Annotated in this window: 50 protein-coding genes and 1 pseudogene (1 of these 51 running past the window's edge); 21 read left to right on the top strand and 30 right to left on the bottom strand. The window is 64.1% G+C overall.

Annotated elements, in window-relative coordinates; genetic code table 11:
* Positions 1–252 precede the first annotated feature (252 nt).
* From ASE39_RS03805 to ASE39_RS27020, 3 genes are all read left to right on the top strand, one after another.
* The gene (locus ASE39_RS03805) at positions 253–3,195 is read left to right on the top strand and encodes a ribonucleoside-diphosphate reductase subunit alpha (RefSeq protein ID WP_010459607.1); all 2,943 of its coding nucleotides are present in this window, start codon (positions 253–255) and stop codon (positions 3,193–3,195) included.
* A 135-nt stretch (positions 3,196–3,330) separates the two neighbouring features.
* The gene (locus ASE39_RS03810) at positions 3,331–4,527 is read left to right on the top strand and encodes a ribonucleotide-diphosphate reductase subunit beta (protein WP_057270216.1); all 1,197 of its coding nucleotides are present in this window, start codon (positions 3,331–3,333) and stop codon (positions 4,525–4,527) included.
* Between the two features lie 193 nt (positions 4,528–4,720).
* Complete coding sequence (locus ASE39_RS27020; protein ID WP_057270330.1) at positions 4,721–5,326, top strand: hypothetical protein; 606 nt, start codon at positions 4,721–4,723, stop codon at positions 5,324–5,326.
* A gap of 138 nt (positions 5,327–5,464) precedes the next feature.
* Here ASE39_RS27020 and ASE39_RS03820 read toward each other — a convergent pair whose 3' ends face one another.
* From ASE39_RS03820 to ASE39_RS03850, 8 genes and pseudogenes are all read right to left on the bottom strand, one after another.
* Positions 5,465–6,361: a carbohydrate kinase family protein gene (locus tag ASE39_RS03820; RefSeq protein WP_010466449.1), complete on the bottom strand. Its 897-nt coding sequence runs from the start codon at positions 6,359–6,361 to the stop codon at positions 5,465–5,467.
* Positions 6,362–6,388: 27 nt separating this feature from the next.
* Complete coding sequence (locus ASE39_RS27025) at positions 6,389–7,210, bottom strand: DUF3426 domain-containing protein (protein WP_057270217.1); 822 nt, start codon at positions 7,208–7,210, stop codon at positions 6,389–6,391.
* 645 nt (positions 7,211–7,855) lie between these two features.
* Positions 7,856–7,960: pseudogene (locus ASE39_RS27250) on the bottom strand (zinc-ribbon domain-containing protein); the annotation flags it as partial.
* A 56-nt stretch (positions 7,961–8,016) separates the two neighbouring features.
* Complete coding sequence (prmA, locus tag ASE39_RS03830) at positions 8,017–8,919, bottom strand: 50S ribosomal protein L11 methyltransferase (RefSeq protein WP_057226191.1); 903 nt, start codon at positions 8,917–8,919, stop codon at positions 8,017–8,019.
* Positions 8,920–8,995: 76 nt separating this feature from the next.
* A complete protein-coding gene (gene accC / locus ASE39_RS03835; RefSeq protein WP_010466452.1) occupies positions 8,996–10,345 on the bottom strand; it encodes an acetyl-CoA carboxylase biotin carboxylase subunit in 1,350 nt (449 codons plus the stop codon).
* Positions 10,346–10,352: 7 nt separating this feature from the next.
* Positions 10,353–10,799 (bottom strand): acetyl-CoA carboxylase biotin carboxyl carrier protein, encoded by a 447-nt coding sequence (gene accB / locus ASE39_RS03840; protein ID WP_010466453.1) that lies wholly within the window; start codon positions 10,797–10,799, stop codon positions 10,353–10,355.
* Between the two features lie 235 nt (positions 10,800–11,034).
* On the bottom strand, positions 11,035–11,616 hold the full coding sequence (locus ASE39_RS03845; protein WP_057270218.1) for a TlpA disulfide reductase family protein: 582 nt from the start codon (positions 11,614–11,616) through the stop codon (positions 11,035–11,037).
* Complete coding sequence (locus tag ASE39_RS03850) at positions 11,613–12,212, bottom strand: hypothetical protein (protein WP_029414336.1); 600 nt, start codon at positions 12,210–12,212, stop codon at positions 11,613–11,615. Before ASE39_RS03850 ends, ASE39_RS03845 begins: the two co-directional genes overlap by 4 nt.
* Before the next feature lie 174 nt (positions 12,213–12,386).
* Between ASE39_RS03850 and mpl the strand changes: the two genes are divergently transcribed.
* Positions 12,387–13,811 (top strand): UDP-N-acetylmuramate:L-alanyl-gamma-D-glutamyl-meso-diaminopimelate ligase, encoded by a 1,425-nt coding sequence (gene mpl, locus ASE39_RS03855; RefSeq protein WP_057226186.1) that lies wholly within the window; start codon positions 12,387–12,389, stop codon positions 13,809–13,811.
* Positions 13,812–13,859: 48 nt separating this feature from the next.
* On the opposite strand, the gene ASE39_RS03860 is transcribed toward mpl, so the two are convergent.
* The 12 genes from ASE39_RS03860 to ASE39_RS03910 all read right to left on the bottom strand — a co-directional run bounded on the left by ASE39_RS03860 (position 13,860) and on the right by ASE39_RS03910 (position 26,722).
* Positions 13,860–14,171, bottom strand: a complete 312-nt coding sequence (locus tag ASE39_RS03860) for a hypothetical protein (protein ID WP_010466457.1) — start codon at positions 14,169–14,171, stop codon at positions 13,860–13,862.
* A gap of 101 nt (positions 14,172–14,272) precedes the next feature.
* Complete coding sequence (locus ASE39_RS03865) at positions 14,273–15,394, bottom strand: 3-deoxy-7-phosphoheptulonate synthase (protein ID WP_010466458.1); 1,122 nt, start codon at positions 15,392–15,394, stop codon at positions 14,273–14,275.
* A 301-nt stretch (positions 15,395–15,695) separates the two neighbouring features.
* Positions 15,696–16,235 carry a hypothetical protein gene (locus ASE39_RS03870; protein ID WP_057270219.1) on the bottom strand — a complete coding sequence of 180 codons (540 nt, stop codon included), beginning with the start codon at positions 16,233–16,235 and terminating at the stop codon, positions 15,696–15,698.
* A 125-nt stretch (positions 16,236–16,360) separates the two neighbouring features.
* Positions 16,361–17,500 (bottom strand): SGNH/GDSL hydrolase family protein, encoded by a 1,140-nt coding sequence (locus tag ASE39_RS26205; protein ID WP_158004233.1) that lies wholly within the window; start codon positions 17,498–17,500, stop codon positions 16,361–16,363.
* A 4-nt stretch (positions 17,501–17,504) separates the two neighbouring features.
* Positions 17,505–17,657 carry a DUF5989 family protein gene (locus ASE39_RS26845; RefSeq protein WP_198928100.1) on the bottom strand — a complete coding sequence of 51 codons (153 nt, stop codon included), beginning with the start codon at positions 17,655–17,657 and terminating at the stop codon, positions 17,505–17,507.
* Positions 17,657–18,076 (bottom strand): SxtJ family membrane protein, encoded by a 420-nt coding sequence (locus ASE39_RS03880; protein WP_057270221.1) that lies wholly within the window; start codon positions 18,074–18,076, stop codon positions 17,657–17,659. Before ASE39_RS03880 ends, ASE39_RS26845 begins: the two co-directional genes overlap by 1 nt.
* A complete protein-coding gene (locus tag ASE39_RS03885; RefSeq protein WP_057270222.1) occupies positions 18,076–19,905 on the bottom strand; it encodes a carbamoyltransferase in 1,830 nt (609 codons plus the stop codon). The genes ASE39_RS03880 and ASE39_RS03885 overlap by 1 nt, the downstream gene beginning before the upstream one ends.
* Before the next feature lie 95 nt (positions 19,906–20,000).
* On the bottom strand, positions 20,001–20,990 hold the full coding sequence (locus tag ASE39_RS03890; RefSeq protein WP_082615311.1) for a sialate O-acetylesterase: 990 nt from the start codon (positions 20,988–20,990) through the stop codon (positions 20,001–20,003).
* 24 nt (positions 20,991–21,014) lie between these two features.
* Positions 21,015–22,499, bottom strand: a complete 1,485-nt coding sequence (tldD, locus tag ASE39_RS03895) for a metalloprotease TldD (RefSeq protein ID WP_057226170.1) — start codon at positions 22,497–22,499, stop codon at positions 21,015–21,017.
* 81 nt (positions 22,500–22,580) lie between these two features.
* The gene (locus tag ASE39_RS03900; protein ID WP_010466461.1) at positions 22,581–22,919 is read right to left on the bottom strand and encodes a YegP family protein; all 339 of its coding nucleotides are present in this window, start codon (positions 22,917–22,919) and stop codon (positions 22,581–22,583) included.
* A 134-nt stretch (positions 22,920–23,053) separates the two neighbouring features.
* The gene (gene rodA / locus ASE39_RS03905) at positions 23,054–24,226 is read right to left on the bottom strand and encodes a rod shape-determining protein RodA (protein ID WP_057270224.1); all 1,173 of its coding nucleotides are present in this window, start codon (positions 24,224–24,226) and stop codon (positions 23,054–23,056) included.
* A gap of 57 nt (positions 24,227–24,283) precedes the next feature.
* Positions 24,284–26,722 carry a serine/threonine protein kinase gene (locus tag ASE39_RS03910; RefSeq protein WP_057270331.1) on the bottom strand — a complete coding sequence of 813 codons (2,439 nt, stop codon included), beginning with the start codon at positions 26,720–26,722 and terminating at the stop codon, positions 24,284–24,286.
* 110 nt (positions 26,723–26,832) lie between these two features.
* Here ASE39_RS03910 and ASE39_RS03915 point away from each other — a divergent pair, with 110 nt between their 5' ends.
* Positions 26,833–27,417: a YqiA/YcfP family alpha/beta fold hydrolase gene (locus ASE39_RS03915; RefSeq protein WP_029414339.1), complete on the top strand. Its 585-nt coding sequence runs from the start codon at positions 26,833–26,835 to the stop codon at positions 27,415–27,417.
* 41 nt (positions 27,418–27,458) lie between these two features.
* On the opposite strand, the gene ASE39_RS03920 is transcribed toward ASE39_RS03915, so the two are convergent.
* A complete protein-coding gene (locus tag ASE39_RS03920) occupies positions 27,459–29,039 on the bottom strand; it encodes a Wzy polymerase domain-containing protein (protein ID WP_057270225.1) in 1,581 nt (526 codons plus the stop codon).
* A gap of 280 nt (positions 29,040–29,319) precedes the next feature.
* Here ASE39_RS03920 and ASE39_RS03925 point away from each other — a divergent pair, with 280 nt between their 5' ends.
* From ASE39_RS03925 to ASE39_RS03945, 5 genes are all read left to right on the top strand, one after another.
* Positions 29,320–31,401, top strand: coding sequence for an RNB domain-containing ribonuclease (locus ASE39_RS03925; RefSeq protein WP_057270332.1), 2,082 nt, complete (start codon positions 29,320–29,322; stop codon positions 31,399–31,401).
* A 54-nt stretch (positions 31,402–31,455) separates the two neighbouring features.
* Positions 31,456–32,316 (top strand): TonB family protein, encoded by an 861-nt coding sequence (locus tag ASE39_RS03930; RefSeq protein ID WP_010466467.1) that lies wholly within the window; start codon positions 31,456–31,458, stop codon positions 32,314–32,316.
* Positions 32,317–32,436: 120 nt separating this feature from the next.
* Entirely contained in the window at positions 32,437–33,285 is an 849-nt protein-coding gene (gene aroE, locus ASE39_RS03935; protein WP_057270226.1) for a shikimate dehydrogenase, read from the top strand.
* A gap of 33 nt (positions 33,286–33,318) precedes the next feature.
* Positions 33,319–34,053, top strand: coding sequence for a monofunctional biosynthetic peptidoglycan transglycosylase (gene mtgA / locus ASE39_RS03940; protein WP_029414341.1), 735 nt, complete (start codon positions 33,319–33,321; stop codon positions 34,051–34,053).
* Positions 34,054–34,120: 67 nt separating this feature from the next.
* Positions 34,121–35,074, top strand: coding sequence for an MBOAT family O-acyltransferase (locus ASE39_RS03945; RefSeq protein ID WP_082615313.1), 954 nt, complete (start codon positions 34,121–34,123; stop codon positions 35,072–35,074).
* Between the two features lie 5 nt (positions 35,075–35,079).
* Here the strand turns inward: ASE39_RS03945 and ASE39_RS03950 are convergent, their stop codons facing one another.
* Positions 35,080–36,531, bottom strand: a complete 1,452-nt coding sequence (locus ASE39_RS03950; RefSeq protein WP_242421352.1) for a cytochrome P450 — start codon at positions 36,529–36,531, stop codon at positions 35,080–35,082.
* Positions 36,532–36,607: 76 nt separating this feature from the next.
* Between ASE39_RS03950 and ASE39_RS03955 the strand changes: the two genes are divergently transcribed.
* From ASE39_RS03955 to ruvC, 4 genes are all read left to right on the top strand, one after another.
* On the top strand, positions 36,608–37,519 hold the full coding sequence (locus tag ASE39_RS03955; RefSeq protein ID WP_242421353.1) for a helix-turn-helix domain-containing protein: 912 nt from the start codon (positions 36,608–36,610) through the stop codon (positions 37,517–37,519).
* 63 nt (positions 37,520–37,582) lie between these two features.
* Positions 37,583–38,356, top strand: coding sequence for a lysophospholipid acyltransferase family protein (locus ASE39_RS03960; protein WP_057270228.1), 774 nt, complete (start codon positions 37,583–37,585; stop codon positions 38,354–38,356).
* A gap of 172 nt (positions 38,357–38,528) precedes the next feature.
* Complete coding sequence (locus ASE39_RS03965; protein WP_057270229.1) at positions 38,529–39,521, top strand: phosphatidate cytidylyltransferase; 993 nt, start codon at positions 38,529–38,531, stop codon at positions 39,519–39,521.
* An 81-nt stretch (positions 39,522–39,602) separates the two neighbouring features.
* Positions 39,603–40,151, top strand: a complete 549-nt coding sequence (ruvC, locus tag ASE39_RS03970) for a crossover junction endodeoxyribonuclease RuvC (protein ID WP_057270230.1) — start codon at positions 39,603–39,605, stop codon at positions 40,149–40,151.
* 137 nt (positions 40,152–40,288) lie between these two features.
* Here ruvC and ASE39_RS03975 read toward each other — a convergent pair whose 3' ends face one another.
* Together ASE39_RS03975 and ASE39_RS03980 are read right to left on the bottom strand one after the other, a co-directional pair.
* Positions 40,289–41,041 (bottom strand): M48 family metallopeptidase, encoded by a 753-nt coding sequence (locus tag ASE39_RS03975; RefSeq protein WP_029414342.1) that lies wholly within the window; start codon positions 41,039–41,041, stop codon positions 40,289–40,291.
* 357 nt (positions 41,042–41,398) lie between these two features.
* Positions 41,399–41,884, bottom strand: a complete 486-nt coding sequence (locus ASE39_RS03980) for a CZB domain-containing protein (protein WP_010466485.1) — start codon at positions 41,882–41,884, stop codon at positions 41,399–41,401.
* Between the two features lie 202 nt (positions 41,885–42,086).
* Between ASE39_RS03980 and ASE39_RS03985 the strand changes: the two genes are divergently transcribed.
* Positions 42,087–43,118, top strand: a complete 1,032-nt coding sequence (locus ASE39_RS03985) for an LLM class flavin-dependent oxidoreductase (RefSeq protein ID WP_057227174.1) — start codon at positions 42,087–42,089, stop codon at positions 43,116–43,118.
* A gap of 4 nt (positions 43,119–43,122) precedes the next feature.
* Here ASE39_RS03985 and ASE39_RS03990 read toward each other — a convergent pair whose 3' ends face one another.
* Complete coding sequence (locus ASE39_RS03990) at positions 43,123–43,899, bottom strand: hypothetical protein (protein ID WP_140426215.1); 777 nt, start codon at positions 43,897–43,899, stop codon at positions 43,123–43,125.
* Between the two features lie 233 nt (positions 43,900–44,132).
* Entirely contained in the window at positions 44,133–44,882 is a 750-nt protein-coding gene (locus ASE39_RS03995) for an SDR family oxidoreductase (protein WP_057270231.1), read from the bottom strand.
* Between the two features lie 230 nt (positions 44,883–45,112).
* Between ASE39_RS03995 and gspF the strand changes: the two genes are divergently transcribed.
* From gspF to ASE39_RS04010, 3 genes are all read left to right on the top strand, one after another.
* Positions 45,113–46,345: a type II secretion system inner membrane protein GspF gene (gene gspF, locus ASE39_RS04000; protein ID WP_010466493.1), complete on the top strand. Its 1,233-nt coding sequence runs from the start codon at positions 45,113–45,115 to the stop codon at positions 46,343–46,345.
* A gap of 4 nt (positions 46,346–46,349) precedes the next feature.
* Positions 46,350–47,282 (top strand): 5'-nucleotidase, encoded by a 933-nt coding sequence (locus ASE39_RS04005; RefSeq protein ID WP_057270232.1) that lies wholly within the window; start codon positions 46,350–46,352, stop codon positions 47,280–47,282.
* Positions 47,283–47,429: 147 nt separating this feature from the next.
* Positions 47,430–47,807: an EF-hand domain-containing protein gene (locus ASE39_RS04010; RefSeq protein WP_082615315.1), complete on the top strand. Its 378-nt coding sequence runs from the start codon at positions 47,430–47,432 to the stop codon at positions 47,805–47,807.
* Between the two features lie 88 nt (positions 47,808–47,895).
* Here ASE39_RS04010 and ASE39_RS04015 read toward each other — a convergent pair whose 3' ends face one another.
* The 3 genes from ASE39_RS04015 to ASE39_RS04025 all read right to left on the bottom strand — a co-directional run bounded on the left by ASE39_RS04015 (position 47,896) and on the right by ASE39_RS04025 (position 51,631).
* The gene (locus ASE39_RS04015; protein WP_029414343.1) at positions 47,896–48,327 is read right to left on the bottom strand and encodes a hypothetical protein; all 432 of its coding nucleotides are present in this window, start codon (positions 48,325–48,327) and stop codon (positions 47,896–47,898) included.
* 479 nt (positions 48,328–48,806) lie between these two features.
* Positions 48,807–49,301, bottom strand: coding sequence for a DUF1854 domain-containing protein (locus ASE39_RS04020; RefSeq protein WP_010466501.1), 495 nt, complete (start codon positions 49,299–49,301; stop codon positions 48,807–48,809).
* A 23-nt stretch (positions 49,302–49,324) separates the two neighbouring features.
* Entirely contained in the window at positions 49,325–51,631 is a 2,307-nt protein-coding gene (locus ASE39_RS04025) for an ABC transporter ATP-binding protein (RefSeq protein ID WP_057270234.1), read from the bottom strand.
* Positions 51,632–51,877: 246 nt separating this feature from the next.
* Between ASE39_RS04025 and cphA (ASE39_RS04030) the strand changes: the two genes are divergently transcribed.
* The 3 genes from cphA (ASE39_RS04030) (at position 51,878) to ASE39_RS04040 (ending at position 57,257) form a co-directional block, all read left to right on the top strand.
* Positions 51,878–54,082 carry a cyanophycin synthetase gene (gene cphA / locus ASE39_RS04030; protein WP_057270235.1) on the top strand — a complete coding sequence of 735 codons (2,205 nt, stop codon included), beginning with the start codon at positions 51,878–51,880 and terminating at the stop codon, positions 54,080–54,082.
* A 77-nt stretch (positions 54,083–54,159) separates the two neighbouring features.
* On the top strand, positions 54,160–56,739 hold the full coding sequence (gene cphA / locus ASE39_RS04035; RefSeq protein WP_010466507.1) for a cyanophycin synthetase: 2,580 nt from the start codon (positions 54,160–54,162) through the stop codon (positions 56,737–56,739).
* Between the two features lie 68 nt (positions 56,740–56,807).
* A complete protein-coding gene (locus tag ASE39_RS04040; RefSeq protein WP_085940322.1) occupies positions 56,808–57,257 on the top strand; it encodes a CreA family protein in 450 nt (149 codons plus the stop codon).
* A 40-nt stretch (positions 57,258–57,297) separates the two neighbouring features.
* Here ASE39_RS04040 and ASE39_RS04045 read toward each other — a convergent pair whose 3' ends face one another.
* Positions 57,298–57,428 carry the 3' portion of a nitronate monooxygenase family protein gene (locus tag ASE39_RS04045; RefSeq protein WP_057270237.1) on the bottom strand. Its footprint extends 841 nt past the window's final position, so 131 of the gene's 972 nt are visible here — the last part of the coding sequence; the start codon falls outside the window, past its right edge; the stop codon is at positions 57,298–57,300.

Consider the following 57,428-nt stretch of genomic DNA (forward strand, 5'->3'; position numbering starts at 1 on the left):
CGCGGGTTTCTTTCTACTTTTTCGCAGTGGCAAGGGATTCCAGCGGGGTCATCCCAAGGGCTTCTGGCAGCGCTGACATGCTGTTTCGCTTTTCCCGATGGTTTAGGGCAGTACACTACCGGTAGTGTCTTGAATGCATATGACACACCATATATAGTGTGCGCCAGACAGTAGTCCGCCGCATCAATCGCACGCTGCGACGGCATCCAGGCCGCGCACCACACCCCAGACAGCCCACAGAAGAGGACCCCCATGCAAGCTGCTTTGAACACGCCTTCCACGCCCCAAGCGATCTCTGCCGAGACCTCGGCCTCCCAGCCCGCACAAACTGCGGCTGGCAACTCGCTGGCGCACTATCAGATCATTCGCCGCAATGGAGCGGTCGTGCCGTTCGAGCCACAGAAAATTGCAGTGGCAATGATGAAGGCCTTCCTGGCAGTGCATGGCACACAAGGCGCAGCGTCCGCCAGCGTGCGCGAGGTCGTGGACACCCTGACCCACAACGTCACCCGGGCCCTGGTGCGCTCGCGCCCCGGCGGCGGCACCTTCCATATTGAAGACGTACAGGACCAGGTGGAACTGGGCCTGATGCGTGGCGGCCACCATGAAATCGCCCGCGCCTATGTGCTGTACCGCGAGCGCCGCACCCAGGAGCGCGCTCGCCAGACCGAGCAGCAAGCTCCGGTGGTGTCTACCCCGCTGCTGCAAGTCATCGACGGTGGCGAGCGCATCGCGCTCGACCCCAGGCGGTTGCAAGCATTGATTGAGTCTGCCTGCGTGAACCTGGGCGCCGACGTGAAGGCCGACCCTATCGTGGCCGAGACCATGCGCAACCTGTACGACGGCGTCCCCATGGACGAGGTCTACAAGGCGTCCATCCTGGCGGCACGTACGCTCATCGAAAAAGACCCCGACTACACCTACGCCACCGCCCGCCTGCTGCTGCACACCATCGTGCGTGAAGTACTGGGCCGCGAAGTCACGCAGGATGCAATGGGCCAAGCGTACATCGAGTACTTCCCTCAGTTCATCAAGAAGGGGGTGGACAACGAACTGCTGGACCCGCGCCTGCTGACGTTCGACCTGGCCCGCCTGGGCGCCGCCCTCAAGGCCGACCGCGACCTGCAGTTCGACTACCTGGGCCTGCAGACCCTGTACGACCGCTACTTCCTGCACGTGCGCAAGACCCGCATCGAGCTGCCCCAGTGCTTCTTCATGCGCGTGGCCATGGGCCTGTCGCTCAACGAAGCCGACCGTGAAGCCCGTGCCATCGAGTTCTACGAGATCCTCTCGAGCTTCGACTTCATGTCCAGCACGCCCACGCTGTTCAACAGCGGCACGCTGCGCTCGCAGCTGTCCTCGTGCTACCTGACCACCGTGCCCGACCACCTCGAAGGCATCTACGACTCCATCAAGGAGAACGCGCTGCTGTCCAAGTTTGCCGGCGGCCTGGGCAACGACTGGACCCGCGTGCGGGCCCTGGGCTCGCACATCAAGGGCACGAACGGCGAATCGCAGGGCGTGGTGCCCTTCCTCAAAGTGGTGAATGACACGGCCGTGGCCGTGAACCAGGGCGGCAAGCGCAAAGGCGCCGTCTGCACCTACCTGGAAACCTGGCACCTGGACATTGAGGAGTTCCTGGAGCTGCGCAAGAACACCGGCGATGACCGCCGCCGCACGCACGACATGAACACCGCCAACTGGATCCCCGACCTGTTCATGCGCCGGGTGATGGAAAAGGGCACATGGACCCTGTTCTCGCCCTCCGACGTGCCCGACCTGCACGACCTGTTCGGCACCGCGTTCGAGAAGGCCTACGTGGCCTACGAACAGAAGGCTGCGCGCGGCGAGATCAAGCCCTCCAAGACGGTGCAAGCCACCGACATGTGGCGCAAGATGCTGACCATGCTGTTCGAGACCGGCCATCCCTGGATCACTTTCAAGGATGCCTGCAACGTGCGCTCGCCCCAGCAGCATGCCGGCGTGGTGCATTCGTCGAATCTGTGCACCGAGATCACGCTGAACACCAGCGACACTGAAACCGCCGTGTGCAACCTGGGCTCGGTGAATCTGCTGCAGCATATTAAAGACGGCCAACTCGACCACGACAAGCTCAAGAAGACCATCACCGTTGCCATGCGCATGCTGGACAACGTGATCGACATCAACTACTACGCAGTCACGAAAGCCCGTGACTCCAACCTGCGCCACCGCCCGGTGGGCCTGGGTGTGATGGCATTCCAGGACAGTCTGTACGAGTTGCGCATTCCCTACGCCTCGCAGGCGGCCGTGGAGTTCGCCGACAAGTCGATGGAAGCCATCTGCTACTACGCCTACTGGGCCTCGACCGAGCTGGCCAAGGAACGCGGCCAGTATTCCAGCTACAAGGGCTCACTGTGGGACCAGGGCATCCTGCCCCTCGATACGCTGGACATGCTGGCCACAGCACGCGGCGGCTACGTGGAAGTGGACCGCTCTGCCACGCTCGACTGGGATGCCCTGCGCAAGAAGATCGCCCAGGACGGCATGCGCAACTCCAACTGCGTCGCCATCGCCCCCACGGCCACCATCTCCAACATCATCGGCGTGGACGCCTCGATCGAGCCTTCGTTCGGCAACCTGTCGGTCAAGTCCAACCTGTCGGGTGAGTTCACCGTGATCAACGGCGGCTTGGTACGCGACCTCAAGCGCCTGGGCCTGTGGGACGACGTGATGATCATGGACCTCAAACACTTCAAGGGATCTTTGCACCCCATCGATCGCGTGCCCCAGGATATCAAGGCTCTGTACTCGACGGCCTTTGAAGTCGAAGCCCAGTGGCTGGTCGAAGCGGCATCGCGTCGCCAGAAGTGGATCGATCAGGCACAGAGCCTGAATATCTATATGGCAGGTGCATCGGGCAAGAAGCTCGACGACACCTACAAACTGGCGTGGATCCGTGGCCTCAAGACCACGTATTACCTGCGCACACAGAGCGCCACGCACGTCGAAATGAGCACCGTGAACACGCGCCAACTCAACGCGGTTTCGTCAGGCAACGACAGCGGCGCATCGTCCGCTTCGGCGCCCGCTCAAGCCCAACCCGGCGCGCTGGAGGCGGCGGCCGCTACAGCCGCCCATCAAGCAGCAGCTGTGCCTGCTACCGACGTTAAGTTCTGCGCCATCGACGATCCCGGTTGCGAAGCCTGCCAATAAGGACTTCGTGCGCGACGCCTCGGACTCTCTTGAGGTGTCGCGCGTGTGCTGTGAAGCAACAAATCGTTGCTGCACAACGCTTCAGTGCTTTTCTTTTTGCAGCACTGCTTTCATAATCCGAACACTGGAAAATCTATGTTGTCCTGGGACGAAGAAGTCAAGCCCTCATCGCAAAATCAACTGGACGGTGGACTGAACAAGAGCCACTCGGTGGGACAGCCGCCCCTGTCTTTCCAGACCCCTTCCTCGCAGGCCGTGCACGCATCGCTGACGGCCTCCGCAGCACCGCAAGCAGCACCCGCCGCAGCCACGCAACGCCGTGTGAACGCTGCCGACAAGCGCATCATCAACGGCCAGACCGACGTCAATCAACTGGTCCCGTTCAAGTACAAGTGGGCGTGGGAAAAGTACCTCGCCACCTGCGCCAACCACTGGATGCCACAAGAGGTGAACATGACGCGCGACATCGCGTTGTGGAAGGACCCGAACGGCCTGACCGAAGACGAGCGCCGCATCATCAAGCGCAACCTCGGCTTCTTCGTGACCGCCGACTCGCTGGCCGCCAACAACATCGTGCTGGGCACCTACCGCCACATCACGGCACCCGAGTGCCGCCAGTTCCTGCTGCGCCAGGCGTTCGAGGAAGCAATCCACACACACGCCTACCAGTACATCGTGGAGTCACTCGGTCTGGACGAAGGCGAGATCTTCAACGCCTACCTGGAAGTGCCCTCGATCCGCGACAAGGACCAGTTCCTGATCCCCTTCATCGAAGCGATCATGGACCCCAACTTCCACACCGGCACCTTCGAGACCGACCAGACGCTGCTCAAGTCGCTGATCGTGTTTGCCTGCCTGATGGAAGGCCTGTTCTTCTACGTGGGCTTCACACAGATCCTTGCGCTGGGTCGACAGAACAAGATGACCGGCGCTGCAGAGCAGTACCAATACATCCTGCGTGACGAGTCGATGCATTGCAACTTTGGCATCGACCTGATCAACCAGCTCAAGCTGGAGAATCCACACCTTTGGACGGCCGAGTTCAAGGCCGAGATCAACGCGTTATTCATGAAAGCCGTGGAGCTCGAGTACCGCTACGCCGAGGACACCATGCCGCGTGGCGTGCTGGGCATGAACGCATCGATGTTCAAGGGCTACCTGCGCTACATCGCCAACCGCCGCGCCACGCAGATTGGACTCGAGACGCTGTTCCCCAATGAGGAGAACCCGTTCCCGTGGATGAGCGAAATGATCGACTTGAAGAAAGAACGCAACTTCTTCGAAACCCGAGTGATTGAATACCAGTCCGGTGGTGCGCTGTCCTGGGACTAGCGCCTCTTTTATTTGCAGGCATCACACCACCATGGATATCTACACCACGCCCACCACAGACAGCGCCTCAGAGCGCCGCCGTGTGGGGCGTTTCCGTGTTCATGGGGATGGAGTTTTCCTCCATCCCCATGGATCGCTTTCTGTCCACTGCAGACAGGAAGTGCTCTTTGCAAATTGACCCAAGGAGAACATGATGGCAACTGCGAAAAAACCAGCCGCTAAGAAGGCTGCACCAGCGAAAAAAGCTGCACCTGCAAAACCAGTAGCAGCGAAGAAGGCTGCACCTGCCAAGAAGGCAGCAGCACCGGCAAAGAAGGCCGCTCCCGCCAAGAAGGCAGTAGCAGCGAAGAAGGCCGCGCCTGCCAAGAAGGCAGCAGCACCGGCAAAGAAGGCCGCTCCCGCCAAGAAGGCAGTAGCAGCGAAGAAGGCCGCACCTGCCAAGAAGGCAGCAGCACCGGCAAAGAAGGCCGCTCCCGCCAAGAAGGCAGTAGCAGCGAAGAAGGCTGCACCCGCCAAGAAGGCAGCAGCACCGGCAAAGAAGGCCGCTCCCGCCAAGAAGGCAGTAGCAGCAAAGAAGGCCGCACCTGCCAAGAAGGCAGCAGCACCGGCAAAGAAGGCCGCTGCTCCCGCCAAGAAGGCAGCAACCGCCAAGAAGGCAGCCCCCGCAAAGGCTCCTGCAAAGAAAGCGGCACCGGCCAAGAAGGCCCCCAAGGCGCCTGCCCCTGCTGCTGCTCCAGCAGCCCAGACCACCCTGAACCCTCAGGCGGCCTGGCCTTTCCCGACGGGCAACAAGCCCTAATCCTGGCGTATCACACGCTCAACCCGGTGCCTGTGCACCGGGTTTTTTTATGCCTGTCGATATCTTCTGCGCCACACGCAGCACCACATCCTCAACCCACGTCTCGCTCCGTTTCCGCAACCTCGCCAAAGCGCAAGGCTACCCGGGGGTGAAATCCAGTGTGTAGTTCTGCGGGCCTCGCTGCGCGATCTTGAGGGCACCTACCCGGTTGCCCAATTCGGCACAACGAACCAGCGGCCAACCCTTTTCCAGGCCAAACAACAACGCACCGCGCCAGGCATCACCACACCCCGTGGGGTCCACCACCTGGGCTGGCACCACCGGTGGCACATGGGTTTTCTCTCCGTCGACCCACACCTCGCAACCTTCTGCGCCCAGCGTGACCACCAGCCCCAGCACCTTGCGCGAGATCTCGGCAAGGGTCCAACCCGTGCGGTCGCAAAGCATTTTCCCCTCATAGTCATTGACCGCCACCCAGGACGCTTGACCAACAAACTGCGCCAGCTCTTCCCCATTGAACATGGGCAGGCCCTGGCCTGGATCAAACACAAAAGGAATACCCGCCGCTACGAATTGGGCGGCATGCTCCAGCATGGCATCACGCCCATCTGGAGCAACGATCCCCACCCTCACACCCGCATTGGCATCAATACGATTCAAATGCGCCTGCATCATCGCGCCGGGGTGGAATGCCGTGATCTGATTGTTGTCACGGTCGGTCATGATCATTGCTTGTGCGGTATAGGTGTCCTGCACCTGCCCTACATGTCGCGCGCTGATACCGAGCGACTCCAGGCGCTGCAGATATTCAGAGCCATCACTCCCTAGCATGGCCATCGGCAACGGTTCACCGCCCAGCAGTTTGAGGCTGTACGCGATGTTGCCCGCGCAGCCTCCAAAGTCACGTCGCAACGAAGGCACCAGGAAAGAGACGTTCAGGATGTGCAATTGGTCAGGCAGTATCTGCTCGGCAAAACGCCCCTCGAAGGTCATGATGGTGTCGAACGCCAGAGAACCGCAAATGAGGGCAGCCATATCAGAAAGGTAGGTTGGTAAAAAATATCAGGGATAGAACGCCAGCAACCGATAGCCCGCGACGCGCGCGCCTCCAGTGGTCACAAGCACGGACACCGACGCGCTCCACTCACCACGTGCAGGCAGTTCCATCGGAGCCCCCATGTCGGTCGGCAGCAGCACGCGCCGAAGCACAGGCTGGTCCTGCGCATCGGTCAACGTCAACTCGACGGCAGGCATCGCCAAAGGTGTCGATGACTTGCTCTTCATGGTCAGGGCAAGTTGATAGCTGTCACCCCTGGCCTTGTTGAACGAGGAACTGTCGATGACCACATCCGCAATCTCGCGCTGCGGCGCAATTTCGCACCGCAGGGAAGCGCACAGCGCCATCAACCACGGCCTTGTTCGAACATCCATTGCTGCAAGGCGATCACGTTCCTGGACGGCGACCTGCAGCCCAAGCCCCACTACAGACAACAGAAGCAGCACGGCAAGCACCACGCGCACCATCGGTTTACGCCAAAACGCCTTGCGCCGCGCAGCGACCACAAAGCTGACCTCTTGTCCGGCGTCCAGGCCTTCATCTTCGTCGGCAGGGTCCGCCCTCTCCCGGGCTGAAGAGGGCTTGCGGGAAGGTGCCTGCAACACGGTTGCCGGTGAATGGTCTTCGACCAGCGCGAGTGCCTCTGGCTCAAACTCCGCGATCTCAGGCGACGGCGAAAAATCCACCGGCGGCAGGGGCTCTGTCACTCCCTTCGCCGCAGACGGCGTCGCCGGGGCACCATGGTCCGGCTCCGTGTCTTGCAGAGGAACGACCGGCGGCTTGATGGGCAACTCCAGCGCCGGATAGCCCATCGGGGTCAGCGCCACAGGCGCCACCGAATCAGGGGCTCCATCCTCGGCGCCTCGCAGAGCGGCAAAGGGCAGCTCGTAACCTGGCTCTCCATGGCCCACACCCCGCACAGCAGCTGGCGAAGGAGGAGAGGCGACCCGCATTTGTACCGCATCCGACGAAGGCCCATGGCCACCGACAGCCGTCCCCGCAAAAACTACCGGGGGCGGGGAATCGCCCTGCAACGCTGTGCCCCCCCTACCAGTTGCAGGCACGTTGAATGGTGTGTCAGGCCGCCAGGCAAATGGCACGAGATGGCCCACACCAGAATTTTCACCAGAAGCGACCACCCCACCCGCTGCGGAGAGAAATGCGGGCACCGCAGGCTGAGGCACCTCCAGCACAGGGGACCCCACAGGCGTATGCACCTCCGAATACTCCCCAGCCGCCTCGGAGGGAACACTCACGGGGGAAAAAGAGAACGCTGCGGCATCTGCGGCCCCAGGCCGCCCCCCCACGGGAGGGGAAGCCGGCGGCTGCGAGGGTGGTGGCTCACCCCAGGCCCGCCCAGCCTCCGCCTTGCGCGCTACGGGGGCAAGTGGCGGCCGAATGTCGGCCAGCGAGACATCCGGCAACAGTGCCGGAGAAGCTGCAGGAAGCAAATGCGCCGAAGCATCAAAAACCTCTTTGCATTGACCACAACGCACCCACCCTTGCGAGATGCGCAATTGGTCCGCCACCACCTTGAATGAGGTAGCGCAGGACGGGCAGCGAGTGATCTGGCTCATCAGCGATGGATTGTAGAGGCGCGTGCGACCCCGCAGAGGCGGGCATCTTCCCTGTCTCAGCGACGGGCCGTCATCAAGATCCAGCCATCTTCTGCATCCGCGACATCCAGCTGAAGCCAGGGAGCGTAAGCCTCTTTCAGCTCATTGGCCTGGCGATCGAGAATGCCTGCCAGAACCAGATGCCCTCCGGGTGCGACATAGCTGCAGAGCAGGGGCGCAAGCACGCGAAGGGGAGTGGCAAGAATGTTCGCCAGCACCGTCTGGTATTCGCCCCGCACCTTGTCGGGCAGGCCCGCATGGAGCTGCACTTCATTGGCCTGCGCATTCAGCGCAGTGGACTCGACGGCCGCAGGGTCAATATCGACCGCATCAATGTCCATGGCTCCAAACTTGGCCGCGCCAATGGCGAGGATGCCGGAACCGCAGCCATAGTCCAGAACCCGGCCCAGTGGATTGCCCATGGAGGGTTCGGTTGCGCCATTGCGGGCAATCCAGCGCAGGCACATGCGGGTCGTAGGATGGGTGCCGGTGCCAAAGGCCAGACCTGGGTCCAGCCGGATGCTGCGCTTTGCCTGGGCCGGCAATTCATGCCAAGTAGGAACAATCCAGAAATCCGGCGTGATATCCACGGGCGCAAACTGCGATTGTGTAAGCCGCACCCAGTCCTGTTCGGGCACATGGGTAACCCCCAGCACCTGGCAGCCCGCAAAAAAGTCCTGTACGGTCAGAAGTTGCTGCGCCTCCCGTGCAGCCACCTCCGACGGAAAAAGCGCCACCACCCGGCTGCGTTGCCAACCATCCTTGGGCGGAGGCATGCCAGGCTCGCCAAACAAGGCCTGCTCGGCGTCGGTCTGGGCATCGGCATCCTCCACCGACACGCTCAGCGAATCCAGCGCATCCAGCGCATCGCTGACCGCTTCGATCCGGTCCTCGGGACACATCAGACTCAGCTCAAACATAGAAGCCTCTCAGAAAAAGTGAAATGCTGGCACCCGTTGCCAGGAGCCAGCATGCGAATGACTGCGCAATACGATTTCAGCGCTTGTGCTGCGACAGCCACTCTTCCAGGTAGTGGATGTTGGTGCCGCCGGCCATGAACTTGGCGTCCACCATCAGCTCGCGGTGCAGCGGCACGTTGGTGTTGATGCCTTCGATCACGGTCTCGTTCAGCGCCGTGCGCATGCGGGCCAGGGCCTGCTCGCGCGTGTCGCCGTGCACGATGATCTTGCCGATCATCGAGTCGTAGTTGGGCGGCACGAAGTAGTTGGTGTAGGCATGCGAGTCCACCCGCACGCCCGGGCCACCCGGCGGATGCCAGGTGGTGATGCGTCCGGGGGATGGGACGAACTTGTAAGGGTCTTCCGCGTTGATCCGGCACTCGATGGCATGGCCGCGGATCTCGATCTGGCGCTGGGTGAACGGGAGCTTCTCGCCCGCGGCGACCATGATCTGCGTCTTCACGATGTCCACGCCGGTGATCCACTCGGTCACGGGGTGTTCGACCTGCACGCGCGTGTTCATCTCGATGAAGTAGAACTCGCCGTTCTCGTACAGGAACTCGAACGTGCCCGCACCGCGGTAGCCGATCTTCTTGCAGGCGGCTACGCAGCGCTCGCCGATCTTTTCGATCAGCTTGCGGGGAATGCCCGGAGCCGGCGCCTCTTCGATCACCTTCTGGTGGCGGCGCTGCATGGAGCAGTCGCGCTCGCCCAGGTACACCGCGTTGCGGTGCTTGTCGGCCAGTATCTGGATCTCGATGTGGCGCGGGTTCTGGAGGAACTTCTCCATGTACACCGCAGGATTGCCGAACGCGGCGCCCGCTTCGGCCTTGGTCATCTGCACGGCATTGACCAGGGCGGCTTCGGTGTGCACCACGCGCATGCCGCGGCCACCACCGCCGCCGGCGGCCTTGATGATCACGGGGTAGCCCACGGCCTTGGCAATGCGGCGGATCTGCACCGGGTCGTCGGGCAGTTCGCCTTCGGACCCTGGCACGCAGGGCACGCCGGCGCGGATCATGGCCTGCTTGGCCGAGACCTTGTCGCCCATCGTGCGAATGTTGTCCGGCGTGGGGCCGATGAACTGGAACCCGCTCTTTTCCACGCGCTCGGCAAAGTCGGCGTTCTCGGACAGGAAGCCGTAGCCGGGGTGGATGGCCTCAGCGTCGGTCACTTCGGCAGCCGAGATGATGGCCGGCATGTTGAGGTAGGACAGCGGGGACGGGGCGGGGCCGATGCACACCGCTTCTTCCGCCAGCTTGACGTACTTGGCGTCGCGGTCGGCCTCGGAGTAGACCATCACCGCCTTCACGCCCAGTTCATGGCAGGCGCGCTGGATTCGCAGGGCAATTTCGCCGCGATTGGCAACAAGAATCTTCTTGAACATGAGCGCCTTATTCGATCACGAACAGCGGCTGTCCGTATTCCACGGCCTGGCCGTTTTCGCCCAGGATGCGGGTGACCGTGCCCGACTTGTCGGCCTCGATCTCGTTCAGAATCTTCATGGCCTCGATGATGCAGATGGTCTCGCCTTCTTTGACCTGGCTGCCCACTTCCACAAAGGCCTTGGCGCCCGGGCTGGAAGAACGGTAGAACGTGCCCACCATCGGCGATTTGACGATGTGACCCGCAGGGGCTGCGGGTGCGGGCAGTTCGGCGACCTGGGCGGCGGCAGGTGCGGGGGCCGCAGGCGCCTGCATCGGGGCAGGAACGTACTGCTGAACCACGCCACCAACGCTCTTGACGATGCGGACTTTGCCCTCGGCTTCCGTGATTTCGAGTTCAGATACGTTCGACTCGGACACGAGATCGATGAGGGTTTTGAGTTTTCGCAGATCCATGGGAGCTCCAACGGCTATAAAACTGATAGGGCTTACGCACATCGGACGCAACAACCGCCTCGCCCTGGAGCGAACCGCTTGCCCGACCCTGCTTTGCGCAAGTCATGACTGAATAGGGCGCGAATTTACTCCAATTTCAGCCTATCTCCGTCTTCCACAGGTATTTTTGATGAACTACATCATGCCCATACGCGGCCGGCCCCTGCAAAAATGCCGGAATGGGAGGCTTGGCCGGTCAGCGCAAGGGGGCCCACAGCTGGAGATCTTGCGCGGTGACTTGCCCCATTTTACGGTGCAGGACGCGCCCATTCCCTCCGAGCACCACGGTAAACGGAAGCCCTCCCGTGAGGTTGCCCAGCGATCGGCCGAGGTCGGTGCCGCCCAGTCCGGCAAGGCCCACCGGGAATTCCAGGGGAATGCGCTGCAAGAACTTGCGCACGGCAGAAGGCTGGTCGATGGCCAATCCCAGAACTTGCCACCCGTTCTGCGCCTGTTGGCGATAGAAGGCATTGAGCATGGGCAGCTCTTCCACACAGGGTGGACACCAAGTGGCCCAGAAATTCAGCAGCAACGGCTTGCCTGCCAGTGCCTTCAGCGCCACCACGCCCCCTTCAGGCTTTTCGAACTCCATCGTCCAGAGCGCATCTTCCACCCCTTGCTCCATCGCATGGGGCTGGAACTTCCACCATGCCAGGCCTGCGCCACCCAACGCTGCTGCGCCCGCCACCCCTGCATACAGCAGGCGCCGACGCGCGGCAGACGGTTGTGCATCACGGGCTGCGGAGAGGGATTCAGGGCGATCGGAATGGGATGTCATGGGGCAGGGGCTTCCTGGAGCAGGCGCCGAACAGCGGTCATGTCGCCTCGCGGCACACGCCCTTTAGCGTCCGGACGAAGGGCGCCGCGCAGGTCATCAAGGTCATAGATCATCAGGTGCACCCCGATCATCTCATTGAGTTCAGGCGACTTGCTGCCCAGGCTCAATGCCTCGACCGACTCGCCATGAAAACCGGTGACCGTGCGCGGCTCGTAGTCCACATGGTGATCGATCAGTGCTATTTCTGCCGATTTAGGGTCATCGCAGAACAATTGCACATAAATATCGGACAGCCGTGTGGCCGTGCCATGCCAGACAGCACCTGCCAGGTGGGGGCGGAAGGCCGCCATGCGCTCCATCCACACCAGGGCCAGCTGGCGCAGTGCCCGCAGTTCACGCGGCTGCGTATCGGCACAAAAAAGCTCGATGTACTCCCGCACTGCGGCCTCGACCTGGTCGTTGTCCGGGAGTGGAGTACGGGCAGGCAGGCCCATCTGGCGCAGCGCACGGCGCTTGGCCGGGCCCCATTCCAGCCCCTCCTCCACCACCAGCCGGGCCGTGGTGTGGGCGATTTCGTCGCTCAAAGGTGTGTGCATGGCGGTCAAGGAAAGTCGCAACAGGGAATGAAACTGCATTGTGGCCTGAAGCACTGAACCGAACCACGGGTTACCCCCAGGCATCCCGAGGGTCACTATATTTTTCATAGCTCTTCGCGCTTACCCATCAAGCGCTGGGGGCTTGTTTTGTATTGAACCTTAGAATCTGCGCCCATGCATATACACATACTGGGCATCTGCGGCACGTTCATGGGTGGCCTGGCCGCCCTCGCGCGCGAAGCGGGCCACAAGGTGACGGGTTGCGACGCCGGCGTTTACCCGCCGATGAGCGACCAGTTGCGGGCCCTGGGCATCGACCTGATCGAAGGTTTCGGCGCCGACCAACTGGCCCTGCAGCCCGACATGTTCGTGATTGGAAACGTGGTCAGCCGCGTCCGCCTGCCCGACGGTTCGCCCAAATTTCCGTTGATGGAAGCCATCCTGGACGCGGGCCTGCCCTACACCAGCGGCCCCCAGTGGCTGGCCGAGCATGTGTTGCAGGGCCGCCATGTCCTGGCGGTTGCCGGCACGCACGGCAAGACGACGACGACCTCGATGCTGGCCTGGATCCTGGAAAGTGCCGGGCAGCAACCGGGCTTTTTGATTGGTGGAGTCCCCCTGAACTTCGGCGTATCGGCCCGCCTTGGAGCGCCCCGGCGACCATCGCCCGGTAGTTCGCCGCTGGGCGCTGCGCCGCTGTTCGTGATCGAGGCGGACGAATACGACACCGCCTTCTTCGACAAGCGCAGCAAGTTTGTGCACTACCGCCCTCGCACTGCGGTGCTGAACAACCTGGAGTTCGACCACGCAGACATCTTTGACGACCTGGCCGCCATCGAGCGGCAGTTTCACCACCTCGTGCGCACGGTGCCGCCATCGGGCCGTGTGGTGGTCAACGGTCTCGAAGAAAGCCTCACCCGCGTGCTGCACACGGGCTGCTGGAGCGAAGTGGCCAGCTTCGGCGAAGCCGTCAGCGACTTTTCGGCACAAGGCGACCCCCAGGCATTCGACGTGCTGCACCAGGGGCGCAAGGCCGCCCGGGTGGAGTGGGCGCTGACCGGCGTGCACAACCAGCTCAACGCACTGGCGGCCATTGCGGCCGCCCACCATGTGGGCGTGAGCCCTGAGCACGCCGCCACGGCACTGGCGACCTTTCAGAATGTGAAGCGGCGCATGGAGCTGCGCGGCACGGTGAATGGCATTGCGGTGTACGACGACTTCGCCCACCATCCCACGGCCCTAAGAACCACGCTGGACGGCCTGCGCCGCAGCCTGGGCCAGGGCGTGCGCATCCTGGCGGTGTTCGAGCCCCGCAGCAACACCATGAAGCTGGGGGCCATGAAGGCCCAGCTGCCGTGGGCGCTGGAGCCTGCCGACCTCGCGTTCTGCCACACCGCCGGGCTGGACTGGGACGCTGCGCAAGCCCTTGCCCCTCTGGGCGTGGGCCCGGGCCTGCGAGCACAAACCGCTGCCGACATCGACACCCTGGTGCAACAGGTCATCGCAGCAGCCCGCCCAGGTGACCACATCGTGTGCATGAGCAACGGGGGGTTTGGCGGCATTCACGCCAAGTTGCTGGAATCGCTACAAAATAAATAGCTGCTTGCGCTTATCTGAAAAGCGCTAGAGCCTGATTTCTCTTAAAAATCAGAACGATACCGCCATACCCGGTACGTCCACGCGCACTACCGGCTTGGCAAGTGCCGCACTGGCAGCACGCGCAAAGTCGCGGGACCATACCGGGTCGGCCAGCAACGAGGCCCCCGCAGCGCGGGCCACGGTGAGAACCTTGTCCGCCAGCAGCACCTTGCCGCTGGCGCGCAGGGGTTCGCAGTCGAGCGCGGTGAACTGATCATCCAGCCAGCGCCTGCCAGCCTCGTGGCCCATGGGCTCGGCGCCCTCCAGATCAAAACGGAATTCCTGGTTTCCGGCCAGACGGACCGACACTTCGCTGTGCATGATGGTTTGCCTTTCTTCTGAAACCGTGGCGGCGACTGCCGTGCTCCCTTGCACGGCCCGCCACGGGTTTCCAGTTTAGGGCCTCCTGCAACCGGCGCAGATCACCGCGCGCGGCGGGCCTTCACAGCGTCGGACAGTTCAGCCAACGCCGTCAGCGAATCGTCCCAGCCCAAGCAGGCGTCCGTGATGCTCTTGCCGTACTCCAGCGCGCCGGGCAGGTCCTTGCCCGGTGAGAACTTCTGGGCACCGGCTGTGAGGTGGCTCTCGATCATGAGGCCGAACACACTGCGCGAGCCGCCTGCGAGCTGCGAAGCAATGTCGCGCGCCACTTCAAGCTGCTTTTCATGCTGTTTGCTGCTGTTGGCATGGCTGCAGTCCACCATCAGGGTGGCGGGCAGCTTGGCGGCTTCGAGGTCCTTGCAGGCGGCGGCCACGCTGGCGGCGTCGTAGTTGGGCGTCTTGCCACCACGCAGGATCACGTGGCAGTCCTTGTTGCCCTTGGTGTTGACGATGGCGACCTGGCCGTTCTTGTGCACCGACAGGAAGTGGTGGCCCCGGCTGGCCGACTGGATGGCGTCGGTGGCGATGCGGATGTTGCCGTCCGTGCCATTCTTGAAGCCGATGGGGGCCGAAATGCCGGAGGCCAGCTCGCGGTGCACCTGGCTTTCGGTGGTGCGCGCGCCAATGGCGCCCCAGCTGATCAGGTCGCCGATGTACTGGGGCGAGATCACGTCGAGGAACTCGCTGCCGGCGGGCATGCCCAGGCGGTTGATCTCGATCAGCAGCTGGCGTGCAATGCGCAGGCCTTCGTCGATGCGGTAGCTTTCGTCGAGGTACGGGTCGTTGATGAGGCCCTTCCAGCCCACCGTGGTGCGTGGCTTCTCGAAGTACACGCGCATCACGATTTCCAGGGTGTCGGCGTACTGCGCGCGCGCAGCCATGAGGCGGCGTGCGTACTCGACAGCGGCAGCCGGGTCGTGGATGGAGCACGGGCCGATGATGACCAGCAGGCGGTCATCCTTGCCGGCCATGATGTTGTGGATGTTCTTGCGGGTCTGGGTGATCAGCGTCTCGACCGGCGTTCCGCGGATCGGGAAAAAGCGGATCAGATGCTCGGGAGGAGGCAACACGGTGATGTCCTTGATACGTTCGTCGTCGGTCTGGCTGGTTTTCTCGACGCTGCGGTACCAGGCATCGCTGGTCGGGGTGGTGGGGGCCGTCATGGTTGCTTCCTCGTGGAGTAAAAGTAGTGGGAGGGATGGAAAAACGGGAGGGCAGAAAAACAAAAAACCGCCGGGCTTTGCAGCGTCGGCGGTTGGTATGGGGAGGTTGTGTTTGCTTGCGCGTTTTCCTCTCATCCGCCGGGGACTGAGATAAAAAACCAAAAATAAAACGCGCTGCGAACTTGCATGGAAAGCAATGTAGCACAGGAGTGCGGCAGTGCAGCAACCCTGGATTGTTGTTTTTGCGATACGGGAGGGACTTGAACAAGCCCTATCAACCCCCAGCGTTCACCGCAGAGGTTCAACGCCGCCAGCGATGAAACCAGGCACGCACGCGCTGCAACGCAGACTGCTTGCGCGGCGGCGCGGCATCCTGCAGGTCGCTGGGCGGATCGCTCTGGTGCTCATACATGTCGATGAGCAGCAATGCCTCGCCCAGCGTGCGCCAGGCGAGAAGTTCGAACTGGTCGAAGCTCGCACTTTCCTTCGGGCTGCGCCGCTCCAGCATCTGCTGCCAGTCCGTGATCGCATTGCGCAACTCCCTCAGCGCGCGCTGGTAGGCACCAAACTCGTACAACGCGTGCCAGGCCGAGCCCAGACCCGTCAGGAACAGCTGGTGCTCGCGCGCGCAGTGCGACAAGCTCAGCACGCGCCGGCCGATCGCCGTGGTGTCGGTGCTGGTGCGCCGGGTACGCACAGCCTCGTCGATCTGCGTGGACATCGCCCCCAGGCTGTCACGCAACTGGCGCGACTCTTCATCAGCCACCCCTTCACGCAGAAAGCGGCTGATGTCTCCAAATGATTGAAGGGTCAGTAGCTGGCTCGGGCGCGTAGCGGGCATGGCACATATTGTGCGCTCCACAGCCCTGCGCCACACACTCTGTCGCCCCAAGCGCACACGGAATGAGGCAGCCACGGAACCACGGTAGCCGCCTCCCTGCACCATGACTACGCTTTAAGACAAGATTAGGGCTTGCGCAGACTGCCTTCTATTTTCGGCGTCAATGAGGCCAGGATGGCATGAGCAATGACAGCATTACCCTTGTCCCCAAAATGAAACTGATCCAGGAACATGTCGTCCTCGGCCCCGTAGCGATCGAAGACCCCAGACAGATCCACAAACTTGAAGTTCTTCAAATTCACGCCTGACAGGCTGGCTGCAATTGCCTGATAGCACTGCATGTAATATTCTTTCGAATTGGAAAGAAAATCCTTTTCACGTGAACTCAAAGATTTTTTTGTCACAGAAAGAGTGGGCTGCAGGAAAAAGACCCAATCCACGTTCTGAAGAGCATGCGCTCCCAGTCGAGCATTTTTTTCGAGGCGAGAAGCAACCGTCTGCACGGGCACAGGCTGAGGCAGGGGACGTGCCTGCGGTAGATCCGGCAACTCCTTTCTACCAGCCGTCTTCAAACCCGTGTTGGCCAGTGTCCTGAAATAGTCATCTGCAAATGCACTGAACCACAGAACATTTCGGCCAGCATCCGCCCAAAAAACATCGTTATTTCCGGACAATGAAATTACCAGATCAGGCTGGAGCTCAGAAAGATAGTTCTCAATGGCAATACGCTCTTGTGTGGAAGCCCAGGCTGGATTGGCAAAAGTAAAAACCTCGTAACGCACTCCGATTTTTGGTAGCTTTTTATTGAGCAGATCATTCAACAGGCTGCCAATGGTCTGCTCCTGACTCGGCGCACCGGATCCATATGCTGTGGAGCCGCCAGTGAGAAAGATGCGATAAACACCCTCCGGCTTGGGCATCTGAAGCTCCTCCCTGTTGCGCATTTGCCAGGAGTTGATGTATGCATTTTGGTGTTGCCCTGGTGACGGCGCAGTGCCGACAAAAGGAGTTGGCTGATTGGGGACAGACCAACTGATGGAGCGGGTATCCGGCGCAGAACTGGTGTAAGCGCGCGCATAGTGATTGCGCTGCTCATCCTTCAAAGGAGTCACTGCCAGCACTCCCGCCAATGTTTCTCCTTGCTCAACCCACTGGATGACTTTGTCGAACCGACCAGCCACCGTATACAGCCCAGCCCAATACCCCAAAGCTACAAGTGCGCACAGCACCAGCGAAGGAAGAAGAATATATATGAACTTCTTCATCGATCTAGAACAGAGTATAGATAAAAGGCGCAAATACCGAGCCATGCCCAAACACAATGAGCGCCCCCAGAAGCAGCAAAACCAACAGCACCGGGATCAGTGCATAACGTTTGTGCTCCCGAAAGAACAGAATGAGTTCCTTGATCAGTTCCAACATCAGAATTGACGCTCCATGTGATTTTCCTTCCTGGGTATTTTTTTGACCCGGTATGTCGCTGCCTGCTTATCCCAGTTTTTTTGCAGCGTATCTTTTCCAAGCAGTCGCATGATCATCCCCAAGGGCATGAAGACCAAGAAGAAGACAACCCCCAGAATAATTCTGACATTCACCCACTCCAGCACCCGGCCCAACCGCATCCAGCCCTTGTACACCAGACTCAAGGCCGCGGGTTTCAGAACGGAAAACACCAGAAATACTGCGGCGACACCCCAGGGCCAATAAGCCCATTTCAGAGACCACCACCAGGGCACAAACAGGCCAAAAACCACGGCAAAAAAACCTGCCATGACAAAGCCGAATTTCCGCAGTTCGCTGTCACTGGTGACGACTTCCGTATTATTTTTGATCATATTCATCAATCCAGCGCCAGTGCACCCTTGCGGGCGGCAATCTTGACATCCTTTTGTGCACCTTTGAACAGCAGAACATTGCCCAATACCAGGTAGTCCATATCCGTGCCCATGAAACAGCGGAATGCGTCTTCCGGGGTGCAGACGATAGGCTCCCCGCGCACATTGAACGAGGTGTTGACCAATACCGAACAACCGGTCTTGCGCTCAAAAGCACTCAACAGGCGGTGGAATTCGGGATTGCTGCTTTCACTCACTGTCTGTACCCGTGCCGAGTAATCCACATGGGTGACAGCGGGAATCGTCGAGCGGACCTGATGCAGCTGTGCCAAGCCATGCAGGGGCTGATCCGGCCGGGCCTGGATGTCTTCATGGACCTGCGCCACCAACAGCATGTAGGGGCTCGGCCGGTCCAGATGGAAGTACTGGCCCACGGCCTCTTCCCTGACGGCGGGGGCAAAAGGCCTGAACGATTCACGAAACTTGATTTTCAGGTTCAACTGCGACTGCATGGCACTCGAGCGCGGATCCGCAATGATCGACCGCGCGCCCAGTGCCCGAGGGCCGAACTCCATCCGGTTCTGAAACCAGCCCACGACCTTCTCACTGGCCAGCAGGTCCGCCACCGTGTCAGACAGTTGGTCCGGCTCCACCACGGTGTAGTGCGCCCCCAGTTCATCGAGTTTCGCGACGATCTCGGCCTGTTCATAACGCGGCCCGAGCAAGGAACCCTGCATCTGATCGACACCCGGCACATACACGCGGTCTTGTTTGCGGTAGGTGTGATAGACAGCGTAGGCGGCGCCCAATGCGCCCCCTGCGTCTCCGGCTGCGGGTTGAATCCAGATATCCTTGAAAATGTTCTCCCGCAAGAGGCGACCATTGGCCACACAATTCAAGGCGACCCCGCCCGCCAGGCACAGAAACTCGGCCCCCGTGTCTTTCTGGAGCTGCCGGGCCAGTTTGAGGATGATGTCTTCCGTCACCACCTGGATGGATGCCGCCAGATCCATGTCCCGCTGGGTCGGCACGCTCTCCGGGTCTCGCGGCGGCCCACCGAACAGGTCGGAGAACTTCTGGTTGGTCATCCGCAATCCGGCGCAGTAATCAAAATAGTCCAGATCCAGGCGGAAACTCCCGTCCTCCTTGAGGTCAATCAGGTTATCCCAGATCAATTGGGTATAAATGGGTTTCCCATAGGGCGCGAGGCCCATGAGTTTGTACTCCCCCGAGTTCACCTTGAACCCGAGGTAATAGGTGAATGCCGAATACAACAACCCCAGCGAGTGCGGGAAGTCGATTTGCCACAAAGGGGTTAATTCCGAACCTCTCCCCAGCCAGGCCGACGTGGTCGCCCACTCACCTACCCCGTCCAGGCACAACACGGCCGCCGTTTCATACGGGCTCGGATAGAAGGCGGATGCCGCATGCGACTCATGGTGCTCGGCAAACAGGATGGGAGGAAGCTCCGACTCCTTGCAGGAAAGCAGACCGGCCAGCTCCTGCCGGAGTGTCCTTTTCAGATACAGCTTTTCCTTGAGCCAGACAGGCACGGCCATGACAAAAGAACGAAACCCACGGGGCGCATAGCTCAAATAGGTATCGAGCAAACGCTCGAACTTGAGAATGGGTTTGTCATAGAAAACGATGGAGTCCAGTTCGTGGACCTGAACATTCGCCTGGGCCAGGCAATACTGGACCGCGTTCCTTGGAAACCGTTCATCATGCTTTTTCCGTGTGAAACGCTCTTCCTGGGCCGCAGCAACGATCCTGCCTGATCGCAATAGCGCTGCCGCGCTGTCATGATAGTACGCAGATATTCCCAATATGTTCATTGCATTCCACAAAAATAATCTTTTCCATTCGCCAATCCGGGAAAACCCGGCCGCCCCCCATGATTCACCGGATTGGCTGCTTCAGTCCACAGTTCTCACCGAGGAGGAAAAAAGGCCTGGTAGACACGCTTGCCCAGATGGGCCTGACCATACTCATTAAAGTGCAGCCCACTGGCGTCAAGCCATCGAGAAAAATCATCCGTGTTCACCAAGCTGACACCCGGCAGTTCCCTCGCCGCGTTCTGCTGGCCACGGCGCACGGCTTTCGCATGCGCCCACGCAGAATTTTTCTGAATCCTCCCCAGCACGACGGGCACATCCTTGGTCCCCGCACAGTTCATAACGTGAACATCCTGGCGGAAGCGCCGTATGAACCCCTTGATGTTCTTTTCGTAGTTCCTTGCCGATATCTCATGCATCGCATCGGTCTCGCCTTGCATGAAAAATATACCGGCCACCCTCAGGTTCACGTCCGCACGCCTGGAATTGTGGGCATCCGCGATCATCTTCATGAGCTCCTGATACAACCGGCTGCCTGCAGACCAGTTGTCGGCATCAGCGACCGGGCTCAACGAAGTGTTTGAAATCGCCAGTTTCACAATGTAATGATCTTTCGGCGATCGATCGTTCAAATAGCGCGCAAGGTACAACTCAGGCCCGAACATGTCCTGTGCGCCGGAACCTGGGGGGAAAAACTGGGGCACGTTGGCGACGTTTTTGTAGCCAAAACCAGGTCGTGCGGTCTGCCATGTCGCGAAACGGCTCCAACTGACCGTGCGGGACTGTATGGCATCGTCCTTGCCCGCAATGTCCGGCTCCGCATTGAAGATGCCATAGATCTTCACATTCGGGAAAACGGTGTCTTCCTGAACGTAATTATTGGGACCCTGCGTGATGTCCTTGACAGACGCCAAGCCCACGGCATTGGACTGCCCGGCGATGACAAAAAGCTTGCGCACCGGCGCCAATGGGTTGTCATTCGCGGCCAGGCACTGCTGCGCGAAGACAGTACCGCTCGTACAGGCCAAGCCACACAGGCAGGCCACCCGGCCCAGCCCGCGAAGAATGCGTTGTCGAAATGCCACACAAGCCTTCTGTGTCCGCCTTCTTCAGGCCGTTCCACCCACCGTCAGTCCTTCGATGCGCAACGTAGGCTGGCCCACGCCCACCGGCACGCTCTGGCCTTCCTTGCCACAGGTGCCCACGCCGCTGTCCAGGCGCATGTCGTTGCCGATCATGGTGACCTTCTTGAGCGACTCAGGGCCGCTGCCAATGATGGTCGCGCCCTTCACGGGGTATTGGATCTTGCCATTCTCGACCCAATACGCTTCGCTGGCCGAGAAAACGAACTTGCCCGAGGTGATGTCCACCTGCCCGCCGCCGAAGTTGCTGGCGTACAGACCCTTCTTGATGCTGGCGATGATCTCCTGCGGGTCTTTGTCGCCGCCCAGCATGTAGGTGTTGGTCATGCGCGGCATGGGGATATGGGCATAACTCTCGCGCCGACCGTTGCCGGTGGGGGCCACGCCCATCAGGCGCGCGTTGAGCGAGTCCTGGATGTAGCCCTTCAAGATGCCGTCCTCGATCAGCACGTTGCGCTGGCTGGCATGGCCTTCGTCGTCCACATTGAGCGAACCCCGGCGATCGGCAATCGTGCCGTCATCCAGTACCGTCACACCCTTGGCCGCCACCCGCTGGCCGATGCGGCCGCTGAAGGCGCTGGAGCCCTTGCGATTGAAGTCCCCTTCCAGTCCGTGGCCAATGGCTTCGTGCAACAGGATACCGGGCCAGCCCGAGCCTAGCACCACGGTCATCTCACCCGCAGGAGCAGGGCGCGATTCGAGGTTGACCAGGGCAGCATTCACCGCCTCGTCCACGTATTTGCCCATTTGCTCGTCGTCGAAGTAGGCCAGGCCAAAACGACCGCCACCACCGGCAGAGCCCATCTCGCGCCGGCCGTTTTGCTCGGCGATCACGGTGACCGACAGCCGCACCAGCGGGCGCACGTCGGCCGCCAGCGTGCCATCGGCCCGGGCCACCAGCACCACGTCGTATTCGCTGGCCAGCCCCGCCATGACCTGCGCAACACGCGGGTCCTTGGCACGGGCACGCTGCTCCAGCTTTTCCAGCAAAGCCACCTTGGCCGTGCTGTCGAGCGATGCAATCGGGTCCACACCTGGATAGAGACTGCGGCCAGCCGCTACTTTTTTAGGAGCTACTCGCACTTTACCAGCCTGCGCTACTGCCGAAATAGAGCGCACAGTGCGGGCTGCGTCCAGCAAGGACGCCTCTGAAATGTCGTCCGAGTAGGCAAACGCCGTCTTCTCGCCGCTCACCGCGCGCACGCCCACGCCCTGATCAATGCTGAAGGAGCCCGTTTTGACAATGCCCTCTTCCAGGCTCCACCCTTCGCTGCGCGTGTACTGGAAGTACAGGTCGGCGTCATCCACCTGGTGGGTCCGGATCTCGGCCAGGGCCCGCGCCAGATGGCTTTCATCAAGCCCAAACGGGGTCAACAGCAATTCGCGAGCGACATCAATGCGCTGGCTGGTGGCCGCACGCTGGGGCGCGGCAGTGGTGGAGCGGAAAGTCATCGGGGCATTTTAGGCGCGCAGCCCCGCCCCGCGGCGCAAGGGGGCACATGCCCCTATGCCGCCGCGCAACCGGCCGCGGCGTCAGGCTGCCGCCTGATCATCCAGGACGGCTTGTGGTGCGTGGGTTTGCACAGACTCGATGCCTGCATCGCGCGCCTTGGCACCGGAGTACATCTGGCTTTGCCCGATGACCTGGCCATTGCCCGCCTTGAGCGTGAAATAGGGCGATCCGTCCTTGGCGCTCAGGCGCCCAAAGCGGCCATCGTCCGGGGCGTTCTTGCGCACGGATTCAATGCCATTCAGCGCGCTGGCCCGTGATTCATACAGCTCGCTGGTCAGGATGACTTGGCCATTGGTGGCCAGCAGGTTGAAGACAAATTTATCGTTCTTCGACTTCTTCAGCTCGAACTTCGCCGCCATAGGGAATCCCTCCGGTTGCATGGGCCAAGGCACAGTTGGCCTGCAGGTTTGTACCCTCTTGCCGCCACACGCGCAACGCCTGGACAGAGACCCTAGAACCTGTTCACGATCCCCAGGGGATCGCAAGCACGGTCTTACAGCGCGGGCCGAGCGTCCTTGGGGTCCTGCTTCTGCGCCCGGGCCACCGACATCAGGATGCCCAGCGCCAGGCCCAGCGTCACCATCGCAGTGCCGCCGTAGCTGATGAAAGGCAGCGGCACGCCCACCACGGGCAGGATGCCGCTGACCATGCCCATGTTCACGAAGGCATAGGTGAAGAAGATCATCGAGACCGCCCCGGCCATCAAGCGCCCGAACAGGCTGGTGGCACCTGCGGCGATGGCCAGGCCACGCCAGACGAGCATCAGGAAGCAGACCAGCAGAAAAAGGTTGCCCGCCAACCCGAACTCTTCGGAGAACGCGGCAAAGATGAAGTCGGTGGTGCGCTCGGGAATGAACTCCAGGTGCGTCTGCGTGCCGGCCATGAATCCCTTGCCCCACATCCCCCCGGAGCCGATGGCGATCATGCCCTGGATGATGTGAAACCCCTTGCCCAGCGGGTCGCGCGTGGGGTCGAGCAAGGTACAGATGCGCTGCTGCTGGTAGTCGTGCAGCACCACCCAGCGCACGCCGTCTGCGCACAGCTGGTCGCCCAGCAGCACCAGCGTGAAGATGCCTGCGCCGCCAATCAGCACGGGCGGCAAGATCAACTTCCACGACAGGCCTGCAAAAAATATCACCGACAGCCCTGCGGCCAGAACCAGCAGCGAGGTTCCCAGGTCCGGCTGCTTCATGATCAGCCCCACCGGAATGGCCAGCAGCAGCCCCGCCGCCGCAAAATCGAGCGGGCGCAGGGTGCCCTCGCGCTTCTGGAACCACCAGGCCAGCATCAGAGGCATGGCGATTTTCAGGATCTCGCTCGGCTGGATGACGATGCCTACATTGACCCAGCGCGTTGCACCTTTTTTGGTGATGCCGAACAGCGCCACCGCAAAAAGCAGCGCCACTCCGGCCGCATACAGTGGTACGGCAAATACCATGATTTTCTGCGGCGGCACCTGGGCCACCATGAACAGGATGGCGCCCGCTATGAGCATGTTGCGCCCATGGTCAGAAAAGCGCGTCCCATGGTCGAAGCCCGAGGAATACATGGCCACCAGCCCGGCGCAGGCGAGCAGCAGCACCACCAGGATAAGCGGCAGGTCGAACCCGCGGAACAGGGGAAGAAAACGCTGGGCGAGCGAGGGCTTTTCAAAAACAACGGCCATCGCTAGATTATCGGGGCGCTGGGTCACCCCTGCACCAGAACCCGCGCCCGGCGGTCGTCATCCCGCCTGGCGGAACGCCATCACGGCCTGGTTGCGCAGTGTGCGCAGCAGGCCCAGGGCCTTGTCATCTACCACGATGCCCCCGGCCGTGGACTGGTCGGCATAGATGAGTGCAAACGTCTGGCCCTTGATCTGCAACGGAAGCAGCAGGAACGACGGGGCATTGAGCCCCGTGCGGTACCACTCGGGCAGGCGGGCCTGCATCCTGGGCTCTGTCGCATCGTTGATGAGCGTGTCTGCGCCGCGCAGGCAGACGGCCGCAAACAGGTCGCCCGGCGCCTTGAGCGGGACTTTCATGGCGCGCACGGCGGCGTCGCTGCCCTCGCCCAGGCCAAAGCGGCCGGTCAGCATGTCGGTGCGCGCCTCGCGCAGGCAAAACACCATGCGCCGAAACCCCAGCGCGCGGAACATGGTCTCCAGGATCATGCGCAACACGTCATTGAGCTGAAAACTCTCGACCATGGCGTTGGTGATGTCCTGGATGCCCGCTGCCAGCACCTCATTGACCTGCGCAACCGACACCACACCACTGGCCTGCGATTCGAGCACCGCTGGCAGGGGCTGGGTTTCGCTGGCCCGCAACTCGTGCGACCCCAGGGCGTCGTCCTGCGCGGGCCCGATACCGGCGGCCGGAGGCAGCTGCAGCAGCCGTGCCGCAGGCGTCCCGGGGTCCACGCGCAGGTCCAGCGCCTCAGCCAGCGCCACGAGCTTGTGGCGGGCACGCAAGGTGGCCTCGGAAATAGCGGCTGCGGACAGCGCCAGCGTGCGGGAATAGCGTGTGCCGATCTGCCCCAGGCGCGACTCCAGCGACGCCGCCTCGCCGAGCAGCAGGGTGCTGGCCACCTCATTGGCCGCCATCGCCACCCACCGCAGGCGCTCCACGCCCTGCTCCGGCGCGCGTTGCATGGGCGAGCCCATGGGCTTGCGCATGCAGCGCTGCAGGCTTTCGGGCAGACCCCAGACGCGGGCCACGCCCACTCCCAGGTCCTCGAACCCCAGGCCCAGCACCTGGAGCGCGGCCGACTCTTCGCCCCCCTCCACGCGGCCAGACGCCAGCAGGGAGCGCACCTGCCGCGCCTCTTCCGGAAAGTAGAACTCGCACAACATGCGGCCCAGGTTCTGGAACATCGCGCCAATGAAGGCTTCTTCGGCCGCCTGACCGGGCTCGCACAGCTCAGCAGCCACCGACCCCGCCATCATGGCGCGCAAAAACTCCTCGCGCATCTGGCTCGCATGGGCCTTGTCCTGCATGTGGTCCAGCAGCACCAGGCTGAGCGCCATGTTGCGCACGGCGTTGAAGCCCACCAGGCTCACGGCCCGCGACACGGTGCTGATGGTGCCCCGGCCCGCATGCGCAAAATGCACGCTGTTGACCAGGCGCAGCAGCTTGTTGGTGAGCGCCACGTCCTTGAGGATCTCGTGCGTGAGATCGCTGATGCTGTCGTCCTCCGAGTTGGCCACGCGCTGGATACGGGCCACCGAGTCCGACAGCGCCGGAAAGTCGCTCTTGTGGCGCATGCGCCGCAGCAGGAAATCCAGTGTGGCGTTGCTGGCCGCCGTGGGCGCGCTGGCGGGTGCGGCCCAGGCACGCAAGGCATCGCGGAACTCCGCCGCCGACGGGTAGCGCTGGCCCGGCTCGCGCGCCATCGCACGTTGCAAAACGGCCCGCAGGCCGTCATCCACACCCGGCCCGAGGTCTTCGGGCAGCACCAGGGTTTCGTTGGCGATGCGGTACAGCGCCTGCCAGGTGTCTTTCTGGTGGATCAGCGGCTGGCCCGTGAGCATCTCCACCAGCACCAGGGCGGCCGAATACACATCCATGGCCGGCGCGGGGGCCTCCCCGGCAGCCGCCTCGGGCGCGAGGTACGCCGGGGTGCCACTGGCCAGCTGTGAATCCGGCGCGGCCTGCACCGGTGCCGCCATGCCAAAGTCCATGACCCGGGCGTGGCGCTGGGTGTCGATCATGATGTTGGAAGGCTTGAGGTCGCGGTGCACGATGCCGGCCTGGTGCGCTGCCTGCAGACCATCCAGCACGTCCACCATCAGCGCCACCGCGTCGTGCGGCGTGCAGCGCCCCTGCTGCGCCAGGTGTTCGGCCAGGGTCTTGCCTGGCACGTACTCGAAGACGATGTAGGGCTGGCGGCCCTGCACATCGGCCTCGAACACCGGCACGATGAAGGGGTGCGCAAGACGCCCCACATGCCGCGCCTCGCGCAGCCAGTGCTCGAGCACCGACGGGTCCTGGTCCTCCACGGGGCGCATGAGCTTGATGGCCACCTCGCGCTGCAGGCGCGGGTCCAGCGCCAGCCACACCGTGGCCTGGGCGCCCCGGCCCAGCAGCTTCTTCAGCTCAAAGCGGCCCAGCGACGTGGGCGGCTTGTCGGCGGATCCCTGGGCCCAGCGTCTGGCGGTGGAAAGCGGGGCAAAATCAGTCATGGTGGGGATCAAGGCAGCGGGCGCACCGCGTGGCGCCCATGCCATGCATCTTATGTCCCGGCCATCCCCTTTGCAGCAGTGATTCCCCTGCCCTGTCGTTTTCCCCATCCATGACCACCACCCACCTTCTGTACCTGCACGGTTTTCGCTCTTCGCCCCAGTCTGCCAAGGCCCGGCAGATGGCCGCGCATGTGGCGCGGCGCCACCCTGGCGTCACCTTCTGGTGCCCCCAGCTGCCCCCATCCCCCAAGGCAGCGATGGACCTGGTGGCGCAAGGCATTGCCCTGTGGCCCGGCAGCGCGATGGCGGTGATCGGCTCGTCGCTCGGCGGCTTTTACGCCAGCTGGGTGGCGCGGCACAAGGGCTGCCCCAGCGTCATGCTCAATCCAGCCGTGCACCCGGCGCGCGACCTCGCGCGGTACATCGGCGAGCAGACCGCCTGGCACGACCCGGCCGAGCGGTTTTACTTCCAGCCTGAATATATTGACGAGCTGCGCGCGCTCGACACCACGGGCCAGCCACCCGCCGCGCCGGAGATGGCCATCATTGCCAAGGGCGACGAGGTGCTGGACTGGCGTGAAATGGTGGCGCGCTACCCGCAAGCACGGCTGGTGGTGCAAGAAGGCGGAGAGCACGCCCTCGCCAATTTCAGCGACTACCTGCCCCAGGTGACGGAGTTCCTCGACCTGGCCTGACATCGCCCAGGCGCCAGGGGCACCAGCGCATCAGAAGCTGTTCAATGTGCCTGGGATGCCCGGTTGCCTCCCGCACCCATCCAGCGGGCATAGTCGTCCGGGTAGGCCGCGCGGTAGCGCTTCATGTGGAAAGCCGCTTCGTCGTCCTTGCCCAGCATGACGGCGCTTTCGACCAGCGCCTCGATGATGCGGGGCTCGGGTGAGTAATGCAGCAGCTCCTGGGCCAGGGCGTTCATGCGCGCTGCGTTGTCCCGGGTCAGCCCCGTGGTGGTCAAGCGCGCAAAATCCAGCTGGCTTGAAAACAGCAGCGAATGGGACACCTTGGCTTGCGTGTCCTCGCGGTACGCCGCAGCCCGCTGCGCGCTGGGCTTGTAAAGCTGGCTCACGCGGTGGTAGTCCCAGGCGGCAACACCACACACCCCCAGAATCGCCACGGCGGCCACCAGCGCCGCAGCCCCCGCTCGCCACGCGTGTCCTTCCGATTCTTCATCGCGCCGGGGCCAGACCAGGATTGCCACCGACAACAAGGCCACCAACTGGAACGGCCCGTACCACAGCGGGTATTCCAGCATGCTGTGCAATCCGATGATCGCCAACACCCCCCAGGCCAGCTGGCGCACAGGCTCCGTTTCGCGCCAAGGCCGGGCCCACAGGCCCCATGCAACGACGGCCCCGCACAACGCCACGGCTGCGGGCAGGCCCAGCTCCACGGCCAGGTGCAGGGGCAGGTTGTGCGCGTTGTCCAGCAGCACACAAAAGCGCTCGCCGGGGAACAGCGTGATGTAGTGCGCGTAATCCAGCTCGCCCCAGCCCCAGCCCAGCCACGGCTTCTGCGCCATCAGGGTGAGCACGTTGGACCACAACACCCGCCGGCTGGTGCAGGCGTGCGACCCATCGGTGAAGCGATGGAACAGGGCATCGACACGCACGCCCTGGAACTTCCAGAGCGCCTCGGGCAACACCCAGGCAGCCACCAGAAAAACCGCAAAACCCGCAATGCCCAGGCGCAGCGCCCCACCACGGCCCGCGCCACGCCACAGAGCCAGAAGCGCCAGGATGAGCAGCCATTGCACCACCCCGGTCCGCGATGCCGTGGCGGCCCCGCCGACAGCGATCCACATCAGGACCACGGGGGCCAGCATGTTCCACAACCCCGAGAAAGGCAGCCGGCCTGGACCTGCAGGCGCCCCGATCAAGTCCGCGCTGCCTTGCGGCCGGGCATGCAGCGTCCACCACAGCCAGGCCCATGCGCCCAGGCTGAGCAGGGTGGCCTGCTGGTTGCGCTGGCGCAGGTTGCCCACCGCCTGGCCCGGCACCGAGGCGTGAATCCACGGCCCCAGCCCCACGTCGCCGACCAGGTACTGCACCAGTCCGATGACGCTGGCCACCAGCGCAGCCAATCCCAGCCCACCCGCCAGCAGCCAACCCCACCCCACAGGCCCCTGGCGCCGCCATACCCCGGCGCGTGCCCACCCGGCAGCCAGCAGCAAGAGCACCGCCCCACACACCCAGGACGTCAACAGCGGCCAGAAGTTGGCGATCGGGGCGTCGGTGACGGCAAACAGAAACGGCAAAGCCACTGCGAGCAAGGCCAGCGGAACGGCAATGGCATCAAAAAACATGTCGAAAGAACCGGGCCATCGTGTAAAGCCCTGGATCATAGGGGCGGCCTAGGAGCCTGTCGGACTTGGAGCGTCGATAGCGGAAACCGGCCCCAGCGAGGACAGTTTTTGCCGAATTTGCAGCCCCATAGCCGAGCCATGGGGCAAAAAGACGGTGTTCTCGAAGAGCGGCGGAGCCAAAAATGGACCGCTGCGGCCGATTTACAGCCGACGATTTCCAAATTCGGCAGGTTCCTATGGGCCGCCGGACCGGCTTGGCACCCATGGGACAATGCCGCCCATGCATGCATTGTTTGAAGAAGCTGGCAAATTCATGGCCGGCCGTATCCTGTCCGAAGCCGACACATCCGCCCAGGTCGAGCTCGACTCCGGCAAGCGGGTCAAGGTCAAGGCCGCCAACATCCTCCTGAAGTTCGAAAAGCCGGCCCCGGCGGAACTCATCGCCCAGGCGCAGGCCGTGGCCGAGTCCATAGAACTGGACCTGGCCTGGGAGTTCGCGCCCGAAGACGAATTCGGCTTTGCCGACTTGGCGCGCGACTATTTCTCCGAGAACGCCACCCTGGTCCAGCAGGCCGGCGCCCTGTTCCGCCTGTACGACGCGCCGCACTACTTCCGCCGCGCGGGCAAGGGCCGGTTCAAGAAGGCATCGGCCGAGATCCTGCAGCAGGCGCTGGCCGCCATCGAGAAGAAAAAAGCCCTGCTTGCGCAGATCGACGAGTGGGCCGCGGCCCTCGGACGCGGCGAATGCCCGCAGCCCATCCGCGACCAGCTCTACAAGATCCTGTTCAAACCGGACAAGAACGCGCCCGAATACAAGGCCGTGGTGGACGCCAGCCGCGCCACGCACACCGCGCCGCTCGACCTGCTGCAAAAGGCCGGCGCCATCGATTCAGCCTACCAGTTCCACTGGAAGCGCTTTCTGTTCGAGAACTTCCCCAAGGGCACGGGCTTTCCGGCCGTCACGGCACCCGCCATTGCCGACGAGCTGCCGCTGTCCACCGCGCAGGCGTACTCCATCGACGATTCGCAGACCACCGAAATCGACGATGCGCTGTCGGTGCAGGGCCTGGGCACGGGCACGGGCACGGTGGTGCTGGGCATCCACATCGCCGCGCCGGGCCTGGCGATCCAGCCGGGCAGCGCCATCGACCAGCTCGGCCGCGCGCGCCTGTCCACGGTGTACATGCCGGGCTACAAGATCACCATGCTGCCTGACGATGTGGTGCAGACCTACACGCTGGACGAAGGCCGCGCCAACCCGGCCGTGTCGCTGTACGTGACCATCGACGAAGCCACGCTGGAGTTCAAGAGCTCCGAGACCAAGCTCGAGCGCGTGCATGTGGTCGCCAACCTGCGCCACGACCAGCTTGACGCGGTGGTGACGGAAGAATGGCTGTCCAACCCGGCCTTTGAGCACCAAAACGACCCGCAGCGCTTGTCCGACCTGCGCCCCCAGCTATCATTTTTGCACCGCCTGGCCAAAGACCTCAAGGCCCGCCGCGAGGTGGTGCGCGGCAAGCCCGAGAACTTCAACCGGCCGGACTACAACTTCCGCCTGGTTGGCAACAACGGTGCCGAGCCCACGGGCGACGAGCAGGTGCAGATCAGCGTGCGCCAGCGTGGCGCGCCGCTCGACCTGATCGTGGCGGAGGCCATGATCGTGGCCAACAGCACCTGGGGCAGCTGGATGGCCGAGCTGGGCGTGCCCGGCATCTACCGCAGCCAGGCCAGCATGGCGCCGGGCGTGAAGGTGCGCATGGGCACCAAGGCGCTGCCGCACGCGGGCATCGGCGTCAAAGCGTATTCGTGGGCTACTTCGCCCCTGCGCCGCTACACCGACCTGGTCAATCAGTGGCAGATCATTGCCTGCGCCCGCCACGGCAAGACCGCCGCGCTGGCCGCCCCTTTCAAGCCCAAGGATGCGGACCTGTTCTCCATCATCAGCAGCTTTGACGGCGCCTACAGCGCCTACAACGGCTACCAGGGCGGCATGGAACGCTTCTGGACGCTCAAGTACGTGGAGCAGAACGGCATCACCGAGCTGAACGCCACCGTCTTCAAGGAAGGCCCGGGCGGCAGCTTTTTGGTGCGGGCGGACGACATTCCGCTGGTCTTCCCGGTGCTGGGCGCGCAGAACCTGCCGCGCGGCGCGCGCCTCCTGGTCAAGCTGGGCGAGGTGGACGAAATCACCCTCGACATCCACGGCACCGTGATCGAGCGCCTGGACGACCCGGCCGACACCAGCGACGACGGCCCGGTGGACGATGCCGAGGACGACGACACCGTGGCCGGCCCGATCGCCATCGCGGTGGATGTGAACGAGGCCCCTGCCGAAGCCGCTGTGGCAGCCGCGGCTTCCTGACTGCCCCCCCACAGCCACCGACAGCCCCGAAATACCCCCTGATAATTGCCGGCGATGAAACTCCCCGCCTTCCTCCGCACTTTCAGCACGCTGCAGCTCGCGCTGGGCGTCTCGGTGGCCGTGCACGCCGCGCTCATCTCGGTGCGCTTCATTGACCCCGAGGGTTTCAACCGCGTGTTCCAGGACACGCCGCTCGAAGTCATCCTGGTCAATGCCAAGTCCAACGAGCGCCCCGACAAGGCCCAGGCGATTGCCCAGTCCAACCTGGCAGGCGGTGGCGACGCCGAGAAGGGCCGGGCCACCAGCCCCCTGCCCTACTCGGCCCTCACGGCCATCGGCGACGACTTTGAGGAAGCACAGCGCAAGATGGATTCCATGCAGGAGCAGCAGGCGCAGCTGCTGGCCCAGCTGCGCAAGCAACTGGCCACCATGCCCGAGCCCGATCCGCGCCAGGCCAGCCAGAGCACCGAGCAGGCGAACGAGCAGGAAAAGCGCCGCCAGCTCGTCAAGCTGCTGGCTGAGATCGAAAAGCGCATCAACGAAGAAAACTCGCGCCCCAAGAAGCGCTACATCAGCCCCGCCACACGCGAAGAGGCCTACGCCATTTACTACGACGGCCTGCGCCGCAAGGTGGAAGACAAGGGCACCGAAAACTTCCCCGAACAGGGCGGCAAGAAGCTGTATGGCGAGCTGACCATGATCGTCACCGTCAACCACGACGGCCGCGTGCTGGAGACCGAGGTGGTGCAAGGCTCGGGCAACCCCACGCTGGACCGGCGCGCCGAGGCCATTGCCCGCGCAGCCGGCCCCTTTGGCGCATTTGGCGCCGACATGCGCAAAAAAGCCGACCAGATCGCCATGGTGGCGCGCTTCAAGTTCACGCGCGACCAAACTCTCGAAACCAGTGTTCGGTAAGCCCCCTGAGTCGCCTGCGGCGCCTTCCCTCCTGGGGGACGCCGCCAGCGGCCTGGCAAAGCCAGTTCCGCGGCAGCCCCGGCCTGACCCCGCTCCCTGCATGCAGCCCTTGTTGTTCCCATGACCTCTTCGCCTCTCGCCCCCGACCTGTACTGCGTGATGGGCAACCCGGTGGCGCACAGCCGCTCGCCTGCCATCCACGCCCGCTTTGCCCAGCTCACGGGTGAGCACATCGCCTACGAGCGCCGCATGGTGCCCATGGATGGTTTTGCGCAGGGCGTGCGCGACTTCGCGGCCCAGGGCGGGCGCGGCTGCAATGTCACCGTGCCTTTCAAGACCGAGGCACCCGGTCTGGCCACCGAATGCAGCGAACGCGTGCAGCTGGCCGGTGCGGCCAACACCCTCACCTTCCGCGCCGACGGCAGCATCTATGCCGACAACACCGACGGCCTGGGCCTGGTGGCCGACATCACGCGCAACGCGGGTGTCTCCCTGGCGGGGCGTGATGTGCTGCTGGTGGGCGCCGGTGGCGCCGCAGCGGGCGTGCTGGGCCCGCTGCTGCTGGCCGGTGCCCGCCACGTCACCGTGGCCAACCGCACACTGGCCAAGGCGCAGGCCCTGGTGCATTCGCACAGCGCACTGGCATCGCTACAAAAATCAGAGCTACTAGCGCTTGCCCCACAAGCACTAGATGCCAATTTTGATGTCATCATCAACGCCACGGCCAGCAGCCTGGCCGGTGCCGAAGTGCCGGTGCCCGCCCACGTGCTGCGCCCGGGCTGCCTGGCCTACGACATGATGTACGGCCCTGCCGCCCAGGGTTTTCTGGACTGGGCCCGGCGCCACGGCGCCATTCCGCGTGACGGCCTGGGCATGCTGGTGGAGCAGGCCGCCGAAGCATTCTTGCTGTGGCGCGGCGTGCGCCCGCCATCGGCGCAGGTGCTGCAGGAAATGCAGCAGGCCATCTAGATAACAACACCGAACACGGGGAGACACACCGCAATGAGAGCCGTGCTGCGCTGGCTGGGACTGGTGGTGCTCGCCTTCGTAGCGCTGCAGCTGTTCTTCGTGGTCCGCATTGCGGCCATGGTGGTCATCGACCCCGAATCCACCAGCTTTCAGCGCTCTGAGGCCTGGACACTGCTCACCACCAAGGGCAGCGTCCCCTGGCGCCAGCAGTGGGTGCCCTACGCCAGCATCTCGGACCCGCTCAAGCGCGCCGTCATCGCCTCGGAAGACGATGGTTTTGTGAGCCACGACGGCGTGGACTGGAACGCCATCGAAAAAGCCTGGGAGCGCAACGCCAAGGCCGAAGCCCTGGCCAACAAGGCCCAGTCCCGCGCCCCCGACCGCCCCGTGCGCGCCCCCAAGATCCGGGGTGGCTCCACCATCACGCAACAACTGGCCAAGAACCTGCTGCTGTCGGGCGAACGCACCCTGCTGCGCAAGGGGCAGGAATTTGTGCTCACGCTGCTGCTGGAGCAACTGCTGAGCAAACAACGCATCCTGGAGATCTACCTCAACAGCGTGGAATGGGGCGAAGGCGTGTTCGGCGCCGAGGCGGCCGCGCAGCATTACTTCCGCAAAAGCGCCTCGCGCCTCACCGCCGCCGAAGCTGCGCGCCTGGCGGTGATGCTGCCCGCACCCAAGCGGTTTGAGAAGACGCCGGGGTCGGCGTATCTGGCGGGGCGGACGCGGACCATCCTGGCGCGGATGGGGGGGGCGGAGCTGCCGTGAGGGCGAACGCCGCGCCACACGGCACGGGGAGTGGAATGACAGAGCACCGCGAAGGAACCCGGACACCATGCAGCACCTATTCGCTGGATTTCTTGCCCCTTACCTCTTGGCGATGGCCTGCTTCCCACTGCTCTCGCACCGAGGTAAGGGTATCTGCGCGCAGTCGAGCTTGCTGCTAAGTGGCTGGCTGCTGATTGTCTTGTCGCCCTGGCTGATCCCTGCCGGACAGGCGCTTCCCCGGTTCCTCGCTGCCATGTCCGCAACCCTCATGGCCATCAAGGTGATCGATGCCTGGCTGGACCTGCGGCGGAGGTCACCGCCGACCTGGAAAGAGTTCGTGGCCTTTCTGGCAAATCCCTTCGTTCTGGTTCGGCGGTGTCTGCCACTGGAGCGCCAAGTGCCAGGGCGCACAAACCTCTCGCACCTGGTGCGGGGGTCGGTGGGCTGCGCTATCGGCATTGCGCTCCTGAACGGTCTGTTCCGTGTGGATTGGCAAGATTGGCCATTTCTTCTGGAGCACGCCAGCAAAGTGACGGCCCTGATGGTGGCAATCATCTCCGGGCTTTCCGCATCGACCGCCCTGTGGAGATTGTCTGGCGGGGTAGCGCGCGAATACATGGACCATCCTTTTGCGGCACGCACGCCCGCAGACTTCTGGCGGCGGTACAACCGCAACATGCAGCAGTTCTTCTGGGAGGACCTCTTCAAACCCCTCGGTGGACATCGCACTCCTGTTCGAACCACGCTGGTGGTGTTTGGATTGTCGGCACTGATCCACGAACTCATCTTTTACGCAGCCATCGGACGTGTGCAGGGCTATCAATCGGTCTTCTTCGCTCTGCACGGCGTTGCGGCGGCAATGACACTGCGCGTCAGGGCCAAAAAGGGCTGGGCAGCCATCCCGTGGATAGCTGGAACCCTCGCCTTCAACCTGGCATCGTCCGTGTTCTTCTTCGCAAGCATTCACGGAGTGACTCCTTTCTACGCCCGCGGGCTACCAGGCTGGCTGCAAGGCTGGTAGCCCGCCTACCGCTTCTTTAGCCACACCCGCACGGGGTCCTCCGGCCGCAAGGTCACATGCAGCTTCGGCGCACAGGCTGGCGCCCCCTCCGGCAGCCGCAACCGGTACCGCTGCAGCAGCATGGCCGCCAGCAGCGTCATCTCCAGCATCGCAAAGTGCTGACCGATACACACGCGCGGGCCCAAGCCAAACGGTATCCACGCGCCTTTGGGGATGGCCGGGGCATCGTCCAGAAAACGCTCAGGCACAAACTGGTCGGCCTGGGAAAACCAGCGTTCATCCCGGTGCAGCACCCAGGGCGTGATGCGCAGCATGGCACCCTTTGGCACCTCCACGCCGCCCAGCGTGATGGGTGCGGTGGTGCGCCGGGTCATCAGCGCGGCGATGGGGGGGTACAGGCGCAGCGCCTCCTTGAGCGTGGCTGCCAGAAAGGGCAGCCGGGCCAGGTGCTCGGGGCCGGGCGTCTGGCCCGGGGGCAGCACACTGTCCACCTCGGCCTGCGCGCGCTGCGCGGCCTCGGGATGTTCGGCCATCACGCGGCTCCACCACAGCAGCGTGGTGGCGCTGGTCTCGTGCCCGGCCTGGAAGCTGACCATGCACTGGTCGAACACTTCCTGCGGCGACAGCGGCTCSCCAGTGCCTTCGTCGCGCAACGCCAGCAGCATGTGCAGCAAGTCGGTGCGCGGTGGTGGGGCACCGGCCGGGTCATTCTCTTCCCGTCTGCGCGCATCGATGTGGCGCTGCACCAGCGCCTTGAGCGCCTTGAGCGCGCGGCGCTTGGCGGCCTTGCCGGGCAGGGGCAGCCAGTCGGGCAGCGTGAAGGGCATGAACATTTCCCGGAACGCCGTCTCCGACAGCGTCTGCGTGGCCCAGGCGGCATCGCGCGCATCGGCCTTTGCCGACTCACTGAACAGCGTGCGCAGGATCACGTCCATGGCCACATCGGTCCAGAGTGTGTCCATGGGCACCAGGGCTTCGGCCTGGCCTGCGGGCACGGCCGCGTCGAGCGCGCTGCGGGCCGCATCGGTCATCAGTTGCGCATAGCCCGCCACGCGTTTGGGGCTGAAGGCTGGCATCAGCATGCGGCGCTGGCGCTGCCAGGTTTCGCCCTCGGTCACCAGCACGCTTTGGCCGAACACCTGCTCGAACACGGCAATGCCGCGTTCCCAGCGGATCAGCTGGTCCGCGTGGGTGACCAGCGCCTCGCGCACGAGATCGGGCGACAGAAGATCCCAGGCGTCTTCGTTGCCCAGGCGCATGCGGGTCAGGTCGCCATGGTCGCGCTGCAGGCGGGTGACAAAACCGAGGTAATCGGCACGCATCTCCATCAGCAAGGGCAGGCCCCACCAGCGACTGGCCGGGCCACCGGGCTGGTGGCCCCGGGTTGGTGCAGTCTGCGCAGAGGGGGAAGGTGCCGCTGGCATCGATGGGGTGGCGGTGGTGGTGGTGTGGGTCATGGCGTGCATGTTGCGGTGCAACAGCGGCCGGGTATTGAACGAATTCGACATCGCAACTCGCCTACACTCGCGGCGCATGGCAACCTTGGTCCCACCTTCCGCACGGCATCCACAGGGGCTGATTCCCTCGGGCCAACTGTGGCTGCCGCGCGCGAGCCTGTCGGCATGCCTGCGCGGCACGCTGGTGCGCAGCACGGTTGGCCATGTTCTCAGTGATGCACAACGCATCAACCGCTTCCCGGCCACCCCCCTGTGCAGCCTGAGCTGGTGGTTTGAGGGCCGCAGCGAATGCCTGGTGCCCGAGCACCCCGACACCATGGCCGACCTGAACAGTCCGCGTGACCCCATCCCCGGCCGCTGGGTGCTGGCCGGCCCGCACACCCGGCCCAGCACCAGCTATTGCGCCGAGCCTACCCACGCCATGATGGTGATGTTCATGCCCGATGCGCTGCACCAGCTCACCGGCCTGGAGCCTGAGGCGCTGACCGACCGCATGCTGGACGCGCAAACCCTGCTGCCGCCCGACTGGATAACGATGTGCGAGGCCGTGCAGCACCAGCCCGATGACGCCGCCCGCATGGAGTGCCTGGAGGCGTTTCTGGAGCCCCGCTGGCAAGCCTGCCGACCCGTGCAAGCAATGCAGGCGCAGCGTTATGGCGACTGGGCCATGCACCTCGCGCAACGCGCCGCCGTGTCGGCCCCAGGCCGCAGCCTGCGCCAGCTGGAGCGCCGCATCAAGCGCTGGGCCGGGCTGCCGCTGCGCGAGCTGCGCGGCTTTGGCAAGGCCGAGCAGGCGTTCTTCGACACCATCGCAGCCGACGCCGCCCACGGCACGGTGAAGTGGGCGGATGTGGCGGCGGGCGCGGGTTTCTCGGACCAGTCACACCTGTGCCGCGTCACGCGGCGCATCACCGGCTACGCCCCGCAGGCGCTGTATGACGGCATTTACGGTGACGAAGCGTTCTGGGCGTATCGCATCTGGGTGTAGTGGTTTTGGCCGCCCGGCGGCAGCCCTTCGCCACGGGGCACACCGCCACGTATCATCCGCGCCATGCTTGCCAAGTTGATGAGTTTCCTTCTGCTGGGGATCGTGCGGTTTCTGACCGGCTCCCAGGCCCGCTGGTACGGCTGCCCGCCCAAGGCCGAGCAGCGCATTTATTTTGCGAACCACCAGAGCCATGCCGACATGGTGCTGATCTGGGCAGCGCTGCCCGAAGAGCTGCGCAGCATCACCCGGCCCATTGCCGCCAAGGACTACTGGACCAAAACACCGTTTCGGCAATGGATCACCACCGCCGTGTTCAACGCCGTGTATGTAGACCGCCAGGCCACGCCCGTGCGCGCCCCTGTGCCCGTGGCGGCTGAATCGGCCGGTGCGCTGGACGCGATGGCCGTCGCCTCTGCCAGCACGGACACCGCCATGGCCGGAGGCCCCGACCCCTCGCCCGAAGCCCCGCCCCGCACGCCCAGCCCCGAGGAGCTGCGCGCCGCCCTGCCCGAGTCCGACCCGCTGGCCCCGCTGGTGCGCGCGCTGGAGAGCGGCGACTCCATCGTGATCTTTCCCGAAGGCACGCGCGGCCATGGCGACGAGCCACAGCCGTTCAAGTCCGGCCTGTTCAAGCTGGCGCAGATGTTTCCGCAGGTGGTGCTGGTGCCCGCCTGGATCAACAACGTGCAGCGCGTGATGCCCAAGGGCGAAGTGGTGCCGGTGCCCATCCTGTGCTCGGTGACCTTTGGGGAGCCTGTTCAGCTGGAAGCGGGCGAAGAACGTCGCCCGTTCCTGGACCGCGCACGCCGCGCCGTGATCGCCTTGCGGGAAGTTTAGATATGACCCCCACGCTCATCGCTTCGCGGTTCGCTGCCCCCCAGGGGGGAGCGTCTTTGCCTTCGGGCGGCCGGGCGGCAACCGCACTAGAAGCCCCCACGCTCATCGCTTCGCGTATCGCTGCCCCCCAGGGGGGAGCGTCTTTGCCTTCGGGCGGCCGGGCGGCAACGACATGAACAACTTCCTCCGCAATCTCACTGCCACCCAGCAGATCGGCGCCCTGTTCCTGGTGATGTTTGGCATCCTGTCTGTGGTGACCGTCTGGGCCTTTGTGCGCAATCTGCGCGAGCACGCCAGCGACGACCCCGAAGCGGAAGCACGCGTGCTGGAGGCCAAGCGCTTCTGGGGCCTGCTCAAGACCTCGTGGGCCATGGCCACGGTGTTCTGGATTGGCTGGGTGCTGGGCGATACGGTGGCCACGGTGCTGTTTGCCATCGTGGGTTTCTTTGCGCTGCGCGAGTTCATCACGCTGTCGCCCACGCGGCGTGGCGACCACCGCAGCCTGGTGCTGGCGTTCTTCGTGGTGCTGCCGCTGCAGTTCTGGATCGTGGGGAGCAAGCACTTTGACCTGTTCACGGTGTTCATCCCCGTCTACGTTTTCCTGGCCCTGCCTGTGGTGAGCGCGCTGGCCAACGACCCACAGCGTTTTCTGGAGCGCAACGCCAAGCTGCAGTGGGGCATCATGGTCTGCGTGTATGGCATGAGCCATGTGCCCGCGCTGCTGCTGCTGGACTTTCCGGGCTACCGCGACAAGGGCGCATTCCTGGTGTTCTTCCTGGTGTTTGTGGTGCAGACCTGCATGCTGGTGCAGCACCTGCTGGGGCGGCGCTTCCCCCACAAGCCCGTGGCGCCGCAAGTGAGCCAGAGTTTTCAGTGGACGAGCTGGCTGGCCGGTGTGGCGGCCGGGGGTCTGGCCGGCGGGCTGCTCACCTTCATCACCCCGTTCAAGCCCGGCCAGGCGCTGGGCATGGCCCTGCTCGCCTGTGTGGCGGGCAGCCTGGGGCACCTGGTGATGAAGGCCCTGAAGCGCGACCGTGGCATCACGAGCTGGGGCATGCAGGGGATGTCGGTCACCGGCGCGGGCGGGCTGCTCGACCGGGTGGATGCGCTGTGTTTTGCGGCGCCGGTGTTCTTCCATTCGGTGCGCTGGTACTTCGGTCTCTAGGCGATCGGCAGTCAATTTACAAGCAAAAATGGCCGCTAGCGCTTGATGGATAAGCGCCAAAAGCTATCAAATAATGAGCAAATGCGCATCTTAGGCATCGACCCCGGCCTGCAGACCACCGGCTTTGGCGTGGTGGACATGTACGGCCACAAGCTCAGCTACGTGGCCAGCGGCACCATCCGCACCACCACGCTGGCGCTGGGCGATCTGCCCGGGCGCCTGAAGATCCTGTTCGACGGCATCACCGAAGTGGCAGCGCGCTACGAGCCCGACGTGGCCTCGGTCGAGATCGTGTTCGTCAATGTCAACCCGCAGTCCACCCTGCTGCTGGGCCAGGCGCGCGGCGCCTGCATCACGGCCCTGGTGGCGAGCAACCTGCCGGTGGCCGAATACACCGCGCTGCAGATGAAAAAAGCCGTGGTCGGCCACGGCCGCGCCGCCAAGAGCCAGGTGCAGGAGATGGTGCGCCGCTTGCTCAGCCTGCCCGGCCTGCCGGGCACCGACGCCGCCGACGGCCTGGGTATGGCCATCACCCACGCACATGCCGGGGCGGCCATGGGCCGGCTGGGGGAAGCGGCCACGCTCAACCGGCGCCAGCATGCGATGTACAAGGGCGGGCGCAGCTACTGACCCCCAAGGCGTCCCCGGAGCATCGGGGCGGCTGATTCACCCGGACACGGCCTGCCTACGGCACAAAAGCCGGGCAAAAAAATACCGCGCCCAAAAGCGCGGTACAGCCCCACCAGGGTTTCCGCAGCAGCGAAGGGTCAGGCGACCTGCGTCTTCAGCCGATCAGCACGCTCCTTGGGCGAAGGATGCGTGGACAGGAAGCTGGTGGAATCTCCGCTCGACATGGCGGCGAGCTTTTCCAGGGCCGTGACACAGGCGGCGGGCTGGTAGCGCTTGGCTTTCATGAAGCCCATGGCGTAGTCATCGGCCTCGCGCTCATTGCTTTGCGAGTGCTGGGCGCGCACCACTTTCTCGAACAGGTCACCCAGCTGCGAGCTGGCGATGGCACCGGCCTTGCCGTTGCTCGACGCCACGGCATTGCGCAGCGCGCTGGTGCGCAGGGCTGTCTGGATGCGGGCCTTGGTGTGGCCTGCCTTGACGTGGCCGATCTCGTGGCCGATCACGTAGCGCACTTCGTCGTCGGTGAACTTGTCCATGAGGCCCGAATACACGCGGATGGTGCCGTTGGCCATGGCGAAGGCGTTGATCTCGGGCGTGAGGTAGACCTTGAAGTTCATCTTGAGACCGTCGTACGTGCCCAGGCCCGAGGTGAGTTTGGTGAGGCGGGTGGCGTAGGGGTTGCCTGCGGGGGCCACCTTGTTCTGGCGGTCCATCTCGGCGGACATCTGGTCGAACGTGCTCTTGAGTTCCTCGTCCGACAGGCTTTCGGACTTGGCGAGGTCCTTGCCCGCGTCCAGCATCTTGCCCAGGTCAAACTGCGCCCACACGGGCGATACGGCGCTCACGCCGGAAGCCAGGGTCACGAGCGTCAACAATTTACGGCGGTCCATCGGGGTTCCCTCTCTGACGTCAGTCAGTTTTTTGATTGGTCTTGAATCGATTGTGTTTTTGCGCAACCAACTGCAAGCAATGGTTGGCGCGCGCCGAAGGATAGCCACGCAAGTGCCGTTTCTCACGGGCGGCCGTGTCTTCAGATGTAAGAACTGTGTGCCGATGCTGGCGAGTGGACCGAGGCGGCAAGGCCTGGCGCAGGCGTGGTGGCGGAAACCACCGCAGAATTTGACGTGGAAATGGCTCTAGCGCTTAGCTGAAGAACATTTTTCGCTATTAAAAAGTGAGCTTATCCAGCACGCGATGGCAGGGTGGGCACCGCCCCTGTCTGCGCACGCCGGCAACACTCCAGGGTGTCAGCGCCCCAGGCCCCGCTTGAGTTCCTTGAGCAGCAGCAGCACCTGGTTGGACGCATGGCGGCAGCTGCTGTTGAGCAATTGCACAGACTTTTGCTGCTCGCCCGCCTGGAACGCGGTCACCACATCGGCCGCCTGCTGGTGAAAGTATTTGTGCCGGGCCACCAGCATGTCGAACGCCGGGAAATGCCCCAGCCGCACGCGCCCCGTGCCATAGAGCCACCGGCCCAGGTCGCAGCGGTCGTCCTGGCAGATGCGCTCGGGCCGCATCACCTCCTGCGAGCGGCCATTGACCATGTCCTGCAGTTGCAGGCGCCAGCGCTCGTGGCTGGCGATGGCCGCATCGATGTCGATCTCGGTCATGAGCATGGAGGCGTACTCTGCGTCCAGCACCAGCTCGCTGCCGTTGTCTTCCATGGCCCAGGTCGTGTCGGGGCTGGTGGGGTCTTGCTCCCGGATCTTGAACAAACGGCTGAAAAAACCCATGCTTGGTCCCTGTGAAGGCGCCCCGCCCGCAGCACCGGAAATGGTCCCGCCGGAAGTGCCTTGAAACATTCTGTGGGTGCGGCGCCATTTTGGCTACCAAAAAATCACCCACTGGTAAAAACTGCGCAAGGCAACCCTTCTGTTCCTGCCAGCTCTGCGCCGGCAGCCAGCATTGATGTGGCGGCCGCCGGACAATGCGCAGATGATGTCCAACGCCACCCGCCCCGCCCTGTCCATGCTCGACCTTGTCGCCGTCCGAGAGGGCGGTACCGTGGCCGACGCGCTGCAGATTGCCCTGCGCACCGCGCAACACGCTGAAAAGCTGGGTTTTGTCCGTTACTGGCTGGCAGAGCACCACAACATGGCGGGTATTGCCAGCTCGGCCACCGCCGTGCTGGTGGGCCACATTGCAGGCGGCACCTCGCGCATCCGCGTGGGCTCGGGCGGCGTGATGCTGCCCAATCACGCGCCGCTGATAGTGGCCGAGGCCTTTGGCACGCTGGCCGAGCTGTACCCCGGCCGCATCGACCTGGGCCTGGGCCGCGCTCCTGGCACCGACCCCACCACCATGCGCGCACTGCGACGCAGCCGGGTGGAAACAGCCGACGACTTTCCGCAGGATGTGGCCGAGTTGCAGCGCCTGCTGGCACCCGCCGAACCCAACCAGCGCCTGATCGCCATGCCCGGCGCGGGCACCAACGTGCCCATCTGGTTGTTGGGCTCCAGCCTGTTCTCTGCGCAGCTGGCGGCGGAGCGCGGCCTGCCCTATGCCTTTGCCTCGCACTTTGCGCCGCGTCTGCTGCACCAGGCCATCGACCTGTACCGCAACCTGTACCGCCCGTCCGCCGCCTGGCCCAAGCCCTATGTGGCGATCGGGGTGCCGCTGATTGCAGCGCCCACGGACGAAGAAGCGGAGTTTCTGGCCAGCAGCACCTACCAGCGGGTGCTGGGCATTTTGACGGGCGACCGCCGCCGCCTGCTGCCGCCCATCGAAAACTATGCGGCGCACCTGCAGCCGCAGGAGCGCGCCGCGATTGGCGACTTCTTGGCCGCCGCTGTCATTGGGGGTCCAGACACGGTGCGCACCGGCCTGGAGCGACTCAGCGAAGCCACCGGGGCCGATGAACTCATGCTGGTGAGCGATGTGCACGACCCGGCGCTGCGCCTGCGCTCACTGGACATCGCGGCGCAGGCCCACGCCGAAGCGTGGGAGCACCGCCACCAAAGACCGTGAGGACTTAGGTTTTCTGCCCTGTGTAGAAGAAGGTCTGCGCCTTGCTAGCGCTCTGACCCATGATCACGATCGCTTGGGTCGTGTCGTTGTAAAGAACGACGTTCTGGATGACCACACCATCGCCCACCGGGCAGCTGGTCCCACTGAAGGTCAGTGGCAGATCAAACACATTCCGGCCGCTGGCGCGTGGCACCACGGTCCCACGCACCGAGCAGCCTGGGTAGGAAGGAATTGACACCAATCCGCCCGTGGTGATGGCGACGGATATCAGGGGCTCCCTGACCTGGTTGCCAATGCCCGTTCCCGTGAAATTACCCAGCAACTCGCTCACGACAGCAGGCTGTTCATAGAGCACGCCATAGGTGCCTGAGAACTTCACGCCATTGGAAGCCGTGACTTGCACCGAGTCCCGCACCGCGTATTTGCCGGTGTAGCTGACAGGCTCCGTCTTCCGGTTGGCAACGTTTGCCTCATCGACCACATTGAGAAAACGCCCGCTGCCAGAGACGACATCTGGGCCCGCTGTCTGGACGGTACCCAGCGACATACCCACCACGGTTCCGACCGTGTCGGTCAGAATGCTCCAGCTTTCACCATTCTCCAGCACCACACCCTGCACATTGAGTGGGTCGGTGGTCGCCCCGGTCCACAGGCCTTCCACGCCCGTGACCACGGTTGCGGGAGGTTTGGCCGGGGGCGCCACCACGTCATCTCCGCCTCCGCCACACGCAGATAACACCAAAGCGGCAAAAACCCCTCCCAGGGCAGTCGTCTTGTTCACGTTTTTCTCCTTAGTGAGTCAATACTGGGGCCGGCGCCATGGCAGCAACCCTAACTGGAGCATCTTAAGCGCAGGCACCGCAAGTGGCACAGGCCTAGATTGCATACCACGGCGACCCGTCTCGCCCGCGCCACATCCGAGCCCACGGGAAGCATTCCGCCCCGAGACACGCCAGCGCCATACCGCCATTTGCCGCCATCCGTGGTGGACGGACCAGACACCGAACCGGCGCTTCACCGCGCCAGATATCCGCCATCCACCGGGTAATAAGCCCCGGTCACAAACGAAGCCCTGCCGGACGCCAGCCAAGCCACCAGCTCGGCCACCTCTTCGGGCAGCCCCAGGCGGCCGATGGGGTGTGCGCCCACCAGCATGGCATGGATGCCCGCATCCTGCTCCAGCCCGCTGATCATCGGCGTGTGGATAAAAGCGGGCCCGACAGCATTGATGCGCACGCCATGGCTGCTGTATTCAAGGGCTGCCGCCTTGGTCAACCCCACCACACCGTGTTTGGCGGCCGTGTAGGCCGGCGCGGTGGCAAACCCCACGGAGCCCAGGATGGACGCCATATTGATGATGGCGCCGCCACCGTTCTTGAGCATGGCCGCGATCTGGTACTTCATGCCGTAGAACACGCCCGACAGGTTGATGTTGATGACCTGCGCCCAGCCCTCCAGCGGGTAGTCGGCAGTGGCTGCCTGCGGGCCGCCGATGCCAGCGTTGTTGCAGGCAACGTCCAGACGGCCGTAGTGGGCAACAGTACGGTTGACCAGCGTTTCGCAGTCCTCAGGCTTGCCCACGTCGGCCGCCACAAAAATGGCGTCGCCACCCGCTGCACGCACCAGCGCAGCCGTTTCTTCGCCCGCCTGCACGTTCACATCCGACACCACCACCTTGGCGCCTTCGCGCGCCCACACGAGCGCAATGGCACGCCCAATGCCCGACGATGCCCCCGTGACCAACGCCACCTTGTTCTTCAGCATGAAAGACTCCTGGTTCCTTCAGAACACCTGCAACCCGATGCCACAGATCCGTTTTCATTCTGCGCGCCCGGCATACCGGCACCTTGACCTGGGTCACGCCGCTGACAGAGGGACCCACCGCGCGGCAAGTGCCCTCGGGTAGCGGCTACCATCACGGACTGCAGGGCAGTTTTGCCCCCACCCGCCGTTGTCTGATTCCCTGACGCCCACGCCTTACCGCCCACGCCCGCATGCCCGCTTTTTCCTTTGAAGCCCTGGACGCCCAGGGCCAGACCCGCAAGGGCCTCATGGAGGCCGACACCGCCAAGGCCGCGCGCAGCCTGCTGCGGGCCCAGGCGCTGGTGCCGCTGGCCGTGGAGCTGGTGCAGACCGGCCAGTCGCTGGATGGCCGCTCGGCCAGCCTCGGCCAGCGCCTGTTCACCCGGCCTGTGTTCAGCGCAACGGCCCTGTCGATCTGGACGCGGCAGATTGCCGGGCTCGTGTCGTCTGGCCTCCCGCTGGAACGCGCCCTCACAGCGCTTTCCGAAGAATCTGACGACGAACGCCAGCGCCATCTGGTCGCCGCGCTGCGTGCCGAGGTCAATGCGGGGGCCACGTTTGCGCGCGCCCTGTCGCAGCACCCGCGCGAGTTTTCCGACATCTACTGCGCCGTGATCGGCGCGGGCGAGCACAGCGGCAATCTGGGCCTGGTGCTGGAGCGTCTGGCCGACGACCTCGAAGAACGCCAGGCGCTCAAGGCCAAGCTGGTGGGCGCTGCGCTTTATCCCGCCATCGTGACCATCGTGGCCATCGTGATCGTGCTGTTCCTTGTGGGCTACGTGGTGCCCCAGGTGGCCAGCGTGTTTGCAGGCACCAAGCGGGCGCTGCCTTTCCTGACGGTGGCCATGCTGGGCATCAGCGCTTTTGTGCGCAGCTATGGTTTGATGATGCTGATTGCTTTCGTTTTGATAGCTTTCGGCACACGCTGGGCGCTCACCATTGGCCACATTCGCGAAAAATTCGATGCCGCCTGGCTCAACCTGCCGCTGGTGGGCAAGCTGGCGCGCGGCTACAACGCAGCGCGTTTTGCGGGCACCTTGGCCATGCTGGCAGGTGCGGGCGTGCCCATCCTCAAGGCCCTGCAGGCCGCCGCCGAAACACTGAACAACCGCGCACTGCGCGCCGACGCGCTGGAGGCGCTGGTGCTGGTGCGCGAAGGCGCGCCCCTGGCCTCGGCGCTGGCGCAGAAAAAGCGCTTCCCCGGCCTGCTGTCGATGTTTGCGCGCCTGGGCGAGCAAACCGGGCAGTTGCCGGTGATGCTGCAGCGCGCCGCCCGGCAGCTTTCCACCGAGGTGCAGCGCCGCGCCATGGCGCTGGCCACCATCCTGGAGCCTTTGCTCATCGTCGGCATGGGCATGATCGTGATGCTGATCGTGCTGGCCGTGCTGCTGCCCATCATCCAACTCAACCAGTTCGTGAAGTGACTCTATGGCCGTGACCCTGGACGACAAGCTGGTGGTGGCGATCTCTTCGCGGGCGCTGTTCAACTTCGAGGAAGAAAACCGCGTCTTCGAGCACGAGAGCGATGACCGAGCCTATGTGGACCTGCAACGCCAGCGCCTGGACGTGCCCGCCGCACCTGGCGTGGCGTTCTCGCTGGTGCGCAAGCTGCTCGCCTTCAACACCTCGGAGCACCAGCGGGTGGAGGTGGTGCTGCTCTCGCGCAATGACCCGGTCAGTGGCATGCGCGTGTTCCGCTCCTGCAACGCCCATGGGCTGCCGACCATCCAGCGCGGCGTGTTCACCCAGGGGCGCGACCCTTTTCGCTATCTGCGTCCCCTGGGCGCGCACCTGTTCCTGTCGGCCAACGAGGCCGATGTGCGCGAGGCACTGCACCTGGGCTACCCCGCCGCGCGGGTGATCACCGAATCGGTGCGGGCCGGCGACGCGAACCCGCAGGAAGTGCGCATTGCCTTTGACGGCGACGCCGTGCTGTTCTCCGACGAGGCCGAGCGGGTGTACCAGGCCGAAGGCCTGGCCGCCTTCCAGCAGCACGAGACCGACAAGGCCGCCCTGCCCCTGCCCGATGGCCCGTTCAAGCCCCTGCTGGCGGCGCTGCACCGGCTTCAATCCGCCGGTGAGGCTGGCGGCACCACCGGCATGCGCATCCGTACGGCCCTGGTCACGGCGCGCAGCGCCCCCGCGCACGAACGCGCGATCCGCACGCTGATGGACTGGAACATCGACGTGGATGAAGCCATGTTCCTGGGCGGCTTGCCCAAGGGCGAATTCCTGCGCGAGTTCGAACCCGACTTTTTCTTCGACGACCAGACGGGCCACGTGACCTCGGCGGCCCGCCATGTCCCTGCCGGGCATGTGAACAGTGGCATCTCCAACCCTCTGCGCCCTGCAGGCAGGTAAACCGCAGCCGAACGCCGGCCTGCGTTTCTGCGAAAAGTTCTGCAAACCCCTGCAACACCGGGTGAAAGCTGCAAAGCTTGGGTTGCATTCCGCCCGCGCACGCTCAACTGTGCCAACATCGTTGCCAGTCCAACGAAGGAGCCTGTTTTGCGCATCAGATTTTCCCTGGCGGTGAGCGCCATGGCGGCAGCCTTGGGCAGCGCCGCACTGGCCACACCTCCTGCCGCTGCGCCGGTACCACCTGCCGTCAGCGCCCCGGCAGAGTCACAGGCGACCCTGAGCAAGGGAGAGATCAAGGCCATGCGCGAATTCAAGATGCTGGACTTCAATGGGGATGGAAAGCTCAGCCGCACCGAGGTCAAGCTCTTTCCCCGCCTGGCCGCCGCGTTCGACGATGCAGACACGGACAAGGATGGCTATGTGTCGTACGAGGAAGTGCGGGCCTTTGCCGCCAAGTACCGCGCGGAGCGGGAGCACCAGCGGGCGGCCCAGGCAACGGCTCCCGCCTCATCGCCCCGGCCTTGACGCCGGAAATGCCACTAAAATTGAATGAAATTTGGCCCTGGCGCTTATCCGGATTGCGTTAATAGCTATTATTTCAGGAGCACACCCCTCACAAGCCGCCTGTGCGCTTGATCTTGGGGTCCGAGTAGGTCAGCGGCTCATTCTTGACCTGCTGGGCCATGCGCTCCTGCAGGGTCATCTTGTTGATGTCCTGCGCCACCTCCACCGCACTGCCGCTGGCCCGCCACATCGACTGGATCAGCTCCAGCAGTTGTTTGTAGATGGGCTCCTTGGGCGGCTCTGGCGGCTCCTCAACAGTGTCCTTTTTCTTGACCTCGGTCCAGTCCCGGTTGGCCACGTCGGGCGCGGAGGGCTTGTCGGGCTCGCGCACGATGGCGCCCTCCCCCAGCCGGTCCATGGATTCGACGGGGTTGGACGCATTGATGGGCCGCACCGGCGGCGCGCCAGAGGCGCCAGTGGAATACAAATCAGCGCCCTGAGGACGCCAACTCGGCGATCGGTCGACAGGTGGCATTTGCATGGCAGTGGCCCCAATGGTTGATAGATGTGCTCGGAATTCAGAGGCTTTTTCGCCGTCTTCGTAATTCATTACGGCAAAAAGAAGGGGAAATTTAGGTCTTTTTCACCGATTGACCAAAATTTAGGGTTTTCCCTAATTTTTGTCACGCTTTGGAGCGCACCGGCGCGATTGATGACTACCTATCCCGCCCCCTGCCTATCACCGACACTTGGCTTGAAATAGCTGGACTGCCCGTGGAGCGGGCGCGGCGTGGCCTGGCACCACGGTGGCGCCTTGTTGATGAAACCTCAGGGGAAGGCCCGCGCCGGACCAGCGGCTCAGAGGCTGAGAGTTTTTTAGCCGAGCCCGAAAGGCGCGCGAAAACGCCTCGGATCTAGGCGCAAAGCACAGCCATAGCTCGGGCTATGGCGAGCATTTGCAACGACGAGCCGGGGCGTTTTCGCGTGCAAGGCGGGCATGGATAAAAGGCTCTCAGCCTCTCAGAGGAAGCGTTCCAGCAGCCGGCGCGAATGCCGGTCCAGGGCCGTGGTGTCCTTGACACGGAATTGCACGCCGTCGCCCCCGGCGATCAGGAGCCGGGTGCGCCCGCCCAGGCGGCGGATGTCCTCTTCGGCCTTGAGGACGAGGCTGGCGGGGCCACGGTCCGTCTCTACCTGCCAGGTGCTGGGGGTCGAGAAACTCGACACTGCAATGATTTTTTCGATAGTGGGCACAAACTCTCGCACTTCCAGCTCTTCCTCGATCAGCTGGCGTGCAGTGGTTTCCAGCTGGTCCAACCGGTCAATCCACAGCAGTTCATGGCCGTCGGAGCCGATCAGCGAGAGCCCATCGGCTGGCGCGGCGATGGGAAAAGCCCGCACGGGCGTGACCCCTTCGTGGGCTGTGCCGTCGAGCGTCAGGACCAGCCGGCCGTGGGGATTGCGCGCCAGCGTGAATGCGGGCAGCGATTGCAAAAGCGAGGAAGTGGAGTTCATGGCAGTTTCCAGCAATGCGGTTGTCACGGATTGCCAGCCGGGTGGGCGGGGTGCAGCAAGCCGCTGTCGATGATGACGCCTGCGGCCTGCGCGTCTTCTTCGGCGCGGCGGGCCTGGGCTTCGTACAGCCGCCAGTAGGCACCCTGCTTTTCCATGAGTTCGTCGTGGGGACCCACTTCCACCACCTCGCCCCGGTCCATCACTACCAACCGGTCGGCCTTGCGCAGGGTGGACAGGCGGTGGGCGATGGCGATCGTGGTGCGGCCCTGCACCAGGTTGTCCAGGGCCTTCTGGATTTCCTTCTCGGTCTCGGTGTCCACGGCCGAGGTGGCCTCGTCCAGGATCAGGATGCGCGGGTCGATCAGCAGCGCCCGGGCGATGCTGATGCGCTGGCGTTCGCCGCCCGACAGGCCCTGGCCACGTTCGCCCACCAGCGAGTCGTAGCCGTGTGGCAGGCGCAGGATGAATTCGTGCGCGTGGGCGGCGCGGGCTGCCGCCACGATCTCTTCGCGCGTGGCTTCGGGCTTGCCGTAGGCGATGTTCTCGGCAATGGTGCCGAAGAACAGGAAGGGCTCTTGCAGCACCAGGCCGATGTGGCGGCGGTAGTCGGCCACCGCAAAGCGGCGGATGTCGATGCCATCCACCTGGATCGAGCCATCGCTCACGTCGTAAAAACGGCTGATCAGGTTGACCAGCGTGCTCTTGCCCGAGCCGCTGTGGCCCACCAGGCCAATCATCTCGCCGGGGCGGATATCCAGGTCCAGCCCCTTGATGACCGCACGGCTGCCATAGCGGAAACCCACGCCCTGCATGGTGATCGCGCCCTGCACCTTGTCCACTTTGACCGGCTGGGCCGGATCCGGCACGTTGCTCACGTGGTCCAGGATGTCGAAGATGCGCTTGGCACCTGCGGCCGCCTTCTGCGTGACCGAGACGATGCGGCTCATGGAGTCAAGCCGGCTGTAGAAACGCCCGATGTAGGCGATGAAGGCGGTGAGCACACCCACCGTGATCTGGTTGCGCGACACCAGCCAGATGCCGAAGCCCCAGACCACGAGCAGGCCGATTTCGGTGAGCAGCGACACCGTGGGCGTGAACAGCGACCAGGTCTTGTTGAGCTTGTCGTTCACTTCCAGGTTGTGCTGGTTGGCATCGCGAAAGCGCTGGGCCTCGCGCTTTTCCTGGGCGAAGGCCTTGACCACGCGGATGCCGGGGATGGTGTCGGCCAGCACGTTGGTGACCTCGGACCAGACGCGGTCGATCTTCTCGAAGCCGGTGCGCAGGCGGTCGCGCACGGTGTGGATCATCCAGGCGATGAAGGGCAGCGGCACCAGGGTCACCAGCGCCAGCCAGGGGTTGATGGAGAACAGGATGGCTGCCGTCATCATGATCATGAGCACGTCAGTGACGAAATCCAGGGCATGCAACGAAAGGAAAACGTTGATGCGGTCCGTCTCCGAGCCGATGCGCGCCATGAGGTCGCCCGTGCGCTTGCCGCCGAAATAGTCGAGCGACAGGCGCAGCAGGTGCTCGTAGGTGGTGGTGCGCAGGTCGGCTCCGATGCGCTCGGACACCAGCGCCAGGATGTAGGTGCGCGCCCAGGAGAGGCCCCAGGCCGCCAGGGCCGACGCCAGCAGGCCACTGAGGTACAGCAGCACCAGGCCAGGCTCGATCTGCTTGCCGTTCTGGAACGGGATCAGGATGTCGTCCATCAGCGGGATGGTGAGGTAGGGTGGCACCAGCGTGGCCGCCGTGGAGGCCAGGGTCAGTGCAAAACCGGCCGCCAGTTGCTTGCGGTAGGGCCGGGCAAAGCGCCACAGGCGCAGCAGCACCCAGGTAGAGGTCTGCGGCGGCTGGGCACGGGCACAGGCCGGGCATTCATCGGTATCAGGCGGCAGGGGGGTATGGCAGGTGGGGCAGGCGGGTTCGTCAGCCTCGTCCTCGGCGCCGTTGTCACCCCGGGCGCTTTGCTGCTCGAAGCGCTGCAGCAGGCGCAGTGCCTGGGCATGGTGCGCCAGGGTAAAGCGCCACAGGGCCAACCGGGCCTGCGGGCCGTGCAACTCCAGTGAGCCCACACCGCCATGGTCCTGGAGCTTGAGCGCCAGGCCGTCGCCCAGAGGCCAGCTCTGCCAGACCGTGGTGCCCGGATCGCAGGCCAGCAGGCGCTCAGATGTCACCACCACCCAGCCTGTCGCAAAACGCAGTGCGGTGCTCAGGTCAACCTGAAGCGCTGCCAGTACGTTCTCTTTGGAGGCGAGCATGGCCCGCAAATCGCCCCCCAGAGGGCCAGAAAAGACACCCGAGGCGTCCACAGAATGGTGATGTTGCATTTTTGGTTGGTATTTTCGCCCCCGGCTGCCTGCGGTGACCGATCTCGCGAAAGCGCGAATTCTCCCCGATACTGCATGCCACTGTGCGACGGCATCCTCATTTAACGCCTCTGGCGCTCATTTGGCTGACACTGCGCGCAGCCCCCGGACTGGAGCACAATCCTCGTCCACAAAAGTTTCCTTTCACAGTTTCTTCCTCTCCCGCATAGCCCTTACCCGGCCGGACAACCACACCCGCTGCAATCCATGGCGAAACTCAACGACATCCAACTGCTTCGCATCAACTACCTGCGCGGTCCCAATATCTGGACCTATCGGCCTGTACTGGAAGTCTGGCTGGACCTGGGAGAGCTGGAGGACCACCCCTCCAACACCCTTCCCGGTTTCAACGACCGGCTCACCGCCTGGCTGCCCGCGCTGATCGAACACCACTGCGGCGTGGGCGAGCGCGGCGGTTTCCTGCAGCGGCTGCAGGAAGGCACCTGGTGTGGCCATGTGCTGGAGCACATCGTGATCGAGCTGCTCAACCTGGCGGGCATGCCCACCGGTTTCGGGCAGACGCGCAGCACCAGCCAGCGCGGCGTCTACCGCATGGTGTTCCGTGCCCGCGACGAGAGTGTGGCGCGCGTGGCGCTCGCCCAGGGCCATGCGCTCATCATGGCGGCCATCAACGACGAGCCCTTCGACGTGCAGGCCGCCGTGGCCCGCGTGCGCACCGAGGTGGACGACCAGTACCTCGGCCCCAGCACCGCCTGCATCGTCACCGCCGCCACCGACCGTGGCATCCCCCACATTCGCCTGAATGATGGCAACCTGGTGCAACTGGGCTACGGCGCCAGCCAGCGCCGCATCTGGACGGCGGAGACCGAATTCACCAGCGCCATCGCCGAAGGCATTGCCAGCGACAAGGACCTGACCAAGGGCCTGCTCAAGTCGTGCGGCGTCCCGATCCCCGAAGGCCAGGTGGTCAACAGCCCCGAGGAAGCCTGGGAGGCCGCACAGGACGTCGGTCTGCCCGTGGTGGTCAAGCCCTCGGACGGCAACCACGGCCGGGGCGTGACCCTGGACCTGCGCAAGAAGGAAGACATCGAAGCCGCCTACCACGTGGCTTACCCCGAGGGCAGCGACGTGATGGTCGAGCGCTTCATCCCCGGCGACGAGCACCGCCTGCTGGTGGTGGGCGGCAAGGTGGTGGCAGCCGCGCGGGGCGAGGTGGTGAGCATCACCGGCAATGGCCGGTCCACCGTCAAGGAACTGATCGACACCCAGCTCAACTCCGACCCGCGCCGCGGCTACGAAGAAGAGTACCCGCTCGAAATCATCGACATCAAGACCAATGTGACCGTGCAGCTGGAACTCAAGCGCCAGGAGCTTGATGCCGATTCCGTGCCAGCAGCGGGCCGGAACATCGTGGTGCAGCGCAACGGGAACGTGGCGGTGGATTGCACGGACGACGTGCACCCCGAGGTCGCCTATATCGCGGCCTTGGCCGCCAAGGTGGTGGGCCTCGATATTGCAGGCATCGACATGGTGGCACTCGATATCTCCAAGCCGCTGCTGGCCCAGGGCGGTGCGATTGTCGAAGTCAATGCAGGCCCAGGCCTGCTGATGCACCTCAAGCCCGCCGTGGGCGCGCCGCGCCCGGTGGGCCAGGCCATTGCAGAACACCTGTTCCCATCGGAAGACGACGCAGGCCAGGCAGGCCGCATCCCCCTGGTGGGCGTGGCCGGCACGCGCGGCTCCTCCACCATCGCCCGCGTAGTGGCCTGGCTGCTGCACCTGAGCGGACACCACACGGGCCTGGCCTGCCGCGAAGGGCTTTTCCTGGACCGCCGCTGCGTCGAATCGACCGATTGCGCCCACTGGGAAGCCGCACACCGCTTGCTCATGAACAAGATGGTGCAGGCCGCCGTGATCGAAAGCAATGCGCGCACCATCCTGCGCGACGGCCTGGCCTACGACCGCTGCCAGGTGGGTGTGGTCACGGACATGGACGGTGTGGAAACGCTGGCCGAGTTCGATGTGCATGAGCAGGACCAGATGACCAAGGTGATGCGCACCCAGGTGGACGTGGTGCTGGCCGAAGGCGCTGCCGTGCTGAATGCCGCAATCCCGCAGGTGGCCAATCTGGCCCCGCTGTCGGATGGCGCCGTCGTGCTGTATGCCCAGGACGCAACCCTGCCTGTGATCATGGAACACCGCGCCAAGGACAACGGCCGCGCCGTGGTCGTCAAGAACGGGCGCGTAGTGCTGGCCACCGGCAGTGCCGAACATGTGCTGGGCTCGCTGGCGGACCTGACCTTTGGCCGCAATGCCGTGGCGCCCGACACCGACGCGCTGCTGGCTGCCATCGGCGCCGCCTGGGCATTGGACATTGCCCCCGACCTCATCGGCGCGGGCATCAAGACCTTCGAACCCGACCTGCCCGCCCCGGCCGGATTGCCCTCCTGATCCATCCCGCCAAGCAACGCAAGACTTCGACTGGAACGCGGCCCGCGAGCCCCGATCGATTACTGAAAGAGACCCCCATGGATGTATCCCGCACCCGGGCCCTGCGTGGCCCCAATCTCTGGAGCCGCCACATGGCCATTGAAGCCGTGGTGGCCTGCTCGGAAGCCGAGCGCGCCGTGGGCCAGATGCCCGGATTCGAAACCCGGCTGCGGGCGCTGTTCCCCGCCATCGGTGCCCTGCACCCTGAAAGCGGCGGCGGCGAAATTTCGCTGGCCCATGTGCTCCAAGCTGCTGCGCTGGCCCTTCAGGCGCAGGCCGGCTGCCCGGTGACCTTTGCGCGCACCACCGCCACCACCGACGCAGGCGTGTACCAGGTGGTCGTCGAATACAGCGAGGAAGCCGTGGGCCGCAAGGCCTTTGAATACGCACAGCAGCTCGTCGAAGCTGCACAGGGCACCGGGACTTTTGACGCCGATGCGGTCATTGCAGAGTTGCGCGAACTCGACGAAGACGAGCGCCTGGGCCCGAGCACCGGCTCCATCGTGGACGCGGCGGTGGCACGCGGCATTCCGTACCGCCGCCTCACGCGCGGCAGCCTGGTGCAGTTCGGCTGGGGCTCCAAGCAGCGCCGCATCCAGGCCGCCGAGGTCGACTCGACCAGCGCCGTGGCCGAATCCATCGGCCAGGACAAGGACCTGACCAAGCGCCTGCTGCACGCTGCCGGCGTGCCGGTGCCGCTGGGCAAACCCGTCGAGACCGTGGACGAAGCCTGGGAAGTGGCGCTCAAAGTCGGCTTGCCGGTGGTCGTGAAGCCCCAGGACGGAAACCAGGGCAAGGGCGTGACGGTCAACATTACCGACCGCGCACAGCTGGAAGAAGCCTTCCGCACCGCCGCCGAACACGGCACCGTGATGGTCGAGCGCTTTTTGCCCGGCCATGATTTCCGTCTGCTGGTCGTCGGCGACCAGCTCGTGGCCGCCGCACGCCGCGAACCGCCCCAGGTGCTGGGCGACGGCCAACACACGGTGCGCGAACTCGTGGACCAGGTCAATCTGGACCCACGCCGGGGCGAAGGCCACGCTACATCGCTCACCAAGATCCGCCTCGATGACATCGCTGTGGCCCGTCTTGCCATGCAAGATCTGAAACCCGACTCCGTCCCCGCCAAGGGCCAGCGCGTCATCCTGCGCAACAACGCCAACCTCTCCACCGGCGGCACCGCCACCGACGTGACCGACGACGTGCACCCTGAAGTGGCTGCACGCGCCGTGGCCGCCGCCCAGATGGTGGGCCTGCACATCTGCGGCGTGGACATGGTCGCCGAGACCGTGCTGCGCCCGCTGGAAGAGCAAGGCGGCGGCTTTGTCGAAGTGAACGCCGCCCCCGGCTTGCGCATGCACCTGGCGCCCAGCTACGGCAAGCCCCGCAACGTGGGCCAGGCCATGGTCGACAAGCTGTATGCCCATGGCGACGACGGCCGCATCCCCACCGTGGCCGTCACCGGCACGAACGGCAAAACCACCACGGCCCGCCTCATCGCCCATTTGTTCACCGCCCAGGGCCTGCGCGTGGGCATGACCAACACCGACGGCGTGTACGTGAACGGCCGCCAGATCGACAGCGGCGACTGCAGTGGCCCCAAGAGCGCCCGCAACGTGCTGCTGCACCCCGAGGTGGACGCAGCCGTGTTCGAGACCGCCCGCGGCGGCATCCTGCGCGAAGGCCTGGGTTTTGACCGCTGCCAGGTAGCCGTGGTCACCAACATCGGCGCGGGCGACCACCTGGGCCTGAACTACATCACCACGGTGGAAGACCTGGCCGTCCTGAAACGCGTGATCGTGCAGAACGTGGCCACCACAGGCTACGGCGTGCTCAACGCGGCCGACCCCATCGTCGCCGCGATGGCGCCTGCCTGCCCCGGCAAGATCATCTTCTTTGCCAGCGACCGCCACCACCCCGTGATGGCCACGCACCGCGCACAAGGCCACCGCACCGTGTACGTGGACGGCGACTCCATCGTGGCCTCGGAAGGATCGTGGCGCGAGACCATCCACCTGCGCGACGTGCCCATCACGCGCAACGGCAAGATCGGCTTCCAGGTCGAGAACGTCATGGCCTCCGTGGCCGCCGCCTGGGGCGTGGGCATGCCCTGGCAGACCATCCGCCGCGGCCTGTCGGGCTTCGTGAACGACAGCGACAACGCACCCGGCCGCTTCAACATCATGGACTACCGCGGCGCCACCGTTATCGCCGACTACGGTCACAACCCCGACGCCATGCGCGCACTGGTCGGCGCTGTCGAAGCGCTGCCAGCCAACCGCCGCAGCGTGGTGATCAGCGGCGCCGGCGACCGGCGTGACGAGGACATCCGCGACCAGACCGTGATCCTGGGTGCCGCGTTCGACGACGTGATCCTGTACCAGGATGCCGCCCAGCGCGGCCGCGCGGATGGCGAAGTGATGGCACTGCTGCGCGAGGGCCTGGCGGGCGCATCGCGCACCACCCATGTCGAAGAAATCCGGGGCGAGTTCATTGCCATCGATGCGGCCCTGGCCCGCCTGCAGCCCGGTGACCTGTGCCTGGTGCTGGTGGACCAGGTGGAAGAAGCGCTGGCCCACCTGGCCCAGCGCTGCAGCGAAGCCGGAGCCGCCGCATGACAAAGCCTGCAGTGCCCGGCAAGGGCGCGCGCTTTGCAACGGCCGTGCTGCTCGCTATCGCTGGGGTGATGGGCGGTGCCGGACTGGCCCAGGCGGCATCGGGCGAAAAAGTCGGCACGGTGGACACGGCCTTCCAGTGGCTAGGTCGCGACCACGACATCATCGTGGAGGCCTATGACGACCCGGCTGTGCTGGGCGTGACCTGCTACGTCTCCCGCGCACGCACCGGCGGCATCAAAGGCACCTTGGGCCTGGCCGAAGACCGCGCCGAAGCCTCCATCGCCTGCCGTCAAGTGGGGCCGATCAGCTTCCCCGAACCGCTCAAAAAGCAGGAAGAAGTGTTCAGCGAACGCATGTCCATCCTGTTCAAACGCCTGCGCATCGTGCGCATGGTGGACCCGGCCCGCAACACGCTGGTCTACCTCACCTACTCCGAAAAGCTCATCGACGGATCACCCCAGAACAGTGTGACCGCCGTGCCGGTGGACCGGGCCACGGTGATACCGCTGCGCAAGTAACCGCCGGGGCCGAGCCGCCCTGGCCTATGTGCTGGCCGGTTCAGGCCACCTCGAGCAGCGACCTGCGGGCCTGGTTGTATTCCCGCTTCAATTGGTCGACATAGTCACTGGTAGACCGGATGGCGTTGATGGCGCCGATGCCCTGGCCGCAGCCCCAGATGTCCTTCCAGG

The organism is Acidovorax sp. Root267 (assembly GCF_001429215.1).
Taxonomy (GTDB): domain Bacteria; phylum Pseudomonadota; class Gammaproteobacteria; order Burkholderiales; family Burkholderiaceae_C; genus Acidovorax; species Acidovorax radicis.

Excerpts from the sequence above, each read along its gene's own strand:
- ASE39_RS03930 (WP_010466467.1), top strand. The coding sequence starts at position 31,456 with ATGAAACTCCCCGCCTTCCTCCGCACTTTCAGCACGCTGCAGCTCGCG.
- ASE39_RS03910 (WP_057270331.1), bottom strand. The coding sequence starts at position 26,722 with ATGACTGATTTTGCCCCGCTTTCCACCGCCAGACGCTGGGCCCAGGGA.
- ASE39_RS04020 (WP_010466501.1), bottom strand. The coding sequence starts at position 49,301 with ATGAACTCCACTTCCTCGCTTTTGCAATCGCTGCCCGCATTCACGCTG.
- accC (WP_010466452.1), bottom strand. The coding sequence starts at position 10,345 with ATGTTCAAGAAGATTCTTGTTGCCAATCGCGGCGAAATTGCCCTGCGA.
- rodA (WP_057270224.1), bottom strand. The coding sequence starts at position 24,226 with ATGGCCGTTGTTTTTGAAAAGCCCTCGCTCGCCCAGCGTTTTCTTCCC.
- gspF (WP_010466493.1), top strand. The coding sequence starts at position 45,113 with ATGCCCGCTTTTTCCTTTGAAGCCCTGGACGCCCAGGGCCAGACCCGC.
- ASE39_RS03980 (WP_010466485.1), bottom strand. The coding sequence starts at position 41,884 with ATGGGTTTTTTCAGCCGTTTGTTCAAGATCCGGGAGCAAGACCCCACC.
- ASE39_RS27020 (WP_057270330.1), top strand. The coding sequence starts at position 4,721 with ATGGCAACTGCGAAAAAACCAGCCGCTAAGAAGGCTGCACCAGCGAAA.
- accB (WP_010466453.1), bottom strand. The coding sequence starts at position 10,799 with ATGGATCTGCGAAAACTCAAAACCCTCATCGATCTCGTGTCCGAGTCG.
- ASE39_RS03985 (WP_057227174.1), top strand. The coding sequence starts at position 42,087 with ATGATGTCCAACGCCACCCGCCCCGCCCTGTCCATGCTCGACCTTGTC.
- tldD (WP_057226170.1), bottom strand. The coding sequence starts at position 22,499 with ATGACTTTCCGCTCCACCACTGCCGCGCCCCAGCGTGCGGCCACCAGC.
- ASE39_RS03805 (WP_010459607.1), top strand. The coding sequence starts at position 253 with ATGCAAGCTGCTTTGAACACGCCTTCCACGCCCCAAGCGATCTCTGCC.
- ASE39_RS03960 (WP_057270228.1), top strand. The coding sequence starts at position 37,583 with ATGCTTGCCAAGTTGATGAGTTTCCTTCTGCTGGGGATCGTGCGGTTT.
- cphA (WP_010466507.1), top strand. The coding sequence starts at position 54,160 with ATGGATGTATCCCGCACCCGGGCCCTGCGTGGCCCCAATCTCTGGAGC.
- ASE39_RS03860 (WP_010466457.1), bottom strand. The coding sequence starts at position 14,171 with ATGCACAGCGAAGTGTCGGTCCGTCTGGCCGGAAACCAGGAATTCCGT.
- cphA (WP_057270235.1), top strand. The coding sequence starts at position 51,878 with ATGGCGAAACTCAACGACATCCAACTGCTTCGCATCAACTACCTGCGC.
- ASE39_RS03865 (WP_010466458.1), bottom strand. The coding sequence starts at position 15,394 with ATGACGGCCCCCACCACCCCGACCAGCGATGCCTGGTACCGCAGCGTC.
- aroE (WP_057270226.1), top strand. The coding sequence starts at position 32,437 with ATGACCTCTTCGCCTCTCGCCCCCGACCTGTACTGCGTGATGGGCAAC.
- ASE39_RS04025 (WP_057270234.1), bottom strand. The coding sequence starts at position 51,631 with ATGCAACATCACCATTCTGTGGACGCCTCGGGTGTCTTTTCTGGCCCT.
- ASE39_RS03915 (WP_029414339.1), top strand. The coding sequence starts at position 26,833 with ATGACCACCACCCACCTTCTGTACCTGCACGGTTTTCGCTCTTCGCCC.
- ASE39_RS03885 (WP_057270222.1), bottom strand. The coding sequence starts at position 19,905 with ATGAACATATTGGGAATATCTGCGTACTATCATGACAGCGCGGCAGCG.
- ASE39_RS03820 (WP_010466449.1), bottom strand. The coding sequence starts at position 6,361 with ATGGCTGCCCTCATTTGCGGTTCTCTGGCGTTCGACACCATCATGACC.
- ASE39_RS03845 (WP_057270218.1), bottom strand. The coding sequence starts at position 11,616 with ATGACATCCCATTCCGATCGCCCTGAATCCCTCTCCGCAGCCCGTGAT.
- mpl (WP_057226186.1), top strand. The coding sequence starts at position 12,387 with ATGCATATACACATACTGGGCATCTGCGGCACGTTCATGGGTGGCCTG.
- ASE39_RS04015 (WP_029414343.1), bottom strand. The coding sequence starts at position 48,327 with ATGCAAATGCCACCTGTCGACCGATCGCCGAGTTGGCGTCCTCAGGGC.
- ASE39_RS03870 (WP_057270219.1), bottom strand. The coding sequence starts at position 16,235 with ATGCCCGCTACGCGCCCGAGCCAGCTACTGACCCTTCAATCATTTGGA.
- ASE39_RS04040 (WP_085940322.1), top strand. The coding sequence starts at position 56,808 with ATGGGCGGTGCCGGACTGGCCCAGGCGGCATCGGGCGAAAAAGTCGGC.
- ASE39_RS03810 (WP_057270216.1), top strand. The coding sequence starts at position 3,331 with ATGTTGTCCTGGGACGAAGAAGTCAAGCCCTCATCGCAAAATCAACTG.
- ASE39_RS03995 (WP_057270231.1), bottom strand. The coding sequence starts at position 44,882 with ATGCTGAAGAACAAGGTGGCGTTGGTCACGGGGGCATCGTCGGGCATT.
- ASE39_RS03925 (WP_057270332.1), top strand. The coding sequence starts at position 29,320 with ATGCATGCATTGTTTGAAGAAGCTGGCAAATTCATGGCCGGCCGTATC.
- ASE39_RS03900 (WP_010466461.1), bottom strand. The coding sequence starts at position 22,919 with ATGGCGGCGAAGTTCGAGCTGAAGAAGTCGAAGAACGATAAATTTGTC.
- ASE39_RS04005 (WP_057270232.1), top strand. The coding sequence starts at position 46,350 with ATGGCCGTGACCCTGGACGACAAGCTGGTGGTGGCGATCTCTTCGCGG.
- ASE39_RS03975 (WP_029414342.1), bottom strand. The coding sequence starts at position 41,041 with ATGGACCGCCGTAAATTGTTGACGCTCGTGACCCTGGCTTCCGGCGTG.
- ASE39_RS03955 (WP_242421353.1), top strand. The coding sequence starts at position 36,608 with ATGGCAACCTTGGTCCCACCTTCCGCACGGCATCCACAGGGGCTGATT.
- prmA (WP_057226191.1), bottom strand. The coding sequence starts at position 8,919 with ATGTTTGAGCTGAGTCTGATGTGTCCCGAGGACCGGATCGAAGCGGTC.
- ASE39_RS03880 (WP_057270221.1), bottom strand. The coding sequence starts at position 18,076 with ATGAATATGATCAAAAATAATACGGAAGTCGTCACCAGTGACAGCGAA.
- ASE39_RS03850 (WP_029414336.1), bottom strand. The coding sequence starts at position 12,212 with ATGCACACACCTTTGAGCGACGAAATCGCCCACACCACGGCCCGGCTG.
- ruvC (WP_057270230.1), top strand. The coding sequence starts at position 39,603 with ATGCGCATCTTAGGCATCGACCCCGGCCTGCAGACCACCGGCTTTGGC.
- ASE39_RS03945 (WP_082615313.1), top strand. The coding sequence starts at position 34,121 with ATGCAGCACCTATTCGCTGGATTTCTTGCCCCTTACCTCTTGGCGATG.
- ASE39_RS03920 (WP_057270225.1), bottom strand. The coding sequence starts at position 29,039 with ATGTTTTTTGATGCCATTGCCGTTCCGCTGGCCTTGCTCGCAGTGGCT.
- mtgA (WP_029414341.1), top strand. The coding sequence starts at position 33,319 with ATGAGAGCCGTGCTGCGCTGGCTGGGACTGGTGGTGCTCGCCTTCGTA.
- ASE39_RS03965 (WP_057270229.1), top strand. The coding sequence starts at position 38,529 with ATGAACAACTTCCTCCGCAATCTCACTGCCACCCAGCAGATCGGCGCC.
- ASE39_RS26845 (WP_198928100.1), bottom strand. The coding sequence starts at position 17,657 with ATGTTGGAACTGATCAAGGAACTCATTCTGTTCTTTCGGGAGCACAAA.
- ASE39_RS26205 (WP_158004233.1), bottom strand. The coding sequence starts at position 17,500 with ATGAAGAAGTTCATATATATTCTTCTTCCTTCGCTGGTGCTGTGCGCA.